Source organism: Mycobacterium sp. DL99, from assembly GCF_004762045.1.
GTDB lineage: Bacteria > Actinomycetota > Actinomycetes > Mycobacteriales > Mycobacteriaceae > Mycobacterium.
This window is the reverse complement of the sequence record NZ_SJOM01000007.1, coordinates 5782907-5839522: the sequence shown is the minus strand read 5'-3', so window position 1 is coordinate 5839522 and position 56616 is coordinate 5782907. Positions and strand designations below refer to the sequence as shown.

Sequence of the window (56616 nt, the reverse complement as noted above, 5' to 3'; positions counted from 1 at the left end):
ACCGGCGGCTACACCGAGTGGCCGGGTCTGATCCGGTTCGCGTATGGCGAGGCGGGTGGCCCCAAGGTTGTCGGCGGCCTGCTGCAGAGTCTGCTGGTCGACATCCCCAAGCTCCTCGCCGGTGCCATCGACAACACCCCGGAGGTCGCCGAGGCGGCCCCCTCCGCGGTACCGACGAGCGTTGCCGCTCAGCTCGTTTCCGCAGTTTCGCCCAAGGCGGCGTTGACCGAGTCGGTCGTCGAGTCTGTAAAGGAAGCGACCCCGGCTGTCGAGTCCCCGAAGGTCGAGGCCCCGGCGCTCGAGTCCGCGAAGCCGGTGACCACGAAGGTCGAGGCCCCGGCGGTCGAGTCCGAGAAGGTTGAGGCGCCGGTCGCCAATGCCGTTCCGGCAGCGACGGATGCGGCTGCGGCCGAATCCGCCACCACGCCGGCGCCCGCCAAGTCGGTCAATGCCGATGACGCGGCCAAGCCCACGGGCAAGATCAAGGTCACGGACCGGATCAAGGCCAAGATCAGCGAGGCCAAGGAAGCCAAGGCGGCCAAGGCCAAGGAGGCCAAGGAAACCAAGGCCAAGGCGAAGGAAACCAAGGCCAAGGCAAAGGAAGCCAAGTCCGACAAGTCCAAGGGGGCCAGCGACTCCAGCGGAGGCTCGGGCTCCTCGTCCGAGTAGTCGGTTTAGTGCGTAGCTGGGCCCCACCTGTCAGGGTGGGGCCCAGTTTCGTATCTGCCCGATTCTGGGCAATTGATCAAAATTGGCATTGACAACCAGCTCGGTGAATGTCACGGTTTGATCGACTGATCAAATCACCGAGAGGATGGCCATGACAGGCAGAGTCGAGGGCAAGGTTGCCCTCGTTACCGGAGCGGCGCGCGGGCAGGGGCGCAGTCACGCGCTGCGATTGGCGCAAGAGGGTGCGGACATCATCGCTGTCGACGTCTGTCGCCCGATCACCGACACCAGTGCGATCCCGGCGTCGACCCCGGACGATTTGGCTGAGACTGCGGATCTGGTCAAGGGGCTGAACCGCCGCATCGTCACCGCGGAGCTGGATGTGCGTGACTTCGAGGCGTTGTCGGCGGCGGTCGACGGCGGTGTCGAGCAGCTGGGTCGCCTCGACATCGTGGTGGCGAATGCCGGTATCGGCAACGGCGGCGAAACCCTGGACAAGACCAGGGAATCCGACTGGGATGACATGATCGGCGTCAACCTGTCCGGCGTCTGGAAGACCGTGAAAGCCGCTGTGCCGCATCTGCTTTCCGGCGGCCGGGGTGGTTCGGTCATTTTGACCAGCTCGGTCGGCGGGCTTAAGGCGTACCCGAACACCGGTCATTACATCGCGGCCAAGCACGGTGTGATCGGTCTGATGCGCAGCTTTGCGGTGGAGTTGGGCCAGCACTCGATCCGGGTGAATGCGGTGTGCCCGACGAATGTGAACACCCCGATGTTCATGAACGAGGGGACGATGAAGCTGTTCCGTCCTGACCTGGAGAACCCGGGTCCCGACGACATGGCCGTGGTGGCTCAGCTCATGCACGTGCTTCCGGTCGGGTGGGTGGAGCCCGTCGACATCAGCAATGCGGTGTTGTTCCTGGCCTCCGACGAGGCCCGCTACATCACCGGCCTGCCGGTCACGGTTGATGCGGGCAGCATGCTCAAGTAGTGGCCTGGTCGCTGCCGAACCGGCGCAGGAACCGCTCGACGAAGGCGCGGAACTCGGTGTGGCCCTCGGTCACGCCGACCGCCTCTTCGTTGCACAGGCTGCGGGCGGACTGGGTGAGCAACATCGACATCACCACGGGTGGGAACTCCTCCATGTCCACGCCGTGGGCACGCAGTACGCCGGCCATGGCGGCGGCCTCGATGTCGCGGACCCGCTCGGAGTAGGCCTTGAGTTCGACGCCGATCGCCTTGCGGTGATTGGCCAGCGCCATGAACTCGGTGTTGAGCCCGGTCACCCGCGAGTCGGAGTTGATCAGCCACAGTGCCCGCAGCGGATCGTCGGTGGTGATGGCCTCGCGTAGCCGGGCCAGGGCCGCGTCGGCGCCGCTGCGCAGCACCGCGATGTAGAGGTCGTCGAGGGTGTCGAAGTAGTAGTACACCAGCGCCGAACGCACGCCGGCGACGGCCGCGATCCGCCGGGTGGTGGCCGCTGCGTACCCCTCGTCGCGGATGACCTGGGCAGTTGCCTCGATCAGGCGCTTGCGGGTGCCCGCGTCCTTGTCCTTGGTCGATCGTGCCGCCGGCATCAGTGCCGCCTCTGAAAACCATTGCCCGACAACAGATGTTTGTGGTCGTGCGGGATTCTTGACCGCCGAAGGTCGGGGGTGGTAAGCATGAGCCATCCTAACGGTTTGATCGAGTGATCAAATTTGGAACTGAGGAAACGAATGTCCGAAGACATGAGCACGACCCGGGTCCGGGTGGACGCCGGACTGTGTGAGGGCCATGCACTGTGCGTCCAACTTGCCCCTGAGGTGTTCGACCTGTCTGACGACGAGGTGGCAGGCGCCGCCCCGGCGGACGGCCAGTGGGATCAAGTTACCTGGGACAACGTCAAATCCGCCGTCGACGCCTGCCCGCGCCAGGCGATCAGCCTGCTCAACACCAGCACGAAAGGCCAGTGAGCCATGACCGATCTCGCCTCCGTCGACTACTTCGCCGACCCGGCCGTCGCGCAGGATCCATACGAGTACTACGAGTACCTGCGCAGCAACGGACCGGTGTTCGCCGAACCGCACCACGGTGTGGTCGCGGTGACCGGCTACCAGGAGGTCATGGCGGCCTTCAAGGACCACGCGTCGTTCTCGGCGGTCAACGCCATCGGCGGTCTGTTCCCGCCGCTGCCCTTCGAGCCCGACGGTGACGACATCAGCGAGCAGATCGAGGCGCACCGCCACCTGTTCCCGATCCACGAGCACATGGTCGTGATGGACCCGCCGCAGCACGAGCGGGCCCGCTCGCTGCTGAGCAAGCTGCTGACGCCGCGGCGACTCAAGGAGAATGAGGACTACATGTGGCAGCTGGTCGACCGCCAGCTCGACCGGTTCATCGACAACCGAAAATGCGAGTTCCTCTCCGAATACGCCAAACCCTTTGCCACCTCGGCGATCATCGACCTGCTGGGCGTTCCCGAGGAAGACCGCCCCGAATTCCTTGCCGCATTGGGTGCCGAGCGGCCGGAGGGCAACCGAGTCGGGGCGCTCGACGGTGAGCCCGTCGGACTCGACCCCCTGCAGTACCTGGACGACAAGTTCGCCGGCTACCTCGCCGAGCGCCGACGCGAGCCCCGTGGCGATGTGCTCTCCGGCATGGCCACCGCCACCTATCCCGACGGCTCGACCCCGGAGCTGCTGGAGGTGGTGAAGCCCGCCACGTTCCTGTTCGCCGCCGGCCAGGAGACCGTCACGAAGCTGCTCAGCGCCGCCGTGCAGACGTTGGGCGACCATCCGGAGTTTCAGCAGACCCTGCGCGAGAACCCGGACGGCATCCCGACTTTCATCGAGGAAGCGCTGCGGATGCACTCCCCGACGAAGGTCGACTTCCGGCTCGTCCGCAAGACCACCACCCTCGGTGGCGTACACCTGAAGGCCGGGACCATCGTGATGCTGTGCCTGGGCGCGGCCAACCGCGATCCCCGCAAGTTCGACGATCCGCACCAGTTCCGTCCGGATCGCAAAAATGTCCGTGAACACATCGCGTTCGGCCGGGGCATCCACACCTGCGCCGGGGCGCCGTTGGCCCGGGTCGAGGGGCAGATCACCGTCCGTCGGCTCCTGGACCGTATGCGGGACATCGGAATCGATGAATCCGCACACGGTCCGGCCGGACGACGGAACTACACCTATGAGCCGACGTTCCTGCTGCGCGGCCTCACCGAACTCAACATCACGTTCACCCCAGTGAAAGGCTGACCGGTCCGCCGCGGTGATCGACCGCGTCGAGGATGCTCGACGGCACCCGGAACACCCGGCCCGGCGAGGCCGGCCACGGCAGGGTCTTGCGTCCGATGACCTTTCCATCCTGGCGCGCAACCACTTTCGGGATGCGGACCAGGGTGTCGGTCCACAGCAGCAGCCGGTGCCGGGCGGGCGCGGGATCGCCGGGCCGCAGCAGACCGGGCGCGACCCAGCGCAGCGGGGCTGCGGCCTCGATGCGGATCGCCTGCTCCGGGGTGGGCGCGCCGTCGAGGTAGCGACGCACCTGTGCGGCCACGTGACGGCCGTCGAGCGCGGCGATGTCGGCGGTATCCACCGGGTGTAGCAGATTGCCGATCGCGAACACCCCGTCGCGGCTGGTCCGCAACGCGGTGTCGACGACGGGCCCCAGGCTGCTCGGGTCCATGTCGAGCCCGGCGGACCGGGCCAGTTCGTGGTCGGGAATCCAGTCGCCGGTGAAGACCACGGTGTCGCAGGCCACGATGCGTCGTTGCCCGGTCCGCGTGTTCTCGACCTCGATGCCCACGACGATGCCCTTGCCGATGATGCGGGTCACCCGGGTGGTGGTGGCGACCTCGACACCCATCAGCGGGGTGCGGCCGGCGATGTTGAACATCGCGTAGGACTCGGGTGACGGGTATTCGGTTGTCATCAAAGCGATTTCGCATCCGGCGTGCTTGAGGGTGAGCACCGCCGAGTAGCTGACCAGTTCGGCTCCGACGATGACGGCGCGCTTGCCCACGCTCCGGTGCTGCAGGTGCACGGTGTTCTGCAGCTGCCCGGTGGTGTAGATGCCACCGGGCCGGTCGCCGGGGATCATCCGGGCCGGGCGGGCCCGCTCGCGGGCACCGGTGGCCAGGACAACCGCACGTGCGTCGAGGCATTCGCGGCCTGCGGGCGAGGTGAGCTCGAGCGACCTGTCGCCGGCCCAGCCGGTGACCATGGTGCTGGTACGGATCTCGGCCCCGGCCGCCGCGGACTCGCGGACCAGGCGACGTGCGTAGGCCGGCCCGCCGATGAAGGTCTTCATATCGCGGATGCCGTAGCCCGGGTGGTCACTGTGCCGCGGGATGCCGCCGGCCTCGGATTCGCGCTCCAGCACAACCACATTCAGACCCGATCCGCGGGTCAGCTCGGCGGCGGCGGTCAGGCCCGCGGGCCCACCGCCGATGATCGCGACGTCGTAGGTGCTCACTGGCTGTTCTCCTGAGATTCCCGTTCGAAGACCGACTGCACCTCGGCGCCGCAGAAGAATGCCTGGCAGCGGCCGTTCATCACGCGGGTGCGTCGTCGCAGGCCTTCCAGGGCCGCGGGTGGGATGACGGAATGGCAGGCATCGCGCAGCTCACCTTCGGTGACCCGTTCGCAGAAGCACACGATCCGGCCGTAGGCGGGGTCGGCGGCGATCTTCTCGGCCTGTTGATAGGGACGGGGGAATGCCTCGCCGAGGTTGGGCATCTGCGGCGGATCGGGCAGATCGTCGGTCGGGGTCAGCTCCAGGCCGGCCGAGACCAGTTGACCGCGAGCGTATTCCGCGATCGCCATGCCCGCGGTCAGGCCGGTGGAACGGATGCCGCCGACGAGAAGGTAGTGCTGCGCCGGATCGGCCTCGATCAGGTAGTCGCCGTGGTCGATCGCCGCCCGCAGCCCGGCGTAGGTCGCGGTGACCTCCTCGTCGAGCAACCGCGGCATCAGCGCGCGGCCCTTCTCCAAGAGGAATTCGAATCCGGTCTCCGAGGTGCCGGTCGCGGTGCGGTCGGTCAGGTCCTCCGAGGTGGGACCGAGCATCACGTTGCCGTAGATGGTGGGGCTGACCAGAACACCCTTGCCGCGCGATGTCGGCACCGGCAGCACGATCTTGTTGACCAACGGCCGGGCCAGCTTGTCGTAGACGATGAGTTCACCGCGGCGTGGGGTGACGGTGAATCGTGAGAAGCCGAACAGGTTGTCGATGACGTCGGCGCCCAGCCCGGCCGCGTTGACCACCCATCGGGCACGCACGGTGCCGCCGGAGGTGTGCAGTGTGGTGCCCTCGGCGTCGGTTTCGACGCGCTCGACCCGGTGATTCGTCAGCAGGGTGGTGCCCCGGTTGACGGCATCGGTGGCCAGCGCCAGGTTGACCGTCCAGGTGCAGATGATCGACTCGTCGGGCACGGTGAGCCCGCCGAGTGCGCCCGGCCCCAGTTCGGGGACCGCGGCGTACACGGCCGCGGAATCGACCAGCTCGCACTGGTGATACCCGTTGGCCTCGGCCTTCTCCTTCAATCCCGGTAGGGCATCGAGCTGTTCGCCGTCCCAGGCCACCAGGATCGCCCCGGTGTGCTCGACGGGGATCCCGGTGTGCTTCGCGTAGTCGGACAGCAGCTGATAGCCGCGGCTGACCATGGTGGATTCCAGCGTGCCGGGTTTGGCGTCGAATCCGGTGTGCAGGATCGCGGTGTTGGCCTTGCTGGTGCCGTCGCCGACGTCGTCGCGGGATTCGAGCAGGGCGACGGACAGTTGGTGTCCGGACAGCTCGCGCGCTATGGCCGAGCCGACGATGCCGGCTCCGATGACCACGACGTCGAAGCCGTCGGAGGTCGGGGTGTTCATGAATTCTCCTGGTGGTACGTGGTTTCGGCCAGCCGTCGCCAGGCCGAGCGGAATTCGGCGGCGCGCGCCGGATTCCATCGGGGTTCGTAGCTGGCCGACGGGGTCCAGTCGGTGACGACGTCGGACACGGACTTGTCGGGGGACAGGCTGAGCCGCGCCAGCGCAGCGGCGCCCAACGCGGTGGCGTGCGCCGAGGGATACACATCGACGGGCACCTGCAGGATGTCGGCGCAGGCCTGCATCAGCACTCCTGACTGGGTGAGCCCGCCGTCGGCCCGCAGCCGGGTCAGAGGTGGTGCGTCGGCGTCGATCGCCGACACCAGCTCGGCGACCTGTGCGGCGATACCCTGCAGTACCGCCAGCACGATGTGCCCCCGTCCGGTGGACAGGGTCATGCCCGAGATCGTCGCGGTGGCTTGCGATTTCCACCATGGTGCGGCCAGACCGGCCAGCGCGGGCACGCACAGCACTCCCGCATTGTCGGCTTCGGCGATGTCGTCCATCTCTGCGGCCCCGCTGATCACGCCGAGCGAGGTGAGCCATTTGACGGCTGATGCCGCGGTGTAGACCTGGCCGTCGATGCAGAACGAGTCGATACCGCCGACCCGCCATGCCACCGAGGAGGTCAGGCCCGTGGTGGAACGCACCGGGATGGTCCCGGTGTTCGACAGCAGGAACGCACCGGTGCCGAATGTGCACTTGGCCATGCCCGGTTCGAGGCACGCCTCGGCCAGCAGCGCGGCCTGCTGGTCCACCACGATGCCGCCGACCGGGATATCCGCGCCGAAAGCCGATGTGGTGCCGATGATCTCGTCGTTGGCGGCGATGCGGGGTAGACGTTCGCTGTCCAGGCCGAACAACGCGAGCAACTCGTGGCTCCAGTCCCGGGCGCCCAATTCCACGGCCGCCGAGCGGCTCGCTGTGGTGGCGTCGGTAACGAACTCGCCGGTGAGCTGGTGCAGCAGCCAGGTGTCGGACGTTGTTACGACACTGCCTGCCGCCGCTCCCATGTTGCGGCGCAGCCACGCCATCTTCGGCGCCGAGAAGTAGGGGTCGAGCACCAATCCGGTTCGGGCGGCGACCATGTCGGCATGCCCGCCGAGATCGGCACACAGGGCCTCGGCCCGGCGGTCCTGCCACACGATGGCCTGGGTCAGCGGCTTTCCGGTGCCGGGATCCCAGGCCAGTACGGTCTCGCCCTGGTTCGCCAGCGAAACCGCGTCGACAGGGCGGCCCGCCTGCTCGAGTGCGGCGCGTCCGGCGCCGAGCACGGACTCCAGCAGTTCTGCCGGGTCCTGCTCGACGCCGCCGCCGTCGAGGTAACGCGGGTGGACAGCGACCTCGGCAATGCCTACAACGCCATCTTGGGGATCGACAACGATCGCCTTGGTGCCTGAGGTGCCTTGGTCGATGGCCAGTACCGTCATTTCACGGCATCCTCGGTATCGCCTGCGACATGGTCCAGTTCGGCGTCGATCGAGGCCATCGCGGGCATCTTGAGCCCGTCCTTGCCGCGGGTGATCAGCAGGTAGCCGAGGTACACGGCACCGATGGCCACCATCACGAGCACGTACAGCCAGGGGTCCTTGAAGGACGCGTCGCGGAACAGGGAGAGGACGAACACCAGCCACACCACCGCGACAGCCAGGACCGGGATCTCCCAGCGGCCCAGTTTGAAGCCGGCGCTCGGGGGCAGCTTCTTGCGGGTAGCGATGTAGAGGGCGACGGTGATCGCGTAGATGGTGGCGGGGAGCAGCGTCGCGGCGGAGAACAGCTTGAACAGCGCGTCGGTGCTGGTGGAGAAGATTCCGAGGATCACGGCCGAGGTGGCTGCCATGAAGACGGTGGCGTTCGCAGGGGTGCGGAACCGCGGCGAAACCTTGTGCAGTACCTGCCATCCCGGGAAACGCTGATCCCGCGACATCGCCCAGACCAGACGCACACCGCTCATCAGGATCACCAGCCCGCAGGCGAAGATCGCGATTGCCACCAGCACGAGCAGCGCGGTGCCGACGAAGGAGCCCAGGATGTCGCGGATCACGTCGGCGATCGGAGTACCCGACTGGGCCAGCGTGGTCGGATCGTTGACAGCAGCGGTCACTACCAACAGGAACAGGAAGCCGAGCACGCCCGAGGCCAGCACGGCCTGCCACATTGCCCGTGGCACAACGATTTCGGGATTCTTGGTCTCTTCGGCGAGGTTGGCGGCCGACTCGAAACCGACGATGGTGAAGGCGCCGAGCAGGAAGCCGAGCATCCACGGGCCCACCGAGGTGGCAGTGCCGAAGCTCCAGTAACCCTCGGCCGGGATGTCGCCGCGGGAGAACAGATTGCCGACCGAGAGCTTGTGCGCGATCACGCCGACGATGAACAGCAGGACCACCAGGGCGACCATCCCGATCAGCTCGGCGGTGACGGCGAAGTTGTTGACCCGCTCGGTCCACTTGGTCGACAACCCGACCAGCAATGCCTGCAGCAGCAGCACTCCGGCGGTGATCAGGAATGAGGTCGCGGGGGTGCCGGTGAAATCGAACAGTGCGGGCACCACGGTGGCGGCGACGGTGTAGTCCACCGCGACCACCACGATCGCCAAGAAGGTGAAGGAGATCCAGCCGGTGATCCAGCCGAGGATGGGGTTGGCCAGCCGTGACACCCACTGGTAGGCGTAGCCGGTCACCGGGATGCGGGCGGCCAGCGAGCCGAGCAGCAGCGCCACCGCGACCTGTCCGACGATGACGAACGGCCACGTCCAGATGCCCATGGGGCCGGAGCTGTTGAGCACGCTGCCATAGGTGGTGAAGATTCCGGTGGCGATCGAGACGAACGCGAAGGCCACGGCGAACGAGGCGAACTTGCCGGTGCCGCGTTCCAGGGTCTCGGTGTAGCCGTACGCCGAGACGTTTTCGGCGCCGCTTTTCGGGGTGGGCGGTGTGGAAGAATTGGGCATCGATCGGGCTTTCTGAGGGAATTTGACTGTTTCGCGAAAGTTGAGCTCGGTCCGCGGGCGACGCTGCAACGTCGCCCGCACCCGTTTCAGGCGCTTGCCGGACGCGCCGGCATGACCACACCTCCCGTCTCCGCGAAAGCCGCTGCAACGGCCAGGTCGGTGTTCTGGTCGGTGATCAGTCCGTTGACGGCGCTCAGATCGCACACCCGGTAGGGCGCTACCTGTCCGAGCTTGGAGGAGTCGGCCAGGATGAAGCTGCGCGCGCTGTTGGCGATGATCGTGCGGCGCACGTCGATCTCGTCGAGATGAAAGTCGGTGAGCCCGGCCGCGGCGTCCACGCCGCCGGACCCGAGCAGTGCGATATCGGCGTAGACATCGTTGAAGAAGGACTTGGTGTGTGCGTTCGAGCAGGCCAGGTCACCGGCCCGGACTCGTCCGCCGGCCAGCAGCAACTCGATTCCGGGGCGGTCGGCCAGCTCCACCGCGACGGGCAGTGACGGGGTGATCACGGTGCCGGTGAACCCGCGGGGGATGGCATGGGCGACGGCGACGGCGGTGGTCCCGATATCGATGATCACGGTCTGCCCGTTCTCGAGCAGGCCCGCGGCCACCCGGGCCAGCTGGGCTTTCGCCTGGTGGCGGATCATCGTGCGCTCGGAGTAGGAGGGCTCGATCGGGCGGTGGTCGGCAACCGCGGCGGCGCCGCCGTGGACCCGGCGCAGGGCGCCGCGTTCTTCGAGAAAAGCCAGGTCGCGGCGGACGGTCTCGGCTGATACCCCGAGGCGGCGGACGAGTTCGTCCGTACTGATCGCCTGCTCCGTACCTACCGCCTCGACGATCGCCTCATGACGCTCAACCGGCAGCACGGCTGACCGTCGATGTGGATTTCTGACCGAACATGACGGTTATTGTGGAGTGTTGTCTGGCTCACGTCAACCGAAACCGGGAAATCAGCGCACAGCGATCCGGATGTTCTTCACCTGTTGGAACTCGTGGAGGCCTTCGATACCGCCGGTGCGTCCTGAGCCGCTCTCCTTGTAGCCGCCGTACGGCCCCTGCGGCGAGATCTGGCTGAACTGGTTGATCCACACCGACCCGGACTCGAGCCGGCGGGCCACTCGGTGCGCACGGTTGAGGTCCGTTGTTTGGACGAAGGCGTTCAGCCCGTATGGGGTGTCATTGGCGATCCGGACCGCCTCGTCCTCGTCGCGGAACCGCATCACCGAGACCACCGGCCCGAAGGTCTCCAGCTGGGCCAGCTCCGAAGAGTTGTCCACATCGCCGAACACGGTTGGTTCGATGTAGTAACCGCCGGACAGCTCGCCGGAGACCCGGGCGTCATCAACCCGCTTGCCGCCCAACAACAATTCGCCTGCTCCCGTGGTCGTCGCGGCGTCCACGGCGGCCAGGATCCGCTCGGCGGCGGCTCGGCTGATCACCGGCCCGAAGGAGGTCGCCGGATCCATCGGGTCCCCGATTCGGGCCGCGCCGACGACGCCCAGGAACTTCTCCAGGAACTCGTCGTAAACGGAGTCGTCGACCAGTATCCGGCTCGCGCACGCGCAGCTCTGCCCCGATTGCATGAGCGGCCCTTGGTGGGCTGACAGGGCGGCGGCAAGGTCCAGGTCCGCGTCGGCGAAGATGAGGTTGGCCGATTTGCCGCCCAGTTCGGTGACCACTGGGGTGAGATTCGTTGCGGCGGACTGTAATACCTTGCGCGCGGTCGCGCCTCCGCCGGTGAAGGCGATCTTGCCGATACCGGGATGACGTACCAGGGCGTCGCCGCCCTCGGCGTCTGCCGGGACAACGGTGACCAAGCCCTCGGGCAGTCCGGCCTCGGCGCACAGTTCGCCGAAGCGCAACGCCGCGAACGGCGCGAGTTCGGAGGGCTTGAGGACGACGGCGTTGCCGGCCGCCAGCGCCGGCGCGACGCAGGATCCGGTGACGACCAGGGCACCGTTCCACGGAGCGATGACACCGACGACCCCGTAGGGCTCACGCTCGACGAGATTGATGTCGAACGACCCGTCCACGGGTGTGGTCACGCCGTGCGGCTTGTCCGCATAGCCGGCGAAATGCCGCAGGAACCGTTCGAGGAGCACCGCGGTGCCCGCGAACGAGATCGGCACCGCGTAGTCGGCCACATTGAGTTTCGCGAGCTCGTCAAGGTGCTCGTGCACCACGTCGGCCAGGTCGATCAGCAGGTCGCGGCGCCGGTCGACGGTCAGCGAGACCCATTCCCGCTGCGCTTTGGCCGCTGCCTGGACCGCTTCGTCGATCTCGGCGGCGCCGGCCAGCGTCACGGTCCCGTTCGGCCGGCCGGTGGCCGGGTAGATGTGCTCGAAGATCACGCCTCGGCTTCCCATTCCTGCAACACCCGCTGTTGCTGCTCACCGATCACCTGGTTGAGGTTCGCCGCCTTGGGCCACCCGTAGTAAGCGGCAAAATGCAGGGCCAACTCATCCATTTCGGTGAAGGACACGTCACGGCTCTTGAGTGCGGCGTAGACGTGGCTCAGGATCGGCAGCGGCGCGTCCTGGAACGCCACGCACGCGACGGTCACCAGGCGGCGTTCCTTCATGCCGAGTCCGGGACGCAGCCACATCTCCCCGAACACGAAGTTGAGGATGCCTGCCCCGGAGTACGGGTTGTCGCGGGTCGGGGCGAACGGTATGCAGTTGATGTCCCGGAAAGACTGCTCCCCGCAGACCAGTCGCTCCTCCGGATCGCTCGGCGTGGGCAGTGGCAGGAGCGGCTCCGGCGCGGGCGGTGTCAGCCCGCGTTCGCGGTGGATGCGGTCCCACTGCTCGTCGACCATGATGTTGAACCGGGAGGCCTTGGGCCACCCGGCGTACACCGCGAAATGCAATACGGTTTCCCGCATTTCGACGATGGATACGTCGCCGCTGTTGAGTGCGGCGTAAACGTGGTCGCGCAGCGGGTCTTCGGCGTCGGCGTCGGCGACGCACGCTAGCGTGACGAATCGCCGGTCCCGGCGGCTCAATGCAGTGCGCGACCACACCTCGGCGAACACGAAGTCGATCAGGTTGGCGCTCGCAGGACTCTCGTCTACTGGTGCCGCGAACATCATCACCTCGGCGAACTCGCGTCTGCCGCGCTCGGTCCGGGTATCGGATGCGGTCATCGGATCGTCACCCCCGCGTCGACCTTGAACTCCAGGCCGGTGACGTGCCGGGCTTCGTCGGAGATCAGGAACAGCACCGCATTGCTGATGTCCAGGGCCTCGGTCATCTGGATCGGCAGCGCATTCTGGAAAATCGGCCCCAGGTCTTGACGGGTCTCGTGGAGCAGGGTGTGCAGGCTGTCGGGACGCAATCCGGTGGCGACTCCGGTGGGGTGCACGGTGTTGACCCGAACGTTCACCGCGGCAAGCTCATTGGCCAGGGCGCGGCTGAGGCCGACCACGCCGTGTTTGGATGCCGTGTAGGGCGTGTGCAGCGGTGAGCCCTTGAGCCCCGCCACCGAACTGACATTGATCAGGCTGCCGCCGCGTTCCACCAGGTGCGGCAGCGCGGCCGCGCAGGTGTTCCACGTGCCGATCAGGTTCACGTCCACGACGGTGCGCCATTGCTCCGCGGTGGTGGTGTCCCAGGTGCCCGCGGTCAGGACCCCGGCGTTGGCGACGGAGGCGTCCAGACCGCCGAGCACTGCCGCACCCTCGGCGACCGCGGCGCTCAATGTTGCGCCGTCGCGCACGTCGACCACATAGGCCAGTGCCTGACGGCCGAGTTCCCTGACGAGGCGGGCGGTTTCGTCCAGATCGTCGCGGGTGGCCAGAGGATACTCCACCTCTAGCAGCGATTCGCAGATGTCGACGAGGATCACGTCGGCGCCCTCTTCGGCCAGTCGTATCGCGTGGCTTCGGCCCATACCGCGTGCTGCGCCGGTGATCAGCACGCGCTTGCCGGTGACCCGCCCCATCAGAGCTTGTTCGTGAAGCCGGCGTCGACAGGGAGGGTGACCCCGGTGACGTATTTGGCGGCGTCGGAGACCAGGTAGCTGATGGTCGCGCTGATGTCCTGCGGTTCCAGTAGTGACACCGGCATCGGGTTCTGCAGATGCGGACCGCCGTCGGGGTAGTTCTCCAGGAACGCCGTCATCGCCGGGTTGACCGCCATCATGGTGTTGACCGCGGTCGGGTGCACGGTGTTGACCCGGATACTGTGCGGTGCAAGGGCATTGGACAGGGTGCGCATGAGCCCCACGATGCCGTGCTTGGATGCCGCATAGCCCAGGCCACCGCCCTGCAGGCCGCCGAACCCACGGAGTCCTGCGGTCGAACTGGTGAAGACGATCGACCCTCCGCGCCCGCCCTCGATCAGGTGGGGGATCGCGGCCTTGGCGGTGTGGAACGAGCCGACCAGGTTGACGTCGAGCACGTCGTTCCACATATCGAGGTCTTCTTCGATGGTCAGCTCGCGGAAGGCCATCGTTGCGATGCCCGCGTTGGCGAGCACGATGTCCAGGCGCCCGAACTGCTCGACGCCCGCGTCGAGTGCTGTCTTGAGCGCATGGAAATCGCGGACGTCGGCGACCGTGGCGACCATCTTGCCGCCGGCGCCCTCGACCAGGGCGACCGTCTCGTCGAGCTCCTCGCGGCTGGCCATCGGATAGCCGTTGGAAGGGATGTCGGCGCAGATGTCCGCACCGATGATGGCCGCGCCTTCACCGGCGAGTGTCACCGCATGGCTGCGGCCCTGACCCCGGGCGACCCCGGTGATGAAGGCGACTTTTCCGTCCAGATTTCCCATTGATCCTCGCTCCGCCGAATGGCTGTAACCGTGTTACAGCGGTACGGTAACGTGGTTACTCTCCGGCGGCAAGGGTGTATCGACAGTGGCAGAAGAGCGTGATGGGATCCTCGACATCGTTGTGGAGCTCCTCGAGACCGAGGGCTACGAGGCGGTGCAACTGCGCGAGGTGGCGCGCCGCGCGAAGACCTCGTTGGCCACGATCTACAAGCGCTACTCGACCCGCGACGAGTTGATCCTGGCCGCGCTGGATTCCTGGATGGCCGAGAACCGGTATTCGGGAGTTGCCGGGCAGGTGCGTGCGCCGGGGGAGTCTCTGTACGAGGCCCTGATGCGGATGTTCCGCACCATCTTCGAGCCGTGGGAGAAGCACCCCGACATGCTCAGGGCCTACTCGCGGGCCAGGGCGGCCCCGGGCGGGGACCGTCTGGTGCGTCGCGGTCTCGACGCCGTGGTTCCTGCCGGCCTGTCCATCCTGGCCGGCGTCGACGAGGCATTCGTCCACGATCTCGACAACATCCTGATGAACTTGGTCTTCGGCCTGGTCGGCCGGTTCACCGCGGGCGAGCTCGCGATCACCGACATCTTGCCCAGCCTTGACCGGACCGTCTACTGGCTCACGGCGGGATATGAGGCCAGGCGCTAGCCGATCTGAGCGTCGATGAACTCGACGATGTCCGCGGCGACCTCGCGGTGCACGGACTCGTTGAGGATGTCGTGGCGGCCGCCCGCAAATTCCTTGAACTGCAAGGGTTCTATTTGTTCGGCGTATGCCTTGACCGCGCCGGCCGGGGCGATGACGTCGGCCGAACCGTGCAGGGCCAGGGTCGGCACGGTGAGCTTGGGCAGCTCGGCGCCGAACCGGTCCCAGGCCCGGTCCAGCTCGCGGGTGAGCGCGGCCCCGTCGGCGTCGACGAAGGCCAGCGGATCGTTCTCCAGGGCATCCAGGTAGAACGGATCGGACGACAGCCAGTTCGGGTCGAGGTCCAAATCGGTGTCCGTATCGAGCATTTCGGGGATCGGAACCAACGGGGCACCGGAGATGATGCCCGCCCGGTACCGGTCGGGTTCGCCGAGCAGCCGGAACAGGGTCACCACCGAGCCGAACGAATGCCCTTGTGCCACCAGCGGGATGCCGGGTGTCTCCTGCTCGGCGAGGGCGGTCAGTGCCTCGGCGAGTCCCGAGCTGTCCTCGATGCTGCCGAAGTCGCCCCGGGTGCCCGGGGTCAGGCCGTGCCCGAACTGGTCGACCGCCCACAGGTCGATGCCCGCGGCGTTGAGCGCGAAGCCGTACCGGTGGTAGACCCCGGTGTGTTCACCGAACCCGTGCAGGAAGACGACGGCTGCCCGGGGTTCGGATGCGGCCCAGTGCCGGTAGTAGGCCTGCCCGCGATCGTGCTCGATGAATGGCATACCGCCCACTGCAGCAATATCGGGGCCGGACCGCAAGCATTCTTCTCATCGGGTCAGCGAATGCCGAGCAGCACCTCGTGTTGGTCGGTCATCCGATCCTGGATCGCCTCGACCACGGCGGCCACCACCGGGCGGCGCAGCGTTTCAGCCCGGGCCACCAGCCAATAGCTCAACCGAACCGTCAGTTCTGCGGGCAGCACCCGCACCAGATCCTCGTGCCGGTCGGCCATGAAACACGGCAGCAGGCCCAGTCCGGCCGCGGCGCGGGTGGCCTCGACGTGGACGAACACGTTGGTGGACGTCACCGACTCGTGCATGGCCGGCGCAAAGCTGCTGGCCATGTCGAGGTCGTCGACCTGCAGCATCGAATCGATGAAGTAGACCAACGGAAACCGGGCCAGGTCGGCGATGTCGGAAGGGGTGCCGTGTTCGGCGAGATAGGAACGCGCACCGTACAGGCCCAGGCAGTAGTCACCGAGGCGGATCGCCTCGGCACGCCGGACCTGGGGTGCGCCCACGACGATCTCGAGGTCCAGGCTCGACCGCTGTTGGGAGGCGCGGCGGGTGGCGGTCACGATTTCGACGGTCAGGCGAGGGTGCTGACGTTGCACCTGGGCCGCCGCGGGCGCGGCGATGTAGGCGCTGAAGCCGTCGGTCGCCGAGATCCGGACCACGCCCTCGAGTTGCCGGGCGCCGGTGGTGCTCAGCGTGGATACCGCGGACTCGACGGCCTCGGCGGCGGCGAGCGCCTCGCGGCCGAGGTCGGTGAGTTCCCATCCGCCACCGGCTCGGGTCAGTACCCGACCCCCGATGGCCTGCTCGAGCGCGGCGATGCGCCGCGAGATCGTGGTGTGGTTGATGCCCAGCTCATCGGCCGCGGCGGTGTAGCGGCCGGAGCGGCCGACGGCCAGCAGGACGAGTAGATCGTCCGCGCTGGGGCGGCCGGGCCTTTGCGCACCGTCCATCTCTGCATTTTTGCAGACTGACGGTGCGGTTTTACCCATTGCGGAGGGTTCGGCGTGCATGAATACTCACGAAAGCTGTCAGGCACATCACAGTCACGTCATAAGGAGAACCGCAGATGAGCGCGCCAAATGCGACCGGTCTGCGCCGCGTCGTCGCCGCCTCGATGGCTGGCACGGTGGTCGAGTGGTACGAGTTCTTCCTGTACGGAACCGCCGCCACGCTGGTGTTCAACAAGTTGTTCTTCCCGCAGGGCGGCAACGATCTGGACGCCATCATGGCGGCCTTCGGTACCTACGCCATCGGCTTCCTGGCCCGCCCGCTGGGCGGCATCGTGTTCGGTCACTACGGCGACAAGTTCGGCCGCAAGAAGCTGCTGCAGTTCAGCCTGATACTTGTCGGCCTGGCCACGTTCCTGATGGGCTGCCTGCCGACCTACGCGCAGATCGGTTACCTGGCGCCGATCCTGCTGGTGGTCCTGCGGTTCCTACAGGGCTTCGCAGTTGGCGGCGAGTGGGGTGGTGCCGTGCTGCTCGTGGCCGAGCACAGCCCGAACCAGTCCCGCGGATTCTGGGCCAGCTGGCCGCAGGCCGGCGTGCCGGTGGGCAACATGCTGGCCACCGTGGTGCTGCTGCTACTCAACGGACTGCTCAGTGCCGACGCGTTCCTGTCCTGGGGTTGGCGCGTGGCGTTCTGGCTGTCGGCTGTGGTGGTGCTGATCGGCTACTACATCCGCACCAAGGTGACCGACGCTCCGATTTTCGTTGCGGCCCAACAGGAAGCCGAACAGATCAAGGCCAGCTCGTTCAGCGCGATCGAGGTGGTCAAGCGCTATCCGCGCGGGGTGTTCACCGCGATGGGTCTGCGCTTCGGCGAGAACATCATGTACTACCTGGTGGTCACGTTCTCGATCACCTATCTCAAGGAGCACGTGCATTCCGACACCAGCGACATCCTGTGGTGGCTGCTCATCGCCCACACGGTGCACCTCGCGGCCATCCCGACCGTCGGGGCCCTGTCGGACCGTTACGGGCGGAAGCCGGTGTACTTCCTCGGTGCCGTCGGCGCGGCCTGCTGGGGCTTCTTCGCCTACCCGATGATGGACAGCGGCCAGTATCTGCCGGTGATCGCGGCCATCAGTTTGGGTCTGGTGATCCATGCCCTGATGTATGCGCCGCAGCCCGCACTGATGTCCGAGATGTTCCCCACCCGGATGCGTTATTCCGGTGTCTCCCTTGGCTATCAGGTCACCTCGATCGCCGCCGGATCGCTGGCGCCGATCATCGCGGTCTGGTTGTTGAAGACCTACGCCTCCTCGGTTCCGATCGCGGTGTACCTCGCGCTGGCCGCATTGGTGACGCTGATCGCGTTGGCGTTCACCCGCGAGACCAAGGGTGTCGACCTGGCCGACATCGATGCTGCTGACTTGGAACGGGCCGCGGCATGAGTGAGCTGGCCGGCCGTAGCGCCCTGGTCACCGGTGCTGCCAGCGGGATCGGTGCGGCCTGTGCGCGTGAGCTCGCGTCCCGCGGGGCCGTTGTCACGGTGGCCGACGTCGACGCGGTGGGAGCCGAGGCCGTCGCCGCTGAGATCGGCGGAAAGCCCTGGGCGGTGGACCTTCTCGATGTGTCGGCGCTGGAGACGCTGCAGCTGGACTGCGACATCCTGGTGAACAACGCCGGGGTGCAGAGCATCCATCCGATCCAGGATTTCCCGCCCGAGAAATTCCGGATGCTGCTCGCGTTGATGGTCGAGGTGCCGTTCCTGCTGATCCGCGCCGCCCTGCCGCACATGTACGCGCAGGGGTTCGGCCGCGTCGTGAACATCTCCTCGGTGCACGGTCTGCGCGCCTCGGAATTCAAGTCCGGCTACGTCACCGCCAAGCATGCGCTGGAGGGGTTGTCGAAGGTGACCGCCCTGGAGGGCGGGCCGCACGGGGTGACCAGCAACTGCGTCAACCCCGGCTATGTGCGCACTCCGCTGGTCACCAAACAGATCGCCGATCAGGCCCGCATCCACGGCATTCCCGAGCAGGACGTGCTGGCCGAGGTGCTGCTCAAGGAGAGCGCGGTCAAGCAATTGGTCGAGCCGGAAGAGGTAGGCGCGTTGGTAGGTTGGCTGGCGTCGCCGAACGCCCGGATGGTGACCGGGGCGTCGTACACGATGGATGGTGGGTGGAGCGCAAGATGACCACAACGGAAGCTCAATGGGAACCGTCGCCGGAAGGCGTCGCGGCCGCTCGGGTCACGGACTTCGCCCGGTTCGTCGAATCCCGCGCCGGAATCAGCGCGCCCGACTATCAGAGCCTGTGGCAGTGGTCCGTCGATGATCCGACGGCGTTCTGGGGCGCGCTGTGGGATTACTTCGACCTCGGCGAGCGGCCGGAGCAGGTGCTCGTCGGCGAGGAGATGCCGGGCGTGCGCTGGTTCCCCGGTGCCCGGCTCAACTACGTCGACCAGGTGGCCCGCCAGGCCCGGAACGATCGTCCGGCCATCCTCACCGTCGCCGAAGGCGGTGCAGTCACCGAGCTGTCCTGGGCTGAATTGTTGCGTCGTACCGCAGCTTTCGCGCACACCCTGCGGTCACTCGGTGTGCAGCCGGGGGACCGCGTGGTCGGCTACCTACCGAACATCGCCGAGGCCATCATCGCGTTCCTGGCGACCGCGAGCATCGGTGCGATCTGGAGTGCCTGCGGCCAGGACTACACCGCCAAGGCGGCCCTGGACCGGCTCGGCCAGTTGGAGCCGACCGTGCTGCTGACCGCCGACGGCTATCAATTCGGGGGCAAGTCGCACGACAAGAGCGCCGACATCGCCGCCGTGCGCGAGGGCCTGCCCACGTTGAAGGCCTCGGTGCTGGTGTCACGACTGGGTGCGGCCCGTGACGATTGGCTGGACTGGGAGTCCGCGACTGCCGGTAGGGCCGAATTGGTCACGACACCGGTCGATTTCGATCACCCGCTGTGGGTCCTGTACTCGTCGGGTACCACCGGGCTGCCCAAGGGGATCATGCACGGCCACGGCGGCGTGCTGCTCGAACACCTCAAAGCGGTGTCGCTGCAGTCCGACATCGGTCGTGACGACACCTTCTTCTGGTACACCAGCCCGAGCTGGATGATGTGGAACTTCCAGGTGGCCGGCCTGCTGGTCGGGGCCACCATCGTCTGTTACGAGGGCAGCCCTACCTACCCGACGGCCGACGCACTGTGGCACATCGCGGCCACCGTCCGTGCGACGGTCCTGGGCACCAGCCCCGGTTACGTTCTGGCCTGCGCGAAGGCCGGTGCGGTACCCCGTGAAGAGCACGACCTGTCGGCGCTGAGGACCGTGGGCATCACCGGATCGTCGCTGCCGCCATCGTCGGCGTTGTGGCTGCGCGACAACGTCGGCGAGCGGGTGCAGGTCGCCTCGATCAGCGGCGGCACCGACGTGGTGTCGGCGTTCATCGGCGGTGTGCCGACAGTGCCGGTGTGGCCGGGTGAGTTGTCGGCCCGCTACCTCGGGGCGGCAGTGGAGGCCTGGGATGAATCCGGTAATCCCGTGCGCGGCGAGGTCGGCGAGCTGGTGATCACCAAGCCGCTGCCCTCGATGCCGATCGCGTTCTGGAACGACGCTGACGGATCCCGTTACCGCGACGCCTATTTCGAGATGTTCCCCGGAGTGTGGCGCCATGGTGACTGGATCACCATCACCGACCACGACAGCGTCGTCGTGCACGGCCGGTCGGACTCCACGCTGAACCGCAACGGCATCCGCATGGGCAGCGCCGACATCTACCAGTCGGTGGAGCGGTTGCCCGAGATCGCCGAGGCGCTGGTGATCGGGGCCGAGCAGCCTGACGGCGGCTATTGGATGCCGTTGTTCGTGGTGCTGGCCGAGGGCGTCGAGCTCAATGATGCGGTGCGGGACAAGATCATTCAGACCATCCGTACCGAGGTGTCGCCACGGCATGTGCCCGACGACATCCTCGTCGCCCCGGGCATTCCGCACACCCGCACGGGCAAGAAGCTCGAGGTCCCGATCAAGAAGCTGTTCCAGGGCGCGGACGCGGCCAAGGTGGTCGAGCGCAGCGCGGTGGACAACCCGGATCTGCTGGATTGGTACGCGGCCGTCAAGCGGTAGGTGGTGTGGTCCGGTACCGGCACGTTCGATCTGTCCAAAGTTGTCGGTGGGTGGTGGCATAATCGAACGTATGTTCGAGACCGTGTCGGATGTGGCCCTGATCGACAGGATCAGTGCCGGGGCGCGGGCGGAGTCGGTGGCGATCGCGGGCCGGTTGGCAGCGATCGGGGCGTTGGACAGCCTGCGGGAACAGGAGTTGGTCGAAAGCATTTTGTGGCGGACTGATCCGTTCGAAGAAGTGGCCGCGGAGGTGTCGGCGGCGTTGCGGATCAGTCGGGGTCGGGCCGGGACCCAGGTTCACCATGCCCGGGTGTTGCGGGACAAGCTGCCGTTGGTGGCGGCACGGTTCGCGGTTGGGGATATCGATTATCGGGTGGTGTGCACGATCATTGCCCGCACCGGCATCGTGGACCCGGCAGTGTGGGCCGGGTTGGATGCGGAGTTGGCGGCGCGGGCGCATCGGTGGATGCGGTTCTCGCAGCGGCAGTTGCGGGACCGGGTGGATCAGTGGATCGCCAAACTCGACCCGAATGGGGTGCGGGTGCCCCCGGATGTGGCCGAGGAGCGGTTCGTGCAGATCGAGGCGGGCAGCCCAGGCAAGGCGACGGTGTGGGCCAACCTGGATGCCGCCGAAGGGACAGCATTCGATCAACGCCTCAACGCCCTGGCCGACACGGTGTGTGAGCACGATCCACGTACCCATGAGCAGCGCCGCGCGGATGCGGTGGGGCCGTTGGCCCGATTGGAAGCCCAACTGGCCTGCCGGTGTGGTCGTGACGAGTGCCCGGCCGCGCAGAAGCGGGCCGCCGCCGATGCGGCGGTCATCCACGTGCTGGCCGATCGGGCCACCGTCGATGGCACCTCGGATGATCCGGGATACCTACCCGGGCATGGCATCCTGCCCGCCGAGTCGGTGCGCGACCTCGCCGCCACGGCGAAGATCAAGCCGCTGCACGTGCCTGCCGAACCGGACCAACCCAGCGAGCCGGGTGATGCGTCTGATGGGTCTGAGCCTGGCTATCGCCCATCGGTGGCCCTCTCGGAGTTCATCCGCTGGCGAGACCTGACGTGCCGCTTCCCCGGCTGCGATGCCCCCGTCCAGCGCTGCGACATCGACCACACGATGCCCTACCCGCTGGGCCCCACCCACCCGTCCAACAACAAGCTCTACTGCCGCGCCCACCACTTGGTCAAGACGTTCTGCGCGGGCTGGTCGGACCGTCAACTCCCCGATGGCACCGTCGAATTCACCGCACCGACCGGGCACACCTACACCACTGAACCGCACGGCGCCGGCCTGTTCCCGACCCTGGCACAACCCACTGGGGAGCTGAACCTTCCCGAACCGCCGGCCCACCACCCGAACCGGGGCGCGAGGATGCCGACCCGCCGCCAAACCCGCGAGCAGGACCGCCGAGACCGGATCAACGCCGAACGACGGCTACGCGCCGAACTCAACACCGACCTCGAAATCGAACGCGAATACCAAGCCTGGCTCGCCGAAGAATACGGACCACCCCCACCATTCTGAGGGACGGGCGTCAGCCCAACCACGCACCGATCCGGCGCAGCGCCTCTTCGATATCGCTGGTCGGCCCGGCGAAGGACAGCCGGACATAGGAGCCGCCGCGCACGGTGTCGAAGTCGATCCCGGGCGCGATGGCGACTCCGGTGTCGGCCAAGAGCTTCGAGCACCAGGCCAAGGAGTCGTCGGTGTACTGGCTGACATCGGCGTACACATAGAAGGCGCCGTCGGTCGGGGCAAGCCGGTCGATGCCGATGCCGCGCAGCCCGTCCAGCAGCAGCGTGCGGTTGTCGCCGTAGTGCGAGAGCAGGCCGTCGGCCTCGGCCAGTGACTCCGGGGTGAACGCGGCGACCGCGGCATGCTGGGCCAGCGCGGGCGGGCAGATGGTGAAGTTGCCGGTGAGCCGGTCGACCGCGCGCTGCAGTCCGGTGGGCACCAGCAGCCAGCCCAGCCGCCACCCGGTCATCGCGAAGTACTTCGAGAAGCTGTTGACCACAACGGCATTGCGCGAGGTCTCCCACGCGCAGCTGGTCTCGGGCGCGCCGGGGTAGACCAGGCCGTGGTAGACCTCGTCGCTGATCAACCGCACACCGGAGTTGTCACACCACGTCGCGATGGCGGCCAACTCGGCGGGCGGAATGACGGTGCCGGTCGGGTTGGCCGGGCTGGCGACGATCACACCGGCCACCGGGGGATCGAGCGCCTCGAGCATCGCGACCGTCGGCTGGAACCGGGTCTCGGGGCCGCACGGGATCTCGACCACCTCACAGCCCAGCGCAGTGAGGATGTTCCGGTAACAGGGGTAGCCCGGGCTGGCGATCGCCACCCGATCGCCGGCGTCGAAACATGCCAGGAAGGTCAGCAGGAATCCGCCCGACGATCCGGTGGTGAGCACCACCTCGTCGACGCCGACCTCGACGCCGTACTTGCGGTACGACGCGGCGATCTCGGCGCGCAGCTCGGGGAGACCGAGCGCGACGGTGTAACCGAGCGAGCCCTGGTTCAGCGCGGCGACGGCGGCGTCGCGCACCGCCGTCGGTGCCCCGGCACTGGGCTGCCCGGCGGACAGGTTGACCAGGTCGCCGTGCGTGCGCTGGCGTTCGTCCGCGGCCAGCCACACATCCATGACGTGGAACGGCGGAATCCCGGCTCGCAGTGCGACGTGATCAGTCATGTCCTGGAGGCTAGAACACTTCGGCTTCGAGCCGGCGCAGCTGCTCGCGCGGCGGCCCCAGCAACTGGGCGCTGCCGTGCGCCCGCTTGAAGTACAGCTGGATGTCGCTCTCCCAGGTGATGGCGATACCGCCGTGCAGCTGGACCGCCTCGGCGGCCACCGCCGACAGCGCCTCACTGGCGAAGTAGCGGGCCAGGGAAGCCGTGGTGGGCGACGGAGCGGCGATGGCGTCGTTGACGACGGCGCGCGCCGAGGACACCTTGACGTACAGGTCAGCCATCCGGTGCTTGAGGGCTTGGAAGCTGCCGATCGCACGTCCGAACTGCACCCGGTCCTTGGTGTAGGCGACCGTGAGGTCCAGGCAGCGTGACGCGGCACCGATCTGCTCGGCGGCCATCAGCAGGGCGGCGGTGTCGGCCAGGCCGGGATCGGCGCCGAGGACGACGGTGTCACCCGGGATCACCGCGGACAGCCGGCGGGTCAGATCCATGGTGGATTTCGGGGTGGCCGTGAACGTGGTCCAGCGGGTCAGGTTCTCCCCGTCGGCGGCGATGACGACATCGGCCACATCACCGTTGATGACGTAGTCGGCGTCGAACGCCACGGTGCCGATGGACGCGCCTTCGGCCAGCCCTTCAAGCGGCTCGTGATCGTCGACGGCCAGCAGGGCGAGTTCAGCAAGCGTGGTGCCGAGCAACGGGGTCGGCACCAGGGCCTTGCCGAGCTCTTCGAGAACCACTGCGGCATCGGCGAGTTCGCCTCCGGCGCCGCCCAGTTCCTCCGGGACCACCAGAGCGGCTGCGCCGACCTGCTCACACAGCAGGCTCCACAGTTTCTCGTCGTAGCCGCGTTCGGATTCCATCGCCGCGCGCACGGCCTCGGGGGAGGCGTGTTTGTCCACCAACGCGGCGACGGTTTCGCGCAGCAGTTGCCGTTCTTCACTCACGAGAGGACCTCCAGCAGTCGACGACGGTGCAGAGTGGGATCGCCCCAGGCGCTGCGCAATGCCTGTACGCGCAGCAGTGACAGGGACAGGTCGTGTTCCTGGGTGAACCCGATGGCCCCGTGGGTCTGCAGCGCAGAGCGGGCGGCCAGCAGCGCGGCGTCGGCGGCGGCCACCTTGGCGGCGCTGATGTCACGTGCGGTGTCGGGTGACCCCTCGGCCAGCGACAGTGCCGCGCCGTAGACCAGCGGCCGGGCCAGTTCGACGGCGATGAGCACGTCGGCCAGCTTGTGCTTGATGGCCTGGTATGAGCCGATGATTCGGCCGAACTGGGTGCGCTGCTTGGCGTATTCGACGGACTGGTCGAGCATGGCCTGCCCGGCGCCGACCAGTTGGGCGGCGGTCGCCAGGACACCGAACTCGTAGGCCCGCGCGGTGTCGGCGGACTGGGTGTCACCAGATGCCGTGACGTCGAACAGCTTTCGGGACGGGTCGACGGAATCGTGTGCAGCGCCGACGGTGGCGTCACCCACCTGACCGTCGGTGGCCAGCAGGGTCAGGCCTGCGACGTCGGCGTTGACGGCACGCGGCACCTGCGGAGGCATGGCTACGGTGGCGATCAGCTCGCCGGAGGCCAGTGCTCCCGCCCGCTCGTCATCGGCGAGCAGAATCGGTGCGACGGCGATGGATTCGGTCACCGGACCGGGTACGGCCCAGTAGCCCAATCGCTCCAGGGCGACGACGAGGTCGACCGGGTGGGCCTCGATGCCGTCGTACTTCTCGGGCACCAGCAGTGCGGTCACCCCGAGGTCGGTCAGCTGTGCCCACACCTTGCGGCCGGGTGCGGTGTCCCCGTCACCCCAGGCGCGCACGGCGGCCGGGACATCAGCGGCGCCGAGCGCCGCGTCGATGCTGGCCGCGAAGTCTCGCTGCTGTTCGTCAATCTCGAAGTTCACTTCGGCTCCCGGGGCAGGCCAAGAAGGCGCTCGGCAATGATGTTGCGCTGGATCTCGTTGGTGCCGGCGTAGATCGGGCCGCCCAGCGCGAACAGCAGACCTTCGGTCCAGTGATCAACCAACTCGGCGTCGGGACCCTGCAGGTCCAGTGCGGTCTGGTGCAGGGCGACGTCCAGGTCGGACCAGAACGCCTTGGTCACCGAGGACTCGGCGCCTAGCTCACCGCCGTTGGCCAGCCGGGTGACGGTGCCGAAGGTGTGCAGCCGGTAGGCCTGGGCCTTGATCCAGGCGTCCGCGACGCGGTCGGTGAACACCGGATCGGGGTTCGACTTCCACTGCGCGACAAGCCGTTCGGCGGGGGCCATGAAGCGGGCCGGGCTGCGCAGCGACATGCCGCGCTCGTTGCTCGACGTGCTCATCGCCGCGCGCCAGCCCTCGTGCACGCCGCCGATCACATCGTTGTCCGGCACGAACACGTCGTCGAGGAAGATCTCGCCGAAACCGGTGTCTCCACCCAACTGGGCGATCGGGCGCACGGTGATCCCGGGCGCCGTGAGGTCGAACATGAAGTAGGTCAGGCCCTTGTGGCGCTGTGCCTCTGGGTCGGAGCGGAACAGGCCGAAGCCGCGCTCGCCGAACGGTGCGCGTGAGCTCCAGATCTTCTGTCCGTTGAGCTTCCAGCCGCCGTCGACCTTGGTGGCCGTCGAGCGCAGCGAGGCCAGGTCGCTGCCCGACTCGGGCTCGGACCAGGCCTGAGCCCAGATCTCCTCGCCACTGGCCATCTTCGGCAGCACGCGCTGGAGCTGCTCGTCGGTGCCGTGCGCGAACAGTGTCGGCGCCAGCATCGCGGTGCCGTTGGCGCTGGCCCGGCCGGGCGCGCCGGCGTGGAAGTACTCCTCCTCGAACACCACCCACTGCAGCAGGGTGGCGTCGCGGCCGCCGTACTCCTTGGGCCAGGCGATCACCGACAGTCCGGCGTCGAAGAGCGCCTTGTCCCAGCGGCGGTGCTGTTCGAACCCCTCAAGGGTGTCGTACGACTTCGTCGGGAAGGACTCCCGGTTGGCCGTCAGGAAGTCGCGGACCTCGGCCCGGAAGGCCTCGGTCTCGTCGTCGAATGTCAGGTCCATTGCACCCCTTCTCGGGTCCCTCTGCTGCGCAGCACCGGTTTGATCACCTTGCCGCCCGGATTTCGCGGCAGCACATCCAAAAACTCAACTGATCGCGGCGCTTTGAAGTTCGCCAGATGCTCACGCGCGTAAGCGATCACGGCGGCCTCGTCGAGCGTCGTGCCGGGCTTGAGCACAACGTAGGCCTTGCCGACCTCACCGAGCCGTTCGTCGGGCACGCCGATCACCGCGGACTCGGCCACCCCGTCCAACCGGGCCAGAACCTGCTCGATCTCGGCCGGGTACACATTGAACCCGCCGCTGATGTACATGTCCTTGAGGCGGTCGGTGATGGTCAGGTTGCCGCGCGCGTCGAGCGTGCCGATATCGCCGGTGTGCAGCCAGCCGTCGGCGTCGATGGTCGCTGCGGTGGCCTCCGGGTCGTCGAGGTAGCCGAGCATGACGTTGGGTCCGCGCAGCAGCACCTCGCCCGAATCATCCAGGCGCAGTTCGAAATCGGCGATGGGACGGCCGCAGGTGGTGGCCACGGTGACGGCGTCGTCTTGCGCGCGGCACATGGTGCCGAATCCGGCCGCCTCGGTCAGCCCGTAGGCGGTCAGCACGATGTCGATGTCGAGTTCGGACTGCATCCGCTCGATCAGGACCACCGGGACGACGGCGGCGCCGGTCACCGAGAAGCGCAGCGAGGACAGGTCGTAGTCGGCGCGCGTGGGATGGTCCAGCAGGGTCTGGAAGATGGTCGGCGGGCCGGGCAGCACGGTAATACGCTGTTCGGCAATGGTTTTCAGCACCTGCTCGGGCTTGAATGTGAGCACCGGGTACAGCGTCGCGCCGGTCTGAAGGCAGGCCAGGATGCCGGCCTTGTAGCCGAAGTTGTGGAAGAACGGGTTGATGCACAGGTAGCGGTCGGAGCTGGTGACCTGCCCGCACTCGGCCCAGGCCGCCGATCCGTCGAGGGACTGCCGGTGCGCGCACCGCACACCCTTGCTGCGTCCCGTGGTGCCGGAGGTGAACAGGATGTCGGAGACGTCGTCGGGCTGCACCGCGGCGGCGCGTGCATCGACTCGATCCATGGCGGCAACGCCGCCCCCGCGGGCGACGAACTCGTCCCACGTTCCGTCCTGCTTCTCGATCGGCACCCGCACGATGTGGCGCAACGCGGGCAGCGCGTCGCGATCCAGTTCGGCGGCGCGGTCGGAGCCGAGGAACTCGCCCGAGGCGATCAACAGTGGAGCCTCGGTGCGGGCCAGGATGTCGGTGGCCTCGCTGGCGGTGTAGCGGGTGTTCAGCGGCACCATCTGCGCGCCGGCGTAGTGCGTGGCCAGGCAGGCCACCACCCAGTGCCAGGTGTTGGGCGACCAGATCGCCACCCGGTCGCCGGGTTCGACGCCGAGGTCGATCATGGCCGCGGCGGCCTGGCGTACGTGCGCGCGCAGTTCCGAATAGGTGAGGCGCTGATCGTCACTGACCAGGGCTTCATGGTCGGAAAACTGCACGGCAACCCGGTCCAGCACCGCTGGAACGGTGCGGCGATCGCTCGTCATCGATGCTCCCTTAACAAAGCAAGTGCTTGGTAGGTTAGCCTACAGGGGTGATAGAGGTCCAGGAGTTCCGGGCCGAGGTCCGGCAGTGGCTCGCAGACAATCTTGTAGGCGAATTCGCAGCGCTCAAGGGCCTGGGTGGACCGGGGCGTGAACACGAAGCCTTCGAAGAACGTCGGGCGTGGAATCAGCATCTGGCCGCGGCGGGATTGACCTGCCTCGGCTGGCCGGTGGAGCACGGCGGCCGTGGGCTGTCGGTCGCGCATCGCGTCGCCTTCTACGAGGAGTACGCCCGCGCGAACGCTCCCGACAAGGTCAACCACCTGGGCGAGGAACTGCTCGGGCCGACGCTCATCGAGTACGGCACCCCCGAACAGCAGCAGCGGTTCCTACCCAAGATCCTCGACGTCACCGAGCTGTGGAGCCAGGGCTACTCCGAGCCCAACGCCGGCAGTGACCTGGCCAACGTCGCGACGACGGCCGAGCTGGTCGGCGATGAGTGGGTCATCAACGGCCAGAAGGTGTGGACGTCGCTGGCCCACTGGGCGCAGTGGTGCTTCGTGGTGGCGCGTACGGAGAAGGGCTCCAAGCGGCACGCCGGACTGTCCTATCTGCTGGTGCCGCTGAATCAGCCGGGCGTCGAGATCCGCCCGATCATCCAGCTGACCGGAGACTCCGAGTTCAACGAGGTGTTCTTCGACGACGCCCGCACCGATGCCTCGCTCGTGGTCGGTCAGCCCGGCGACGGCTGGCGCGTGGCGATGGGCACGCTGACCTTCGAGCGCGGCGTGTCCACGCTCGGCCAGCAGATCCGCTACGCCCGTGAGCACTCCAACCTGGTCGAGCTGGCCAAGCGCACCGGCGCGGCCGACGACCCGCTGATCCGTCAGCGGCTGACCGAGTCGTGGACCGGCCTGCAGGCCATGCGTTCCTACGCGCTGGCGACCATGGATGTCGAACAGCCCGGCCAGGACAACGTGTCGAAGCTGTTGTGGGCCAACTGGCATCGCGATCTCGGCGAGATCGCCATGGACGTGCAGGGGATGGCCGGACTGACGCTGCCTGATGGCGAGTTCGACGAGTGGCAGCGGCTCTATCTGTTCTCGCGTTCGGACACCATCTACGGCGGGTCCAACGAAATTCAGCGCAACATCATCGCCGAGCGGGTGCTCGGTCTACCCCGAGAGGCCAAGGGCTGAGCATGAGTGATCTGTCCGTAGCTCCCAAAGAGGTTGAGGGCCACGGCCTGCTGAAGGGCAAGGTCGTCCTGGTGACCGCCGCCGCCGGTACCGGCATCGGCTCGTCCACCGCGCGCCGAGCGCTGCTGGAGGGCGCCGACGTCGTGGTGTCCGACTACCACGAGCGGCGACTGAACGAGACCCGCGACCAGCTGGCCGAGCTCGGCCTGGGCCGGGTCGAGGCCGTGGTCTGCGACGTCACCTCCACCGAGGCGGTCGACGCCCTCATCGCCCGGTCGGTCGAAAAGATGGGCCGCCTGGACGTTTTGGTGAACAACGCCGGCCTCGGCGGCGAAACCCCGCTGATCGACATGACCGACGACGAGTGGGACCGGGTCCTGAACGTCACGCTGAACTCGGTCATGCGAGCCACCCGCGCCGCCCTGCGCTACTTCCGGGACGTCGAGCACGGCGGCGTGATCGTCAACAACGCCAGCGTTCTCGGCTGGCGCGCGCAGCACTCGCAGTCGCACTACGCCGCCGCCAAGGCCGGCGTCATGGCGCTGACCCGTTGCAGCGCAATCGAAGCCGTCGAATTCGGAGTGCGGATCAACGCGGTCTCGCCGAGCATCGCGCGGCACAAGTTCCTGGAGCGCTCGGCCGATGCGGCCCTGCTGGACCGGCTGTCCTCGGACGAGGCGTTCGGCCGCGCCGCCGAGCCGTGGGAGATCGCCACCACCATCGCGTACCTGGCCAGCGACTACTCGAGCTACCTGACCGGCGAGGTCATCTCGGTTTCCAGCCAGCGGGCCTGACCGAAGGGCGCTACCGCAGGACGGGATCGCCGTGCGGTGACAGGGCGCGTGCGAGATCGGTGGTGCTCGGCGCGCCCTGCCAGTCACCGGGCACCGTGCACGCCAGGGCTCCGCAGACTGCGGCTGCCGCCAGGCTCTCCGGGACCGTGTGTCCCGTCATGGTGTGAGCCAGGTAGCCGGCGACGAAAGCGTCTCCGGCGCCGACGGAATCGATTGCGTCGACCGGGTGCGGATCCTGGCGGTGGAGTACTCCGCCCACCGATGCGGCCGCTCCCGCCTCGCCCAGCTTGATCACCGCATAGCCGCGTGCGAGCGCGGACAGGGCGTCGCAGGTTTCGCTCAGCTCCCGGGCGCCGGTGAACATGTGGGCCTCGTCGCGGCCCGCGAAGACGATGTCGGCATCGGCGAGCATCGGTTCGAGGACCCGAACGGCGGTCTGCCGATCCCACAGTGCGCTGCGGTAATTGATGTCGAACGACACGGGGATATCGCGGTCACGGGCCAGCGCCAAGATGTGGTCGACTGTGCCGCGGCAACTTTCGCTCAACGCCGGTGTGATCCCGGACAGGTGCACATATGTGGCGCCGTCCAGCACGCTCGCGTCGATATCGTCCGGCGTGAGCGCTGCCGCCGCGCTGGTGGACCGGTAGTAGAGGACTTCGGTGTGGGTGGCCGAATGCCGATTCTTGATCATCAGGCCGGTGGGTCGGCTCGTGTCGCGGCACGCGATCACTCGAACATGTTCAGCCGACAGTTCGCGTTCCACGAGTTCGCCGACGGCGTCTGCGCCGAGCCTGGATATCCAGGTCGAACTGATCCCGAGGCGAGCGACACCGATCGCGACGTTGGATTCCGCGCCGCCTACGGAGAGGGCCAGATGGGTTTGATGTCGCAGAGGCCCGGGGGACGGGGAGGTGAGCAGCCCCATCGTCTCACCGATGGTGACCAGCGACGGAATGCGTTGAGTCATCGACCCACATTCCGTACGGCACGTGCGGCGCGGGCTCGTAGTCCGGCCTCATCGCCGGTGCGGTGATAGTCGCCTTGCAACACCGCACCGAGGCCGACCGCCCGGGCGCCGCCGTCGAGCCAATCGCCGATGTCGTCGAGTCCGATTCCGCCGGTGGGGATGAGCGGGATGTCAGGCAGCGGCGCTCTGAGGTCGCGCAGGTAGCCGATGCCGAGGCGGCCGGCCGGAAACAGTTTCACCGCAGTCGCCCCGGCTGCCCACGCGGCGCACACCTCGGTGGGGGTGAACGCACCGGGGTAGACCTCCAGGCCCTGGGCGACCGCCGCCGCGACGATGGCATGGTCGGTATGGGGTGAGACGACGAATGATGCTCCGGCACTGGCGACCTCATCCACCTGGGACACCGTGGTGACGGTGCCTGCGCCGACGACGACGTCATCGGTCGCCGCCGCCCGGATGGTGCGGATGGCGTCAAGTGCTCCCGCGGTGGACATCGTCACTTCGATACGGCGCAATCCTTCATCGACCAGGATGGTGGCCAGCGCAGGAAACGATTCCGCACTGGGCGCGCGAAGGACCGCGAGCAGTCTGTCGGTGGTGTGGCTCATGGTGTGGCCCCGTTCTGTCTGGTGCGTGCGGTTCAGGCGCCGGTGAAGTGGGCTTGCCGTTTGTGGACGAAGGCGTCGATGCCCTCTCGACCGTCGGCACTGTCGAACAATCGGCCCAGCGCACTCTGCTCGGCGGTCAATGCGGCGCGGCGATCACCGACGACGCCGTCGTCGATCACGCGCTTCGCCTCCCGGACCGCAAGCGGCGCGCTGGCCGCGAGTCCGGTGGCGAATTCGAGCGCGCGGGGCAACAACTGCTCAGCCTCGGTGACCTCGATGAGCAGATTGCGCCGTAGCGCCTCGTCCGGCCTGATGGTCCGGCCGGTCATCACGATCTCTTTGGTGAATCGCACACCCGCGCTCTGTGCGAGGCGTTGGGTCCCGCCACCGCCGGGAATGAGACCGAGCTTGACCTCGGGCAGGGCGAAGCGGGCGTGCTCGGACGCGATGATGAAGTCGCAGCACAGGGCCAGCTCGAAGCCTCCACCGAACGCGTATCCGTTGACCGCGGCGACGGTCGGCTGGGGCAGGGCTTCCAACGACTCGAACACCCGGCGGGAGGTGAGCTGATATTCGCCGAACTCCTCGGCGGTGGCCCGGAAGTACTCGCTCACATCGGCGCCCGCGATGAACCCGCGTCCCGTGCCGGTGAGGATGACCGCTCTGATGGCACGGGTGGATCTGATGAGCGCGATCTGTGCCCCGAGCGCTGCCACCAGATCACCCGAGAGCGCACCCAATTTCTCGACCCGGTCGATGCGCAACACGCGGACGATCGCGCCGTCATCGGCGCAGTGATCTTCGACAGCCAGGTGGGGATGGGGATATTCAACGGTGCTTGAGATCATGGCTTTCCTGTTCCGAGAATTTCCGCGGTGTGTTCGCCGACCCGAGGGGGTGCGAGGCGCTGCTGCCACGGGGTGGCGCTGAGCGTGATGGGACACCCGATGAGTTCGATCGGTGTGCCGCCCGGGCCATCCACGGTGACGAGTAGTTCCGACCCGGTGTCGCGAAGCTCGTCGACGGCTTGTTTGGTGCTGCGAACTTGGGCCGCCCAGATACCTTGGGGCAGTAGCACGTCGAGCCAATGCTGGGTGGTGTTGGTCCGGGTGATCTGCTCGACGCTCTGCTTGGCGATATCGCGTTCGGTCCAGGCGTCGAATCCGGCCAGCTCGGGGTGTTCCAGGGCGGCGGCGATGTCGTCGAGGGGCGCCATCGCGATGGCCATCCAGCCGTCGATGGTTTCGTAGACACCGAACGGGGCCGACAACCACGACTGACCGATCCCGGATTCGGATCGTTGGTACTCGCTGTTCTGATTGACCTGCGCCGAGATCTCCTGGCATTGCATGGCGATGGCGACCGAGTACAGGTCCACCTCCACCTGTTGGCCGATACCGTGGGTGTTCCGGGCGATGATCGCCGCGAGGATTCCATTGGCCAGGGTGAGAGCGGTGGCGTGATCGACGATGGCGGTGCCGGCAGGGGTGGGCGGATCGTTGTGTCGTCCGGTCGAGGCGGCCAGCCCGGACATGGCTTGGATCAGCAGGTCCTGGCCGGGACGGCCTTGCTTGGCAAGTGCGGTGTCTTGACCCCAGCCCGATCCTGAGCAGTAGATGATGTCGTCCTTGACGGCCCTGAAATCGTTGTAGCCCAAGCCGAGACGATCCATCACGCCCGGCCGGAAGTTCTCCACGACCACATCGCAGGCGCGGGCGAGGTCGAGCAGTGCCGATCGGGCCCCGGGATCCTTGAGATCGAGTGCGATCGAGCGCTTGTTGCGGTTCATCGCCAGGAAGGCTGCCGATTGCCCGGCGACGTAACCGCCCATCATCGCCAGGTCACGTTCCCATTCGCCGTCGGGACGTTCCACCTTGATGACGTCAGCGCCGAGATCGGCGAGTAATTGGGTGGCGAACGGGCCCAGCATCATCTGGGTGAAGTCCAGTATCCGGATGGAGTCGAGTGCCTGCATGGCTCAGTCCTTTTCTCGGTGGGAGAGTCGATGTCGCAGCGCGGCGCGGTCGAGCTTGCCCGCGGCATTGCGCGGTAGTCCGTCGACGATGTGCACCGCGACCGGCTTCTTGTAGCCGGCGATGTGTTGTGCACACGCCTCGGCGATGCGGTCGGAAAGTCGTTGGTGGTCGAGTCCACGTGACGCCGGCTCGAGCACCACAGCGGCGGTGACGCCTTCGCCCCACTCGTGGTGGGGCAGACCGACAACGCCCGCTTCGCGTATCTCATCGAGACCGGCGAGCACGCGTTCGACCTCGGCGGGATGCACATTGAAGCCACCGCTGATGATCACGTCGGTGCGGCGGCCGAGCAGGTGCACATACCCGTCGTGGTCGACTCTGGCCAGGTCACCGGTATGAAACCAGCCGCCGGAGAGAACTTCTGCGGTCAGCTCGGGCCGATTCCAGTATTTCTGCATCACGGTGTCGGCCCGTACGACGATCTCGTCGTCGACGATGCGGAGCTGCACGCCCCGACAGATCTGACCGGCGGTACCCAATCGTTCGGGATGTGCGGGTGAATGATCATCCGGAGTGAGGACGGTCAGGGGAGCGAGCGCTTCGGCGAGGCCGTAGAACTGCACGAGTGTGCCGGGAAAGGTGCGGTGTGCCAGCTGCAGCGCCTCGCGAGAAATGGGGGAGCCCCCGTAGGGGATGACCCGGAGTCTGGCTGGTACACAATGAGACTGGACGGCAGTGCGGGCGATGCGTTCGAGCATGACAGGGGCCAGCGGCATCACGGTGACCTTGAACGCGTCGATCGCTTCGAGCACGGACTGAGGCTCGAACGTCGCCATTGTCACGGTGGCCGCACCGCACACGGCGCTGTCGAGGCCGATGGAGCCGCCGAAGTGTGTCATCGGCGCGACCGCCAGCACCACATCCTCCGGGCCCAACGGCGGCAGCTGATCGAGTGCGCGATTCGTCTGTGCCACCCAGGAGCGATGGGTCACCACAGCACCCTTGGGTGCTCCGGTGGTTCCCGAGCTGTACATCAGCATCGCGATGTCGTCGGGCTCCGGTGCGGGCCAGTCCAGCTCCGGAGCGGTTGGCCGGGCCTTCAGGGACGCGGGAGACACTGTGCCGGGGCTTGGCTGGTCATCGCATACGAACAGCGCCGCGGACCATCGCACCTCTTCCAGTGCGGTAGCAATCGCGTTGCGAGTCTCGTTGGTACAGCAGACGATGCGGGCCTCGCAGTCGAGCGCGATCGCCGCGATCTCGCGTGGGTGCAGTCGCGGTGACAGGGCCACCCTCACCAGCCCGGAGCCCAAGACTGCACGCTCCAGGATCCGCAGGATCATGCTGTTGGGCAGCACCAGCATGACCCGATCGCCGGAGCCGGCCCCGTGTTCGGCGAACAGTGCGGTGGCGGTTCGGGCGCGCTCTCCGACATCGCTGAATGTCAGCCACTGGCCGGAGCCGTTGGCGGAGCACAGGGCGCGGCGGGCGCCGTGCAGTCTTTCGACCGCAGCGAACTGCTCGGCCACCGTGGTGTGGCCCTCAACTGCGGACATGCTCGCACCACAGGCGGTTGAGGGCGGTCACCACGTGACCGGTGGGGGTTCCCGCGGTGAGCGAGGCATGCACGGTGTGCGAGGCGGCGCGCTGGTAGGCCGGGTAGCCGGGTAGCCGTGGCCGAACGAAGGCCCGGTCCATCGTGGCCAATGTGCCGCGGTAGAAGTCGGTGACCTGTTCGTTGATGCGGGCGTCGGTCCACACCGATCGGCGGCCGCACTGGCCCCCTGCCGCGCTGTACAGACCCTGCTGGATCGGGCGGGATGTCACGTATCGAACGAACTCTGCTGCCTCGGAAGGTAATTCCGATCGCGCTGACACCGATAGCCCCACTCCGCCCGTCAGGGTGCCGACGGATGCGCCGGTGCGGCCGAGGCTGGGCGCGTCGGTGAACGCGACGACCGCACCGCGATCGGTTGGCCACGAATAGGTGATGTAGCCGAATACCAGTGGGCTGTATATCGCGGCGTCGGTGGGATCGGCAAGGCGCTTGAGTACGGTGATCGGATCGCAGCGCAGTGATTCCGGTGCGCAGTGTCGCAGCGCCGCCGAGGTGTGCTCAAGCGCCGTGGTGAGCACGTCGGCCTCGATCCCGGTATCGCTGAACCAATCCGGACGCGCGTCCGCGTGACGATGCCGTCGGCGCAGGGGATCGGTGTCGGCGACGGCTTCGCACAGAGACAGCAAGGTGCCCCACAGATGCGTGGGATTGGCGGCGAACAATACCGATTCGCGCCCGTAGCGGTGCGCGAACTGCTCGACCTCTCGCCAGTGCGTGGGCAGCTCAAGGGGTTCGACGCGATCCCGCTGATGTGCGCTGACCATGCAGGCCGCGTCGACCGCCCCGCCCCACAGTCGCCCGTCCCACTGATAGCTCGCGTGGCTGGGTCCGGCCGAATCATGCATGCGATCCTCTATGTCCTCGGCGGACCAGAAGTCGTCGAGCGCAGTCAACGCGCCATCGGCCACGGCGTCGCCGATGAAGGGATGGTCAAGGGCCACGAGATCGTAGTCGCGGGCGAGTTCGACGATGGGTATCTCTTCAAACGCCTTCAGTGGACGGGCAGTCCATTCCACGGCGATCCCGGTGTCGCGGTGAAATTGCGCTGCACATGCGGACAGGGCGTCGACCCCGCGGGGGTGATCCCACGTGATTCCGCGAAGCGGCCGGATGCCCGCGCGGGACTGGCGGGGTTTCTTCACAGCGCAACCTCCTCTGTTGGTAATACGATTTACCAACAGAGAAGAGTTTGTCAAGGCGACTGCGGTGAGGCTGGTCAGCGCGCGGGCGGGGGTGGTGCTGTGGAGGCGCGCACCACCAGTAGTGGGGCAGGATCGGAGATGCGATCGTGTCGCGCCGGTTCGTCGTCCAGTCGTTCGAGCATCAAGGTGACGGCGCGCACGCCGAGTTCGAACAGAGGTAAGCGCACCACCGACAAGGTGGGACGAAGGAACTCGGCCAAGGCCATGTCATGCAATCCGATGACGGACAGCTCCCCGGGAACATCGACTCCCGCGTCGTGCGCCGCAGCGATCGCACCCACCGCCGAGAACGAGTTCGCGACGAATACTGCAGTGGGCCGATGAGGGGAGGCGAGTAGCGAGGTCATTCCGCGGTACCCGGCCTCAGGAGTATGTCCGCCGGCGACGACGCGCGTATCCGATGCGGGAAGTCCGGCTGCCGCAAGCGCATCCGCCCAGCCTTTGCGTCGCGGGCTGGTGCGGTTCGCCGGTCCGTCGACGTGCAGCATGCCGATGTCGCGGTGTCCGAGTTCGATGAGATGGGCGACGGCCAGGCGGGCCGCCCCGTAGTCATCCACTGCCACACTGCCGATGGCGCCGCGGGACCGGTCGTTGAGCAGCACGGTCGGTACCCGTTCGGCGGCGATCTTGGCCACCGGAGCGTCCGACGCGGTACCGGCGCGTTGCAGTAGTAGACCGTCGATGGCGCCGCTCGCGACGACTCGCTGGAACAACGTCCGGTCGGTGGCAAGTGCATCCACGTCGGCCAGCATCAGTGCATAACCGGCCCGGGTGGCCTCCGCCTGTGCCCCGGCGATGATCTGGCTGTAGACGGGGTTGCTTGCGTCGTGGACCGCCAGGCCGATCACGCCGGCTTTGGCTTTTCGCAGCGCCCGCGCCGCGAAGTTCGGTGTGTAGTCGAGCTCCGCGGCGGCCTGGCGAACTCGCTCCTTGGTCTCCTCGCGTGCCCGCAGCGTTTCGTCGCCGTTGAGCAGTCGGGACACCATGCCGGGGGACACGCCTGCCAACCGGGCCACGTCGGCCGCAGTGGCCGTCGAGCCTCGTGAAGATTTGGCCACGCGGTGCCTCCCGATCAATCCCAATCCTGGTGCGGCTGGCCTCACTTTACGTCGGGAGACCGTTGGCTTTGCAGCCGTTGACAGTGATCCGGCTCATATCGTAGGGTTTGGTAAATCGTATTACCAATTGTCCGCAGCCGCTTGTCCGCGCCACTTCCTAAGGAGACCTGTGAGCACCGCAGAAACCACGCCGCGGCGAGCTGGAAAAGGCAAAATCATCGCTGCGGCGGCCGCCGGCAACTTCGTCGAGTGGTACGACTTCGCGATATACGGCTACTTCGCACCGGTCCTGGCCGAGGTGTTCTTCCCCAAATCCAATGGCCTGAACGGATTGTTGGCCACTCTGGCGGTCTTCGGCGCGGCCTTCGTGCTACGTCCGATCGGGGCCTTGGTGTTCGGCAACCTAGGTGACCGCAGAGGTCGGCGATGGGTGCTGTCGGTCGTGATCCTGACCATGGCCGGGGCGACCACCCTGATCGGGGTGTTGCCTTCGTACGAGTCCGTCGGGATCCTTGCCCCACTGGCGCTCATCGTGTTGCGCCTCGTGCAAGGTTTTTCCGCCGGTGGTGAATTCGGCGGTGCCGCGTCGTTGCTCTTCGAACACGCGACGCCGGAGAGGCGGGGCCTTTACGGATCCGTCCAGCCCGCCAGCATCGTCGCCGCGCTGGCTGTCTCCGCGGGCCTGGGTACGGCCTTGACCGCGAGCATGTCCGAGGAGTTCCTGCATTCGACGGGGTGGCGCATTCCCTTCCTGATTGCGCTTCCCCTGGGGATCGTCGGATGGCTCATCCGACGCAAGATCGATGAGACGCCCGCGTTCACACAGATGCAGGAGGAAGGGCGAGTCTCCGAACACCCCGTACGGGACGTGTTCCGTAGCCAGTGGCGGATGATATTGGCTGGCACGGCCGCCATCGTGTCCTGGACGGCCGGTGGATATGCCACCTTGCAGTTCCTTCCCACGTTCTTCGGTGGCGTGCTGGATCGGCCCCTGTCGGACGGACTGACCGCATCACTGGTGGGTTTGACCGCCTATGCGGGATTCATCGTTCTCGGCGGCTTGTTGGCCGATCGCGTCGCCCGGTGGAAGGTCATGACCGTCGGGGCCGTCGGACTGGCTGTCGTCGCCATTCCGGGCTACTACCTACTGGTGCAAGGCGGCACACTCCAGATCGGCGCTGCGGTACTACTTTTCGCGGCTTTCCTCGGCCTCACCGCGGGGCCCACCACCGCGATGCTGTCGGAACTGACCCCCGACAATGTGCGGGCCTCCTATCTGTCGATCGTCTACGCCGTCGCCAACGCGGCCTTCGGCGGCTTCGCTCCATACATCGTCACGGCGTTGATCTCCTCGTCGGGAAGCTTGCTGTCGCCGGCCTGGTACCTCATCGCGCTCCAGCTGTGTGCGGTGGGTGGGCTCATCGCTGTCGGGGTCCACCACCGGAATCGCACCCGCACGCAACTCGTCCCGGTAGCCTAGGGCTCGTCCAACAGTGTGGGCCCTGCCCGGAGTTCCGGCTCAGTCCTTCGTGCTGCTCGCTTTTGTGGTGTTCTTGCTGATTCGGTCTTTCAGTCCGGTGAGCGACTTCTCGATACCCTGGCGAATGTCGTTGAGGCCCTAGTTGACTTCGTTGGCCGCACTCTCCACCGAGGTACGTATCTGCTGGGCAGGTCGGCTTGAAGTGGTGCCGGTCTTGCCGGGTTCTGCCTTGTTTCCGGTCGAAAGGTCGGTTGCGCCATTGGAACTGACGGTCACCGCGGCGGCCGGATCGGCCTCGGTGGGCGCGGTCTCAGATTCGGTGGGATGCGCCGGAGCGATTTCGTTGTGTGCGGTGGCAGGTGCCGGCGCGGCATGCACTGCGACGGTGTCGGGTACTGCGGGCAGATCGGCGACTGGGGCAACTACAGCCACGGTCGTTCCACTTGTCCAGCCTGAAACAGGGTGCCGGCCAACTTGAAGGCCGGTACCACCGTGTTATCTACCCATCGCTGTAGGTTGGGGATCGTCTGCTGGACACCGGTTCTCACCCATTCGGCGTAGGTCTGCACATTGATGATGGCCTGGCGGGTGATCGGCATCGGATTTTTCATCCAGTACTCGCCGAGTTCGCCGATGTTGTAGGTCCGTTTGGCAGTGTGCAAGGGGTCGCTCCTCTGTGACGCGTGAATGTGTCAGCAGTTACTGACCGCGCGAAAGTACCTGGGAGTCAGCTGAGAAGCTCTCCAATTTTTCAATACTTTTCAATTCTTGTTGGAACACGTTTCACTTCTTTCATCGCGCCGACTGACGATAGGCGCGAGGTGAGAGACCGACACGACGGCCGAACGCGGCGGCAAAGTGACTCGGGTTCGAGAACCCCACCGCTGTGCCGATTTCTGTGATCGACAGCGAGGTCGTCAGCAGGAGAGTCTTGGCCTGCTCGATCCCGCGTTCCAGCAGGAACTGGTACGGGGTGGTGTGGAACGCCCGCCGGCGGGCAATGGGAAAATGAATGCATCAGTCGTCCGGCCGGTGCAGCTGAGGAACGGGAGGCGGATGTGGCCGAGATCGAGCTCGCCGACGTCGTGGCCGAGTTGGCCGGGCTCGAAGACCCGAAGATGCGCGAGGTCAACGAACGACATGGCGATGATCACGGCGTGAACCTCGGCAAGCTGCGCGCACTCGCGAAGCGACTGAAGACGCAGCCGGAACTCGCACAACAGCTCTGGGCGACGGGCGACACCGCGGCGAGACTCCTGGCGCTGCTCATCTGTCGACCGAAGGCGTTCGGGCGTGACGAGCTGGACAGCATGATGCGCGAAGCCCGCGCGCCCAAGGTTCAAGACTGGCTCGTGAATTACGTGGTGAAGAAGAACCCGAACGCCGAAGACCTGCGCGTGGCCTGGTCCGTCGACCCGGATCCCGTGGTCTCCGGTGCCGGCTGGTCCTTGACCGCCGATCGGGTGGCGAAGAAACCCGACGGTCTCGATCTCGAGGCGTTACTCGATGTCATCGAGGCGGAGATGAAAGAGGCCCCGGATCGCCTGCAGTGGGCGATGAACAATTGCCTGGCTCAGATCGGGATCGAGCACGCCGGGCATCGCGCGCGTGCGATCGATATCGGGGAGCGTCTGGCGGTGCTCAAGGACTACCCGACGTCACCGGGATGCACATCTCCGTACGCACCCACCTGGATCGCCGAGATGGTGCGTCGGAAGTCGGAATCCGCCTGAATGTGACCTAGCAAGCGCTTGGTTGCTATGCTGTGACGATGGCGCCGGATACGCCCAGCCAACCGGCAAGCAGACGCGACGAGCTTCTGGACCTTGCCGCGACGATGTTTGCCGAACGCGGCCTGAAGGCGACGACAGTCCGCGATATCGCTGACTCCGCAGGAATCCTGTCGGGCAGCCTCTATCACCACTTCAAGTCCAAAGAGCAGATGGTCGAGGAAGTGCTCAAGGACTTCCTCGACTGGCTGTTCTCGCGGTACCAGGAGATCCTCGACCAGGAGGCCAGCCCGCTGGGCCGGCTCACCGGCCTGTTCATGGCGTCCTTCGAAGCCATCGAGCACCGGCATGCGCAGGTGGTGATCTACCAGGACGAGGCCAAGCGGCTCTCGTCGATCCCGCAGTTCGACTTCGTCGACGAGCGCAACCGCGAACAGCGCAAGATGTGGATCGACATCCTGCAGCAGGGCATCTCCGACGGCTCGTTCCGCCAGGACATTGACGTCGACCTGGTGTACCGGTTCATCCGCGACACCACCTGGGTTTCGGTCCGCTGGTACCAGCCGGGCGGACCGCTTTCGGCCGAAGAGGTCGGCCGGCAATACCTCGCCATCGTCCTCGGCGGAATCACCGCCGCCCGTTAGGTCAAAGGAGACAAACAATGCCTGAGGCATACATCGTCGACGCGGTGCGTACGCCGGTCGGAAAGAAGAACGGCTCGCTGGCCGAGGTTCATCCGATCGATCTCGGCGTGCACGCGTTCCGTGCCATCTTCGACCGCGTCGACGTCGACCCGGGTGCCGTTGACGACGTCATCGTCGGCTGCGTCGACGCCATCGGCGGGCAGGCCGGCAACATCGGCCGGTTGACCTGGCTGGCCGCCGGCTACCCCGAGGCCGTCCCCGGCGTCACCGTCGACCGGCAGTGCGGTTCCAGCCAGCAGGCCATCTCGTTCGGCGCCCAGGCCATCATGTCCGGCACGGCCGACCTGATCCTCGCCGGCGGCATGCAGAACATGAGCTGGATCCCGATCTCCTCGGCCATGGTGGTCGGCAAGGAGTTCGGATTCACCTCGCCCACAAACGAATCCAAGAGCTGGCTGCACCGCTACGGCGATCAGGAGATCTCGCAGTTCCGCGGTTCGGAAATGATCGCCGAGAAGTGGGACATCTCCCGCGAGGAGATGGAGGAGTTCGCCTACAACAGCCACCAGCGGGCGTTCGCCGCGATTCGGGCCGGGCATTTCGACAACGAGATCGTCCCGGTCGGCGACTTCGGCATCGACGAGGGACCGCGTGAATCGACGCTCGAGAAGCTGGCCTCGCTCAAGCCCCTGGTCGAAGGCGGCCGACTGACTGCCGCGCTGGCGAGCCAGATCTCCGACGGGGCGGCGGCGGTGCTGCTGGCCTCTGAAGAAGCGGTCAACAAGTACAACCTCAAGCCCCGCGCCCGTATCCACCACATCAGCGCGCGTGGCGACGATCCGGTGATGATGCTGACCGGCCCGATCCCGGCCACCCAGTACGCGCTGGAGAAGACCGGCCTGTCCATCGACGACATCGATACCGTCGAGATCAACGAGGCCTTCGCGCCGGTCGTGCTGGCCTGGCTCAAGGAGACCAAGGCCGATCCGGCCAAGGTCAACCCGAGTGGTGGCGCCATCGCCCTGGGCCATCCGCTCGGCGCCACCGGTGCCAAGCTGTTCACCACCATGCTCAACACCCTCGAGCGCACCGGCGGCCGCTACGGCCTGCAGACCATGTGCGAGGGCGGCGGCACCGCCAACGTCACGATCATCGAGCGCCTCTGATCTGACGGAGTCTCTGCGCGAGCAGACGCAAAGTGCCCTGAAACACCAGTTTCGGGGCACTTTTGCGTCTGTTCGTCAGGCCTTCGAAACTCTGCCAAACATTCCTTGGACGCGGCTGTTCGTCCGCGCGCAGACTTGACTCATGACAGACCGGGGCACCGAGCAGCGCACCGACGCCGAGGGGCATGACCAACCGGAATTCCACCCCTACCATCACCCCGCGGCCGGATGGGGCGCGGCGAAGAGCGTCACCAGATTGCTGATCCACGAGCGCGAGCCCATCGACGGCCCCCGCGCGATCATGAAGATGAACCACGAGAACGTCGGCTTCGACTGTCCGGGCTGCGCTTGGCCCGACGACATGAAGGGCCTCAAACTCGACATCTGCGAGAACGGCATCAAACACGTCACGTGGGAGATGACGCACAAGCGCTGTGGTCCGGAGTTCTTCGCCCAGCACACCGTCTCCGAGCTGGCGACCTGGAGCGATTTCGCCCTCGAAGACCAGGGGCGCCTCACCGAGCCGATGGTCTACAACTCCGAGACCGATCACTACGAACCGATCGGCTGGCGTGATGCGTTCGATCTGGTGGGCAAGGCCCTGGCGGATCTGGACGACCCGGACCAGGCGTCGTTCTACACGTCGGGCCGGCTGGGCAACGAGGCGACCTTCCTGTACCAGCTGATGGCCCGCGAACTCGGCACCAACAATCTGCCGGACTGCTCGAACATGTGTCACGAGGCGAGCGGTCGCGCCCTGACGGCCTCGCTGGGTACCGGTAAGGGCACGGTCGACCTGGAGGACTGGGAGACTGCGGACGCGCTGTTCATCATCGGTGTCAACGCGGCCTCCAACGCGCCGCGCATGCTCACCGCACTCGCCGAGGCCTACCGCCGCGGTGCGCAGGTCGTGCACATCAACCCACTGGTCGAGGCCGGTGCCACGAAGACGATCATCCCGCACGACTTTCTGCGGATGGCCACCTTCAAGTCCACCAGGACCAGCACGCTGAACCTGCAGCCCCGGATCGGCGGGGATATGGCGCTCATCCGTGGCATCGCCAAAGCCGTTCTGGAACAAGCGGAAACCGACCCCAAGGCGCTGGACGCCGAGTTCATCGCCCGCTACACCGCGGGATTCGAGAACTACCGTGCGGTCTGTGAGGCCACCTCATGGGACGAGATCGAGTACAAGTCCGGTGTGCGCCAGGCCGATATCCGCAAGGCGGCCAAGGTCTACTGCGATGCCGACCGCAGCATCATCAGCTGGTGTCTCGGCGTCACCCAGCACGAACACGGCGTGGACAGCGTGCGGGAGATCGTCAATCTGCTTCTGCTGCGCGGCAATCTGGGCCGGGAAGGCGCCGGGCCGTCACCCGTGCGGGGGCACAGCAATGTGCAGGGCAACCGCACCTGCGGTATCGATCACCGGCCGGCCGGGGCCTTCCTCGACCGGCTTGCCGAGGTGTGCGGCATCGACCCGCCGCGCGAGCACGGAATGGACACCGTGCACACCATCGAGGCCATGCACCGCGACGAGATCAAGGTGTTCGTCGGGATGGGCGGCAATTTCGCCAGTGCCGCCCCGGACACCACGTACACCTTCGCGGGACTACAGAAATGTGATCTCACCGTTCAGGTGAGCACCAAGCTCAACCGCAGTCACGTGATCCACGGTCGTCGCGCCCTGATCCTGCCGTGCCTGGGCCGTACCGAGAAGGACCATCAGAAGGCCGGGGTTCAGTCCACCTCGGTCGAGGACTCGATGAGCATGGTGCACCTCTCGGTCGGGATGAAGAAGCCCGCTTCGCCGCACCTGAAGTCGGAACCGGCGATCATCGCCGGGATCGCGCAGGCCGCGCTGCCCACCAGCGGCACCCCGTGGAGCTGGTACGTCGAGGACTACGACCGGATCCGGGACACGATGGCCAAGGTGCTCAACGGTTTCGAGGATTTCAATCGACGGGTCCGGCTTCCGCTGGGATTCCGCATCAAGCAGCCCGCGCGGGAACTGATCTTCCTGACCCCGTCCGGTCGGGCCGAGTTCTCGGCGGTCGACCTACCCGACGGCAGCACCGAGTCGGGCACACTGATCCTGGCTACGCTGCGCTCACACGATCAGTGGAACACCACCATCTACTCCGACAATGACCGCTATCGGGGCGTGAAGAACCTGCGCACACTGATTTTCATGAATGCGCAGGACATGGCCGAGCGCGGGATCAGAGAATTCGACGACGTCGACATCGTCGCCACCGCGCGGGACGGCAGCACGCGGTCGCTGCAGCGCTACAGGGCCATCCCGTACGGCATTCCGCACGGCTGCGCCGCGGGGTACATGCCCGAGATGAACGTGCTGTGCGCCATCGGCGATTACAGCACCCAGAGCGACCAGCCCATCATGAAGAACGTCAAGGTGCGTGTGACGCTGTCGGCGCCCGCCTGATGGCAGCACCGTGGTTGCTCTCCCCGGTCACTCGGCTCGGGGGCTCGGTGATTGTCGGTGTGCTCGCGGGCCAGATAACCGGATCGCTGACCGACGCGTCTCTCGGGGTGCTGGTCGGGATCGCCTCCACTGGAGCAGTTTTCGTCGCGGGTGGATGGATGCTGCTGTGGCCCATGGATGCCGGGGCCACCCGAGACCATGCGCGCCAGGAAGCCTTCAACCCGGTGGTCGAGGAGCTGGTGATCGTGGCGGCCGCGCTCGGTGCGTTGGTCAGCATCGTCGTCATGCTGGTCCGCGGCGGTTCGCACAGCGATCCGAGTGCGGCCACCGCGGCGCTGGCCGGGGTCTTCATGGCGTGGGCCGGTATGCACCTGATGTACGCCGCCCGCTACGCGTATCTCTACTACACACCGAAAACCGGTGGCATCGACTTCAATTCCGACGAGCTGCCGGCGTTCCGGGATTTCTTCTACTTCAGCTACAACCTCGGCATGACCTATCAGGTGTCGGACACCGGCGTCACCGACTCGACGATCCGCGCGGTGGCGCTGCGACACTGTCTGCTGTCGTATCTGTTCGGCACCGTGATCCTGGCGACCACGATCAACCTGGTCGTCGGCATCGTGTCCAGCTGAAACCCGGTCTGGCTAGTTCAGCCGGGTTTCGTCCAGCAGATGGTGTGCCGGAACGCCAGCCGACGGCGCATCGCGGCGCCCGGCATGACTTGATGGGCAACAGCTTGAAGCTCATCGAAGCTGAGCTGAGGATCGCGGACCGGGAACGGCGGGGGTACCGGATCCCCGGGCACCGGGCGCGGATGTTTGATCAGGCCGATGATCGGGTTGGTCACCGCGGACGCCAAATCCCATGAGGTGTCACGGATCGAGGCGGGCGCGGCCAGTCCGACGGCCAGAAACCGTCCGCCCGGGCTCAGCAGCCGTCGGACCTCGATCAGCGCTTGCTCGACGTCGAGGTGGTGCAGCACGGCCACCATGGTGATGACATCGACCGGCCTGTCGAGGTGGGCGAGTTGGCTGTCGTCGATGGTGACGTTGGCCAGGCCTGCGCAGCGCTGGGCCGCTTCGGCGCGCATGCCCGCATCAAGATCCGTACCGCGGACATGTGTGAAGCGAGCGGCCAGTTGAGCCACCAAAGCGCCCTGGCCGCATCCGATGTCGATCGCGCTGCCGCGGTGTGCGGGCAGGTTCGCCAGGATCCAACGGTGGAAATGGTCGTTGTGACTCCACGGGTGCCTGCTGTTGAAATTGTGCAGCCCCTCGGCGGCCCGCCTGACCACTGGGTGTTCGACGCGACGGATGTCCATGCCTCGACTATGCCGCGCTTCGCGACGGGCGAACGCGAAGCGCCCCTTTCCGATGGGGAAAGGGGCGCTTCTGTGTCTGCTCGCGCAGGGAAGGTTACTGAATGTAGGACGACGCGGACTGCAGATGTGCGACGGCGTCGTCGACGATCTTCTCGACCAGCTCAGCGCACGACGGCAGGTCGTTGATGATGCCCGCCACCTGTCCCGAGGCCAGCACGCCGGCGTCGGTATTGCCCTCCACCAGGCCGGCTTTGAGCAACATCGGGGTGTTGGCCGCCATCACGACCTGCGACCAGGTGAGCTCCTTGCCGTGCCGCATCGCGAGGCCGTCCTTGACCATCGACAGCCACGTCATGCCCGAGAGCTTCTTGAACTTCTGGGCGTTGCCGATCGCGGCGGCGAAACCGCGGGCACGCGAACCGCTCTCCAGCTTCTCGACCAGACCGGTGCGCAGCACCCGGTGCGGCATGCCGTCGACGCGGGTGGACACCACGGTGCCGTCCAGCGCGGACTGCAGGTACCGCTCCTTGACCGCGTCGGGCACGGTGGAATCCGAGGTCAGCAGGAACCGGGTTCCCATGGCAACCCCAGCGGCACCGTAGGACAGTGCGGCAGCCAGGCCGCGGCCGTCGAAGAAACCGCCGGCGGCGATCACCGGCATGCCGGTGTCCTTGACGGCATCGAGCACCGAGGGCAGCAGGAGCGTGGTGGCGACGGGACCGGTGTGGCCACCGCCCTCCCCACCCTGCACGATCACCGCGTCAGCGCCCCAGCCGGCCACCTTCTTGGCGTGCTTGGCCGCACCGACCGACGGGATCACCACGACGCCGGCATCTTTCAGCTTGGCGATCAACTCGGGCTTGGGAGCTAGAGCGAAGGAGGCGACTTTGACTCCTTCGCGGATCAGGAGGTCGACACGCGCACCGGCATCGCCCGCGTCGGCACGCATGTTGATGCCGAAGGGTTTGTCGGTGGCGGCCTTGACCTTGGTTACGGCGGTCTGCAGTTCCTCGAGCGTCATCGTCGCTGACGCCAGGATGCCGAGGCCGCCGGCATTGGAGGTTGCGGCGACCAGTCGTGCACCGGCTACCCAGCCCATTCCCGTCTGCACGACGGGATGCTCGATACCGACCAGTTCGGTCAGCGGAGTCTTGAGCTTGCCCATTCTTTAGACCTTGATCTCTTTGTCGCGCAGCGACTTCGGATCGATGACCTCGCGCAGGAGCCTGAGCTCCTCATCGGTGGCCAACCGGGTGGTCTCGGCCTCCTCAAGGCCGTGCACCTCGAAGGAGGTGTTGTCGGCGACGTGATCAGCCTCGACGCCGGGGTGCAGCGAGACCGCCCGCATCTGGTGGTCGGGGCCGTTGAAGTCGAACACGCCCAGGTTGGACACCACGCGGTAGATGTTCGCGAAGCGGTAGGCCGGATTCTCCGGATCGACCTTGTCCCAGCCGATTCCGGACACGATGTCCACCGAGTCGCAGAACACGCGCTTGGAGTGGTTGCCCACGAAGTAGCTCGTGGCGTGGTTGATGCTGTTGCCGGGTGCGCCGCGGACTCCGAACATCTGCCGGGTCGGCTGCTGGATCGGACCGAACGCCGACAGGTTCTGGTTGCCATAGCGGTCGATCTGGTTGGCGCCCATCACCACATGGCGCTTGCCCCAGGCCAGGGTCTCGAAGACCCGGTTGAACGGCATCCAGCCCTCGACGGTGAAGGGGGCGCCGATGGCCGGGGTGTCGGCCAGGATCCGGGCCTCACCGTCGGTCAGCACGATGTCGGGGGAGAAGGTCAGCCGGGCCAGCCGCGCACCGATCTGGACGACGGTGGTCATCGGGCTGGCCATGATCTCGCCGGCGTCGCGGAACAGTTCGGCGCAGGCGACGGCGCACACCTCAGCACGGGTCACGGCAATCACTTGCTGGCCTCCTGATCTTCCTTGAACTTCCGCACGGCCGCCTGGTAGTCGGCTTCGCTGCCGGACAGATACGTCTTGACGAACTCGGCCCAGGTCTCGTCGGAGCCGGCGGCCTCTGCGTAGTGGCGCTGGAACTTCTCGTCGCGCCGGTAATCGGGCTCGTTGGTGGTGAAGTGGGCGCCGTTGGGGGCTTCCACCACGGAATCGACCATCATCCGGTTGATCAGCAGTGCCTGCGTCGGAACGGCCTTGACCAGTTCCTCGGTGGACACCACGCGCTCCACCGAGAGGAAGCGGCGCTGCGCCGACATCAGGAACAGATCGTCGAAGTACGGGTCGATGCCGGTGTAGGCCGCATTGCCCTGGGCGTCACCGAGATTCAGGTGGACGAACGCCGCGTCGAGGTTCAGCGCGGGCATCGCGATCAGTTCCTCGTAGGCACCGTCGGTCGGGTACGGGGACTTCACGGTCTTGAGCTCGTCGCCCCAGAACGTCCGGACATCGCTACCGAGGCCGGCGCGGATCGGCAGGAACGGCAGCCGCTGGGCGGCAGCCTGCAGGCCGCAGCGCAGCATGCCCTCGTCCATCTCGCGGGCCTCGATGGCACCGGTGGTGCGGGCCTTGGCGAACCACGGGTCGTAGAACGGCGGCGAGTCCAGGGACACGAAGCCGTAGTAGACGCGCTTGACCTTGCCGGCCGAGCACAGCAGGCCCAGATCGGGACCGCCGTAGGTGACCACGGTCAGGTCTTTGACGTCGGTGCGCAGCAGGGCGCGGACGAAGGCCATCGGCTTGCGTCGCGAGCCCCAGCCGCCGAGGCCGATCGTCATGCCGCTCTCGATCGAGGCGACCGCCTCGTCGAGAGTTGTTCGCTTGTCTGCCATTACTTCGTGTCTCCCTTTGAGGTTCCGGCGAAGGCGTCGCGGTGCTCGTCGGACACACCGGACAGGTTGAGTTCGAAGGTGAAGCCCTGCTCCATGCGGTAGCGCGCGTTGACTGGCTGCACGTCGATGAAGTTCAGCGCCTCCTTGGCCGCCCGGATCACCCGGGTGTCCTTGCTGGCGATGTCGCGGGCGACGCGCAGGGCGGCCTCGTCGAGATCCTCACGCGGAACCACCTCGTGCACCGAACCGAAGTGGTGCAGCGTTTCGGCGGGAACGGTGGCGGCGGTGAAGAACAGCCGGCGCATCAGGTGCTGGGGGACCAGCCGGGACAGATGGGTGGCGGCTCCGAGCGCGCCGCGCTCCACCTCCGGGAGTCCGAACTTGGCGTCATCGGAGGCGACGATCACGTCGGCGTTGCCGACCAGGCCGATTCCGCCGCCGACGCAGAAGCCGTTGACCGCTGCGACGACAGGGACCTCACACTCGTACACGGACTTGAACGCGTGGTAGCAGCCGCGGTTGGCGTCGATCAGCGCGCCGAAGCCCTCGGTGTTCTGCATTTCCTTGATGTCCACACCGGCGTTGAAGCCACGGCCCTCGGCTCGCAGGATCACGACGTGCGTGCTGCGGTCGCGGCCTGCCGCGGTGATCGCATCGCCGAGTTCGAACCAGCCGGCCGACGGGATGGCGTTGACGGGCGGGTAGTTGACGGTGACCGAGACGATGCCCGGCTCGACTGTCTTGGTGGTGATCGTCATCAATCCACTTCCTGAAGGGGTCGCTACCTAAGCAAGCACTTGCTTGGTACGCTAGCACAGTGACCGATACGCCAGAAGCCGGTGCCATCAATTTGGGTTTGACCGGCAAGGTGGTCCTGGTGACCGGCGGAGTGCGAGGGGTTGGCGCTGGAATCAGCGCGGTTTTTGCCGGTCAGGGCGCCACTGTGGTGACCTGCGCACGCCGTCCGGTCGAGGGGCTGCCCTACGAATTCCACAGCTGCGACGTCCGTGATGACGACTCGGTGGCCGCGCTCATCGAGGCCATCGTGGCCAAGCACGGCCGGTTGGATGCCGTGGTGAACAACGCCGGCGGATCGCCGTACGTGGCCGCAGCAGATGCGTCGGCCAAGTTCAGCACCAAGATCATCGAGCTCAACCTGCTCGGGCCGCTCTCGGTCTCCCAGCACGCCAACGCCGTGATGCAGAAGCAGGAGACGGGCGGGGTGATCGTCAACATCTCCAGCGTCAGCGCGCACCGGCCCACGCCGGGTACCGCCGCCTACGGCGCGGCCAAGGCCGGTATCGACAACCTGACCACCACGCTGGCCGTGGAATGGGCGCCCAAGGTGCGGGTGAACTCCGTGGTGGTCGGCATGGTCGAGACCGAGCAGTCCGAACTGTTCTACGGCGACGCCGAGTCGGTGGCCGCGGTGGCCGCCACCGTCCCGCTGGGCCGGCTGGCCAAGCCCACCGATATCGGCTGGGCCGCAGCGTTTTTGACCTCTGACGCGGCGTCCTACATCAGTGGGGCGGCGCTGCAGGTGCACGGCGGTGGTGAACCGCCGACCTACCTCGACGCCTCAAACGCCAATAAATAAGGAGATACAGGTATGGGATTGCTCGACGGCCGCGTGGTCATCGTGACGGGTGCCGGTGGCGGTATCGGGCGTGAGCACGCGCTCGCGTTCGCTGCCGAAGGTGCCCGCGTCGTGGTCAACGACATCGGGGTCGGCCTGGACGGTTCGCCCGCCGGCGGCGGCAGCGCCGCGCAGAATGTGGTCGACGAGATCGTCGCTGCCGGAGGCGAAGCCGTCACCAGTGGCGCCAACGTCGCCGACTGGGCGCAGGCCGAGGGCCTGATCCAGACCGCCGTGGATGCCTTCGGCACCCTGGACGTGCTGGTGAACAACGCCGGCATCGTGCGCGACCGGATGTTCGCCAACGCCACCGAAGAGGAGTTCGACGCCGTCACCGCCGTGCACCTCAAGGGGCACTTCGCCACCATGAAGCACGCCGCCGCGTACTGGCGGGCCAAGTCCAAGGCCGGCGAAACCGTCGACGCGCGCATCATCAACACCAGCTCCGGCGCCGGCCTGCAGGGCAGCGTCGGCCAGGCCACCTACAGCGCCTCCAAGGCCGGCATCGCCGCGCTGACGCTGGTGGCCGCGGCCGAGATGGGTCGCTACGGCGTCACCGTCAACGGCATTGCGCCCTCGGCCCGGACCCGGATGACCGAGACCGTCTTCGCCGACATGATGGCCACCCAGGACCAGTCCTTCGATGCCATGGCCGCGGAGAACATCTCCCCGCTCGTGGTGTGGCTGGGCAGCGTCGAGTCCAAGGACGTCACCGGCAAGATGTTCGAGATCGAGGGCGGCAAGATCCGCATCGCCGAGGGCTGGGCCCACGGTCCGCAGATCGACAAGGGCGCGAAATGGGATCCCGCCGAGCTGGGCCCGGTCGTCAACGACCTGCTGGCCAAGGCTCGTCCCGCGGTCCCGGTTTACGGCGCCTGATTTCTTCTTGTTTCGTCGAGACTGCGCTCAGATCGTGAAATCCGCCGGATTCGCGATCTGAGCGCAGACTCGTTGTCCTAGAAGCAGACTCGAATGCCCCTACGGGTCAGGCGGCGTCCTTCTCGCCGGTCGAATCGTTGGCGGCAGCCTTCTCGCCCGCAGGCTTGGCCGTCCCTCCGGTGGCCTTCTTGACGGCGTCGCTGAGCTTCTTGATCGACGACGACACCTGGTCCTGGGTTTCCTTGACGGCGGTCCGGACCTGCTCGCTGCTACGGTTCAGCGACTTCGTGACGCCCGGCAGAGCCTTGTTCCCATCGGACAGATCGGTCGCGCCACGGGGCTTGACGATGCCGTCGACAGCGGCCTTGAGCTTCGACTTCGCCCCCGCGAGGGATGCGGAATCAGCCGGTTTCGTTGTGTCCGAGGCGGTCTCCGTCTCCGGAGCGGACTGAACCTTCTGCTCGATGCTGTCCTTGGTCACGTTCAGCGTGCTCTTGACGTCCTCGACCCCGGTGGACACCTTGTCCTGCAGATCGTTGGTCTTGCTCGGGAATGCATCGCTGACGCGCTTGATGATCTCCGCGTTGACAGCACGGTTGAACTTGGTGACCGAGAAGGTTGCGTCGGCGACACTGTGGTTGATGGCCGTCGCGATGGTCACGAGGTCACCCGTCTTGAAGGCCTCCTTGACCTGATCCGCAGCGGCGGTCAGCTGGCGGGTCAGCGTCCGGAGCTGGAGTTTCACTTCGTATCCGAAGGTCCGTTCCGGGCTGAACTGCTGGCCGTTCCAGTTCACCAGGGTCCAGCCGTCCTCGTTGTTGCCCTCGATGACGACGTAATCGGTGTTGTTCAACTGGGCTGTCTGCAGCAGCTGGAGCTTCTGCATCACGGTGATGTTCTCAACGTTCATCAAGGTCCAGAACATGATGGTGCCGCCGTGCGAGAACACCACGGCGTTGCGGTCGCCGTTGTCGTACATGGTCTGCAGCGCGCCCCGGACCCGTTCGTCGAACACGTATCCGTTGACGTTGGTACCCGGCATGTACGTGCCCTTGTTGAACGGGATCTGCGGGATCACGCCCGGGAGCGCCCATGCGATCGGATACAGGCCGTACCCGCTGGAAGCGTTCGCTTCCGGGGTGCCCTCGAAGACACCGGCCTCGATCTCCTGCAGGCCGGGAAGCACCTGGATCGGCAGGCCGAGGCGCTGCGACATCGGTGCGGCGGTGAGCTGGGTCCGCACCATCTGGGACGCGTAGATGGCGTCGTAGTTGTTGTCGCCCAGCTTGTCGGCTACGGCCTGGGCCTGCTGCTGGCCCAGGGGGGTCAGCACCGGACCCGGGGTCTTGGTGTCGATCAGGCCGGAGGCGTTGCCCTCCGACTGCGCGTGACGTATGAACGTCACACGCATGACCTCGGCGGCATGGGCGACGGGCATCGCCAGGAAGAAGGCGAGGAATGCCAGGGCGACGCACCCGAGCATTGTTCGTTTTCGTGGCGCAGGTGCGCCGCGTCTGAGGTGAATCATGTACTTTCGCCCTTTCGTTTGGTGTTCAACGGTTTTGTCTTGACTCACGGAAAATGGGATGTTCGAGTGACCTCCTCTTCGAGAGGAAGCGGACCGACTCAGGCCCGCGGTTAGGCTTCTGGCACTGGCGATTTCACGCGGCGGGGCTCAGCAAGGATCAATGTCCTTGCCGCCGAACTTCTTTGCTGCGCCGCGAATGCTGCCCGTCATCTTGGCCCCCGGTTCTCAGTGGATTATCAGCGATATTCGCTTGACAGTCAGATGCATTCTCCGGTTGGGGGCAGACGTCGATGCGTAGCTATCCCACTGTGTGGGAGGGTATTTGACAGATTTCAGGTGTTGCTCTAACTGGGTGCAGACACGACTCAGTCCCCCTCCCGATGCGAGGAGGGGGACCGACCCGGTTGGTATTACCTTGCGCTACACGCTATTTCACGCGGCATCTTTCGACGCGGTCTTCGGTTTGCTGGTGCTGCTGGCCTTGTCGGCCTTGTCGGCGCCGGTGAGCTTCTTGACGTTGTCACTCGCCTGCTTGACCGAGGACTCAACTCCGCTGCGCACGTCGTCTGCAGCCTGCTTGACCCGGTCGCGAACCGCCGACACAGCCTTACCCGGTTCTGCCTTGTTGCCGTCGGTCAGCTTGGTGGCGCCGTTGGCGGTACGGGCGGCGGTGATCTTGGCCTGCACCGGCTCGGTCACCTTCTCGACGGTGGAGCCGGCGTCCTCGGTGGCATTCTCGACGGCAGTCTTGACGACGGCGAGATCCTTGACCGACGGGGTGTCGCCGACGGCGGTCTTCTCCGTGCTGAGCTTGGAAACCTGGTTCGTCGGCTGCCCCAGCGAGCCCGGGATGCCGGTGATCGCGTTCACGGTGTCGGTGATCGAGTCCTTGACGAACTTCACGCCGGCGTTGGCGACGTCCTGCACGCCCTGCGCCCCGGTGGTGACGATGCCCTGGGCGTCCAGCGACAGGACCGGGATGCGCATGTTGTAGACGGCCTTCTGCGGCGCGACGATCAGATCCCGGAAGTTGACAAACATCTGGGTCGGGTAGTTGGCCGCGCCGACCTCTTGGCCGGCCCATTCCTTGAGAGTCCAGCTGCCGTCGGCGTTCTTCTCCACGACCACCGTGTCGGTGTTGTTCAACGGATGCTGCACGATCAACAACAGGTTCGGGTTGTCGACGTTCATCATCGTCCACATCATGATGGTGGCGCCGTGCGAGAACACCGCGGCGTCGACCTTGCCGTCGCCGTTGGTGTCGGAGGTGCCGGACTCCACGTCGGCAAGTGCATTCGTCACGCGCTCGTTGAACTCCAGGCCGCTCTCGCCGCCGGGAACCGAGATGAACTGCAGGCCCAACGTCCAGGCCAGCGGCGCGAGGATGTAACCGATGCGGCCGATGCCCTCACTCTCGGGCAGGCCCTCGAAGATGCCGGCACTGATTTCCTGCACACCGGAGTTCCGCTGCGGGTTGGCCGGGTCGAACTGGCCGAGGATCGTGACCGGCAGCCCGCGCTTGGCGGCGAACGGCGCCGCGGTCTCCTGGGTGCGAATCATGGTCGAGGCATAGAGCGCGTCGTACTTGGTGCACGGCGAGGAGGGGCACTGGGCATCGGCCCAGTCCTTCGCCTGCTGCTCGCCGTTCGGGCCGCCGTTCTGGTTCACCTGGTCATTGGTCAGGTGTGGCCCCGGGGTGCTGGTGTCGATGTAGCCGGAGGCGTTGCCCTGCGACTCGGCGTGCCGGATGAACGTCACGGTCATCGCTGCGGCCGGCAGGGTGGCGGCCGCGAACAAAGCGCACGCGGTCAGGGTCGTTGCGGCGGCACCGGCAGCCCGGCGTCGGGTGGGTCGTTGCATAGGGTCTCCATCGGTTCACGAAAACGTGGCCTGCCGCTCACTTGTCGTTCACTGTGTGCGCGCTCACAGAACATAATCAAAATTCTGTCAACTCGTCAATTCTGCTACCGAGAGTTGCGTAATTGGTCACCACCGGGACACCTGGCAACGCAAAGTGCCCCCGACCTCGAGGTCGGGGGCACTTTGGACGAACGTCAGGCTATGCCGGGTCGCAGATCACGATCGGGATCTTCCGGTCTGTGTAGGACCGGTAGTTCGCGAAGTCGGCGTACATGGCGTCCAGTTTGGGCCAGTACACGTCGCGTTCGGCGTCGGTGGCGTCGCGCGCGGTGAGCTCCAAGGTCTCGCGCTTGGTCTGGAACCTCACCCGGGGGTTGGCCACCAGGTTCAGGTACCACATCGGGTTGGTGGCCCGGCCGCCCTGCGAGGCGACCAGCACGATGCGTTTGCCCTCCTGCAGGAACAGCAGCGGGCTGTCACGCTCCTCGCCCGACTTGCGCCCGACCGTGGTCAGGATGCCGACTTCGGCGCCGCGCAGGAACTTGTCGCCGAAGCGCCCGCCCGTCTTCTTGAAGATCCAGGTCTGGGCGCGCGACATCCACTTGATGGCGGTGCCGGTCGATTTCGCGTTGAGCCGTTCGACCTGTTTGGGGTTCAGCGGGCGCGGGGTGTTGGCCATGCGGTGGACCTTAGCGGCTGATGAACGGGGTCAGGGAGGCGCGGATGTGGTGGATCTTTCCGTCGGATGCCGGGATCAGGAACGTCTCGTCGACGTGCGAGCACACCCGCCACCCGAACAGGCGCGGCTTGGTGAGCACGTCGAACCGAGCGCGGACCTGATCGCCGTCGACGGTGAATTCCGGCGTCGTGGTCTTCTCGATCAACTTGAACTGCGGGCCGCTGTTCAGGCTGCGCCGCAGATGATCTCCGGAGCGGCCGGTCTTGAGCCCCATCTCGATGCGGATGCAGTCCGGTGTGAACGGGACTGCATCCGCCTGATGGCTCACCAGCGCATCGATGTAGGCCTGTGCGGCCGCGATGCGCTCGGCATCTGAGAATGGCACGGGGAAGGCCTCAGATTCTTTCGATGATCGTGCCGGTAGACAGCGCGCCGCCGGCGCACATGGTGATCAGCGCCGTGCTCTTGTCGGTGCGCTCCAGCTCGTGCAGGGCCGTGGTGATCAGGCGGGCGCCCGTCGATCCGACCGGGTGGCCCAGCGCGATGGCGCCGCCGTTGACGTTGACCTTGTCCATGTCGGCGCCGTGCACCTGAGCCCAGGACAGCACGACAGAGGCGAAGGCCTCATTGATCTCGACGAGGTCGATGTCGCCCATCTTCATGCCGGCCTTCTCGAGGACCTTCGCGGTGGACTGCACCGGGCCGTCGAGGTGGTAGTAGGTCTCGGCGCCGACGTTGGCCTGGCTGATGATGCGGGCGCGCGGCTTCAGGCCGAGGGCCTTCGCCTTGTCCTCGTCCATCCACAGCACCGCCGCGGCGCCGTCGGAGATCTGCGAGGACGTACCGGCAGTGTGAATGCCACCTTCGATCACCGGCTTCAGCCCGGCCAGGCCCTCAGCGGTGGTGTCGCGCAGACCCTGGTCGCGGCTGACCGTGTTCCATTCGGCGGTCGGCTGCTTGTTCTCGTCGATGACCGGTGCCTCGATCGGGGAGATCTCGCGGTCGAAA

At 66.5% G+C, this 56616-nt stretch carries 55 protein-coding genes and 1 pseudogene (2 of these 56 only partly in view); 19 read left to right on the top strand and 37 right to left on the bottom strand.

What is annotated here, in order from left to right:
• Together EYZ64_RS28365 and EYZ64_RS28360 are read left to right on the top strand one after the other, a co-directional pair.
• A protein-coding gene (locus EYZ64_RS28365; RefSeq protein ID WP_135458868.1) for a hypothetical protein crosses the window boundary here: on the top strand, positions 1-669 show its final stretch. It extends 828 nt beyond the left edge of the window; only the last 669 of its 1497 coding nucleotides appear in the window; the start codon falls outside the window, past its left edge; its stop codon occupies positions 667-669.
• A 151-nt stretch (positions 670-820) separates the two neighbouring features.
• Complete coding sequence (locus EYZ64_RS28360) at positions 821-1660, top strand: mycofactocin-coupled SDR family oxidoreductase (RefSeq protein ID WP_135458867.1); 840 nt, start codon at positions 821-823, stop codon at positions 1658-1660.
• On the opposite strand, the gene EYZ64_RS28355 is transcribed toward EYZ64_RS28360, so the two are convergent.
• Positions 1653-2246 (bottom strand): TetR/AcrR family transcriptional regulator, encoded by a 594-nt coding sequence (locus EYZ64_RS28355; RefSeq protein WP_135458865.1) that lies wholly within the window; start codon positions 2244-2246, stop codon positions 1653-1655. The two genes, EYZ64_RS28360 and EYZ64_RS28355, sit on opposite strands and share 8 nt — an antisense overlap.
• A 153-nt stretch (positions 2247-2399) precedes the next feature.
• On the opposite strand from EYZ64_RS28355, the gene EYZ64_RS28350 reads away from it, so the two are divergent.
• Positions 2400-2624, top strand: a complete 225-nt coding sequence (locus tag EYZ64_RS28350; RefSeq protein ID WP_135458863.1) for a ferredoxin — start codon at positions 2400-2402, stop codon at positions 2622-2624.
• 3 nt (positions 2625-2627) lie between these two features.
• Positions 2628-3911, top strand: coding sequence for a cytochrome P450 (locus tag EYZ64_RS28345; protein ID WP_135458851.1), 1284 nt, complete (start codon positions 2628-2630; stop codon positions 3909-3911).
• On the opposite strand, the gene EYZ64_RS28340 is transcribed toward EYZ64_RS28345, so the two are convergent.
• The 9 genes from EYZ64_RS28340 to EYZ64_RS28300 all read right to left on the bottom strand — a co-directional run bounded on the left by EYZ64_RS28340 (position 3892) and on the right by EYZ64_RS28300 (position 14246).
• Positions 3892-5130 (bottom strand): NAD(P)/FAD-dependent oxidoreductase, encoded by a 1239-nt coding sequence (locus tag EYZ64_RS28340; RefSeq protein ID WP_135458848.1) that lies wholly within the window; start codon positions 5128-5130, stop codon positions 3892-3894. The two genes, EYZ64_RS28345 and EYZ64_RS28340, sit on opposite strands and share 20 nt — an antisense overlap.
• Complete coding sequence (locus EYZ64_RS28335) at positions 5127-6527, bottom strand: NAD(P)/FAD-dependent oxidoreductase (RefSeq protein ID WP_135458846.1); 1401 nt, start codon at positions 6525-6527, stop codon at positions 5127-5129. The genes EYZ64_RS28340 and EYZ64_RS28335 overlap by 4 nt, the downstream gene beginning before the upstream one ends.
• Positions 6524-7954: an FGGY family carbohydrate kinase gene (locus EYZ64_RS28330; RefSeq protein ID WP_135458844.1), complete on the bottom strand. Its 1431-nt coding sequence runs from the start codon at positions 7952-7954 to the stop codon at positions 6524-6526. Before EYZ64_RS28330 ends, EYZ64_RS28335 begins: the two co-directional genes overlap by 4 nt.
• Positions 7951-9474, bottom strand: coding sequence for an amino acid permease (locus EYZ64_RS28325; protein ID WP_135458842.1), 1524 nt, complete (start codon positions 9472-9474; stop codon positions 7951-7953). The genes EYZ64_RS28330 and EYZ64_RS28325 overlap by 4 nt, the downstream gene beginning before the upstream one ends.
• 86 nt (positions 9475-9560) lie before the next feature.
• Positions 9561-10340: a DeoR/GlpR family DNA-binding transcription regulator gene (locus tag EYZ64_RS28320; protein WP_135458840.1), complete on the bottom strand. Its 780-nt coding sequence runs from the start codon at positions 10338-10340 to the stop codon at positions 9561-9563.
• A gap of 84 nt (positions 10341-10424) precedes the next feature.
• Positions 10425-11840 (bottom strand): aldehyde dehydrogenase family protein, encoded by a 1416-nt coding sequence (locus tag EYZ64_RS28315; protein ID WP_286175176.1) that lies wholly within the window; start codon positions 11838-11840, stop codon positions 10425-10427.
• Entirely contained in the window at positions 11822-12619 is a 798-nt protein-coding gene (locus tag EYZ64_RS28310; RefSeq protein WP_135458838.1) for a carboxymuconolactone decarboxylase family protein, read from the bottom strand. Before EYZ64_RS28310 ends, EYZ64_RS28315 begins: the two co-directional genes overlap by 19 nt.
• Positions 12616-13416: a mycofactocin-coupled SDR family oxidoreductase gene (locus tag EYZ64_RS28305; protein ID WP_210115590.1), complete on the bottom strand. Its 801-nt coding sequence runs from the start codon at positions 13414-13416 to the stop codon at positions 12616-12618. Before EYZ64_RS28305 ends, EYZ64_RS28310 begins: the two co-directional genes overlap by 4 nt.
• A complete protein-coding gene (locus EYZ64_RS28300; protein ID WP_135458828.1) occupies positions 13416-14246 on the bottom strand; it encodes a mycofactocin-coupled SDR family oxidoreductase in 831 nt (276 codons plus the stop codon). The genes EYZ64_RS28305 and EYZ64_RS28300 overlap by 1 nt, the downstream gene beginning before the upstream one ends.
• 85 nt (positions 14247-14331) lie before the next feature.
• Here EYZ64_RS28300 and EYZ64_RS28295 point away from each other — a divergent pair, with 85 nt between their 5' ends.
• The gene (locus tag EYZ64_RS28295) at positions 14332-14892 is read left to right on the top strand and encodes a TetR/AcrR family transcriptional regulator (RefSeq protein ID WP_135458826.1); all 561 of its coding nucleotides are present in this window, start codon (positions 14332-14334) and stop codon (positions 14890-14892) included.
• On the opposite strand, the gene EYZ64_RS28290 is transcribed toward EYZ64_RS28295, so the two are convergent.
• On the bottom strand, positions 14889-15659 hold the full coding sequence (locus EYZ64_RS28290; protein ID WP_135458825.1) for an alpha/beta fold hydrolase: 771 nt from the start codon (positions 15657-15659) through the stop codon (positions 14889-14891). The two genes, EYZ64_RS28295 and EYZ64_RS28290, sit on opposite strands and share 4 nt — an antisense overlap.
• Before the next feature lie 53 nt (positions 15660-15712).
• Entirely contained in the window at positions 15713-16624 is a 912-nt protein-coding gene (locus EYZ64_RS28285; RefSeq protein ID WP_135458822.1) for a LysR family transcriptional regulator, read from the bottom strand.
• A 116-nt stretch (positions 16625-16740) separates the two neighbouring features.
• Here EYZ64_RS28285 and EYZ64_RS28280 point away from each other — a divergent pair, with 116 nt between their 5' ends.
• From EYZ64_RS28280 to EYZ64_RS28265, 4 genes are all read left to right on the top strand, one after another.
• On the top strand, positions 16741-18069 hold the full coding sequence (locus EYZ64_RS28280; RefSeq protein ID WP_135458820.1) for an MFS transporter: 1329 nt from the start codon (positions 16741-16743) through the stop codon (positions 18067-18069).
• Positions 18066-18812 carry a 3-hydroxybutyrate dehydrogenase gene (locus EYZ64_RS28275; RefSeq protein ID WP_135458818.1) on the top strand — a complete coding sequence of 249 codons (747 nt, stop codon included), beginning with the start codon at positions 18066-18068 and terminating at the stop codon, positions 18810-18812. Before EYZ64_RS28280 ends, EYZ64_RS28275 begins: the two co-directional genes overlap by 4 nt.
• A complete protein-coding gene (locus tag EYZ64_RS28270; RefSeq protein WP_135458816.1) occupies positions 18809-20743 on the top strand; it encodes an acetoacetate--CoA ligase in 1935 nt (644 codons plus the stop codon). Before EYZ64_RS28275 ends, EYZ64_RS28270 begins: the two co-directional genes overlap by 4 nt.
• 70 nt (positions 20744-20813) lie before the next feature.
• Positions 20814-22274, top strand: coding sequence for an HNH endonuclease signature motif containing protein (locus EYZ64_RS28265; RefSeq protein ID WP_135458814.1), 1461 nt, complete (start codon positions 20814-20816; stop codon positions 22272-22274).
• A gap of 10 nt (positions 22275-22284) precedes the next feature.
• On the opposite strand, the gene EYZ64_RS28260 is transcribed toward EYZ64_RS28265, so the two are convergent.
• The 5 genes from EYZ64_RS28260 to fadD3 are packed head-to-tail and all read right to left on the bottom strand — an operon-like array spanning position 22285 to position 28012.
• The gene (locus EYZ64_RS28260) at positions 22285-23442 is read right to left on the bottom strand and encodes a pyridoxal phosphate-dependent aminotransferase (RefSeq protein ID WP_135458812.1); all 1158 of its coding nucleotides are present in this window, start codon (positions 23440-23442) and stop codon (positions 22285-22287) included.
• Between the two features lie 10 nt (positions 23443-23452).
• Positions 23453-24388: an acyl-CoA dehydrogenase IpdE2 gene (gene ipdE2, locus EYZ64_RS28255; protein ID WP_135458810.1), complete on the bottom strand. Its 936-nt coding sequence runs from the start codon at positions 24386-24388 to the stop codon at positions 23453-23455.
• A complete protein-coding gene (locus EYZ64_RS28250; protein ID WP_135458808.1) occupies positions 24385-25341 on the bottom strand; it encodes an acyl-CoA dehydrogenase family protein in 957 nt (318 codons plus the stop codon). The genes ipdE2 and EYZ64_RS28250 overlap by 4 nt, the downstream gene beginning before the upstream one ends.
• Entirely contained in the window at positions 25338-26468 is a 1131-nt protein-coding gene (locus EYZ64_RS28245; protein ID WP_135458805.1) for an acyl-CoA dehydrogenase family protein, read from the bottom strand. The genes EYZ64_RS28250 and EYZ64_RS28245 overlap by 4 nt, the downstream gene beginning before the upstream one ends.
• Positions 26459-28012 carry a 3-((3aS,4S,7aS)-7a-methyl-1,5-dioxo-octahydro-1H-inden-4-yl)propanoate--CoA ligase FadD3 gene (fadD3, locus tag EYZ64_RS28240; protein WP_135458803.1) on the bottom strand — a complete coding sequence of 518 codons (1554 nt, stop codon included), beginning with the start codon at positions 28010-28012 and terminating at the stop codon, positions 26459-26461. Before fadD3 ends, EYZ64_RS28245 begins: the two co-directional genes overlap by 10 nt.
• 47 nt (positions 28013-28059) lie before the next feature.
• Here fadD3 and ipdE1 point away from each other — a divergent pair, with 47 nt between their 5' ends.
• Positions 28060-29208: an acyl-CoA dehydrogenase IpdE1 gene (ipdE1, locus tag EYZ64_RS28235; RefSeq protein WP_135458801.1), complete on the top strand. Its 1149-nt coding sequence runs from the start codon at positions 28060-28062 to the stop codon at positions 29206-29208.
• Between the two features lie 2 nt (positions 29209-29210).
• A complete protein-coding gene (gene ipdF, locus EYZ64_RS28230) occupies positions 29211-30002 on the top strand; it encodes a (5R,7aS)-5-hydroxy-7a-methyl-1-oxo-2,3,5,6,7,7a-hexahydro-1H-indene-carboxyl-CoA reductase (RefSeq protein WP_135458799.1) in 792 nt (263 codons plus the stop codon).
• 10 nt (positions 30003-30012) lie between these two features.
• Here the strand turns inward: ipdF and EYZ64_RS28225 are convergent, their stop codons facing one another.
• The 7 genes from EYZ64_RS28225 to EYZ64_RS28195 form a co-directional block, all read right to left on the bottom strand.
• A complete protein-coding gene (locus EYZ64_RS28225) occupies positions 30013-30972 on the bottom strand; it encodes a sugar kinase (protein ID WP_135458798.1) in 960 nt (319 codons plus the stop codon).
• Positions 30969-31580 (bottom strand): bifunctional 4-hydroxy-2-oxoglutarate aldolase/2-dehydro-3-deoxy-phosphogluconate aldolase, encoded by a 612-nt coding sequence (locus EYZ64_RS28220; protein WP_135458796.1) that lies wholly within the window; start codon positions 31578-31580, stop codon positions 30969-30971. Before EYZ64_RS28220 ends, EYZ64_RS28225 begins: the two co-directional genes overlap by 4 nt.
• Positions 31581-31612: 32 nt before the next feature.
• Entirely contained in the window at positions 31613-32428 is an 816-nt protein-coding gene (locus EYZ64_RS28215; protein WP_135458793.1) for an enoyl-CoA hydratase/isomerase family protein, read from the bottom strand.
• Positions 32425-33555: a CaiB/BaiF CoA transferase family protein gene (locus EYZ64_RS28210; RefSeq protein WP_135458791.1), complete on the bottom strand. Its 1131-nt coding sequence runs from the start codon at positions 33553-33555 to the stop codon at positions 32425-32427. The genes EYZ64_RS28215 and EYZ64_RS28210 overlap by 4 nt, the downstream gene beginning before the upstream one ends.
• A 3-nt stretch (positions 33556-33558) precedes the next feature.
• The gene (locus tag EYZ64_RS28205) at positions 33559-35112 is read right to left on the bottom strand and encodes a class I adenylate-forming enzyme family protein (RefSeq protein ID WP_135458789.1); all 1554 of its coding nucleotides are present in this window, start codon (positions 35110-35112) and stop codon (positions 33559-33561) included.
• Positions 35099-36316, bottom strand: coding sequence for a type 2 periplasmic-binding domain-containing protein (locus tag EYZ64_RS28200; RefSeq protein ID WP_135458787.1), 1218 nt, complete (start codon positions 36314-36316; stop codon positions 35099-35101). The genes EYZ64_RS28205 and EYZ64_RS28200 overlap by 14 nt, the downstream gene beginning before the upstream one ends.
• Before the next feature lie 74 nt (positions 36317-36390).
• Positions 36391-37434, bottom strand: a complete 1044-nt coding sequence (locus tag EYZ64_RS28195; protein WP_167858007.1) for a LacI family DNA-binding transcriptional regulator — start codon at positions 37432-37434, stop codon at positions 36391-36393.
• A gap of 169 nt (positions 37435-37603) precedes the next feature.
• On the opposite strand from EYZ64_RS28195, the gene EYZ64_RS28190 reads away from it, so the two are divergent.
• Positions 37604-38914 (top strand): MFS transporter, encoded by a 1311-nt coding sequence (locus tag EYZ64_RS28190; protein ID WP_167858006.1) that lies wholly within the window; start codon positions 37604-37606, stop codon positions 38912-38914.
• A 138-nt stretch (positions 38915-39052) separates the two neighbouring features.
• Here EYZ64_RS28190 and EYZ64_RS28185 read toward each other — a convergent pair whose 3' ends face one another.
• From EYZ64_RS28185 to EYZ64_RS28175, 3 genes and pseudogenes are all read right to left on the bottom strand, one after another.
• The gene (locus EYZ64_RS28185) at positions 39053-39346 is read right to left on the bottom strand and encodes a hypothetical protein (protein WP_135458781.1); all 294 of its coding nucleotides are present in this window, start codon (positions 39344-39346) and stop codon (positions 39053-39055) included.
• A complete protein-coding gene (locus EYZ64_RS28180; RefSeq protein WP_135458779.1) occupies positions 39337-39576 on the bottom strand; it encodes a hypothetical protein in 240 nt (79 codons plus the stop codon). Before EYZ64_RS28180 ends, EYZ64_RS28185 begins: the two co-directional genes overlap by 10 nt.
• Positions 39577-39706: 130 nt before the next feature.
• Positions 39707-39913 (bottom strand): annotated as a pseudogene (locus EYZ64_RS28175) (helix-turn-helix domain-containing protein); the annotation flags it as partial.
• Between the two features lie 59 nt (positions 39914-39972).
• Here EYZ64_RS28175 and EYZ64_RS28170 point away from each other — a divergent pair.
• From EYZ64_RS28170 to EYZ64_RS28150, 5 genes are all read left to right on the top strand, one after another.
• Positions 39973-40647, top strand: a complete 675-nt coding sequence (locus tag EYZ64_RS28170) for a DNA alkylation repair protein (protein WP_135458777.1) — start codon at positions 39973-39975, stop codon at positions 40645-40647.
• A gap of 38 nt (positions 40648-40685) precedes the next feature.
• Positions 40686-41288 carry a TetR family transcriptional regulator KstR2 gene (gene kstR2 / locus EYZ64_RS28165; RefSeq protein ID WP_135458775.1) on the top strand — a complete coding sequence of 201 codons (603 nt, stop codon included), beginning with the start codon at positions 40686-40688 and terminating at the stop codon, positions 41286-41288.
• Positions 41289-41305: 17 nt separating this feature from the next.
• Positions 41306-42454 (top strand): steroid 3-ketoacyl-CoA thiolase FadA6, encoded by a 1149-nt coding sequence (fadA6, locus tag EYZ64_RS28160; protein WP_135458773.1) that lies wholly within the window; start codon positions 41306-41308, stop codon positions 42452-42454.
• A 142-nt stretch (positions 42455-42596) separates the two neighbouring features.
• Positions 42597-44900, top strand: coding sequence for an FdhF/YdeP family oxidoreductase (locus tag EYZ64_RS28155; protein WP_135458771.1), 2304 nt, complete (start codon positions 42597-42599; stop codon positions 44898-44900).
• On the top strand, positions 44900-45535 hold the full coding sequence (locus EYZ64_RS28150; protein WP_135458769.1) for a DUF1345 domain-containing protein: 636 nt from the start codon (positions 44900-44902) through the stop codon (positions 45533-45535). The genes EYZ64_RS28155 and EYZ64_RS28150 overlap by 1 nt, the downstream gene beginning before the upstream one ends.
• Before the next feature lie 17 nt (positions 45536-45552).
• Here EYZ64_RS28150 and EYZ64_RS28145 read toward each other — a convergent pair whose 3' ends face one another.
• The 5 genes from EYZ64_RS28145 to echA20 form a co-directional block, all read right to left on the bottom strand.
• On the bottom strand, positions 45553-46224 hold the full coding sequence (locus EYZ64_RS28145) for a class I SAM-dependent methyltransferase (protein WP_135458767.1): 672 nt from the start codon (positions 46222-46224) through the stop codon (positions 45553-45555).
• A gap of 94 nt (positions 46225-46318) precedes the next feature.
• Positions 46319-47389: a (3aS,4S,5R,7aS)-5-hydroxy-7a-methyl-1-oxo-octahydro-1H-indene-4-carboxyl-CoA dehydrogenase gene (ipdC, locus tag EYZ64_RS28140; protein WP_135458766.1), complete on the bottom strand. Its 1071-nt coding sequence runs from the start codon at positions 47387-47389 to the stop codon at positions 46319-46321.
• A 3-nt stretch (positions 47390-47392) separates the two neighbouring features.
• Positions 47393-48142: a cholesterol ring-cleaving hydrolase subunit IpdB gene (gene ipdB / locus EYZ64_RS28135; protein ID WP_135458764.1), complete on the bottom strand. Its 750-nt coding sequence runs from the start codon at positions 48140-48142 to the stop codon at positions 47393-47395.
• Positions 48139-49026 (bottom strand): cholesterol ring-cleaving hydrolase subunit IpdA, encoded by an 888-nt coding sequence (ipdA, locus tag EYZ64_RS28130; RefSeq protein WP_135458763.1) that lies wholly within the window; start codon positions 49024-49026, stop codon positions 48139-48141. The genes ipdB and ipdA overlap by 4 nt, the downstream gene beginning before the upstream one ends.
• A complete protein-coding gene (echA20, locus tag EYZ64_RS28125) occupies positions 49026-49784 on the bottom strand; it encodes a (7aS)-7a-methyl-1,5-dioxo-2,3,5,6,7,7a-hexahydro-1H-indene-carboxyl-CoA hydrolase (RefSeq protein WP_135458761.1) in 759 nt (252 codons plus the stop codon). Before echA20 ends, ipdA begins: the two co-directional genes overlap by 1 nt.
• A gap of 59 nt (positions 49785-49843) precedes the next feature.
• Here echA20 and EYZ64_RS28120 point away from each other — a divergent pair, with 59 nt between their 5' ends.
• Both EYZ64_RS28120 and EYZ64_RS28115 read left to right on the top strand, forming a co-directional pair.
• Positions 49844-50623 carry an SDR family oxidoreductase gene (locus EYZ64_RS28120; protein WP_135458758.1) on the top strand — a complete coding sequence of 260 codons (780 nt, stop codon included), beginning with the start codon at positions 49844-49846 and terminating at the stop codon, positions 50621-50623.
• Between the two features lie 12 nt (positions 50624-50635).
• The gene (locus EYZ64_RS28115) at positions 50636-51541 is read left to right on the top strand and encodes an SDR family oxidoreductase (RefSeq protein ID WP_029108221.1); all 906 of its coding nucleotides are present in this window, start codon (positions 50636-50638) and stop codon (positions 51539-51541) included.
• A 106-nt stretch (positions 51542-51647) separates the two neighbouring features.
• Here EYZ64_RS28115 and EYZ64_RS28110 read toward each other — a convergent pair whose 3' ends face one another.
• The 5 genes from EYZ64_RS28110 to EYZ64_RS28090 form a co-directional block, all read right to left on the bottom strand.
• Positions 51648-53024, bottom strand: coding sequence for a histidine phosphatase family protein (locus tag EYZ64_RS28110; RefSeq protein WP_286175175.1), 1377 nt, complete (start codon positions 53022-53024; stop codon positions 51648-51650).
• A gap of 477 nt (positions 53025-53501) precedes the next feature.
• Entirely contained in the window at positions 53502-54929 is a 1428-nt protein-coding gene (locus EYZ64_RS28105; RefSeq protein ID WP_135458757.1) for a histidine phosphatase family protein, read from the bottom strand.
• A gap of 199 nt (positions 54930-55128) precedes the next feature.
• Positions 55129-55608 carry a nitroreductase family deazaflavin-dependent oxidoreductase gene (locus EYZ64_RS28100; RefSeq protein ID WP_135458755.1) on the bottom strand — a complete coding sequence of 160 codons (480 nt, stop codon included), beginning with the start codon at positions 55606-55608 and terminating at the stop codon, positions 55129-55131.
• A gap of 10 nt (positions 55609-55618) precedes the next feature.
• Entirely contained in the window at positions 55619-55993 is a 375-nt protein-coding gene (locus EYZ64_RS28095) for a DUF8021 domain-containing protein (protein ID WP_135458753.1), read from the bottom strand.
• A gap of 10 nt (positions 55994-56003) precedes the next feature.
• Positions 56004-56616: the 3' portion of a steroid 3-ketoacyl-CoA thiolase gene (locus tag EYZ64_RS28090; protein WP_135458751.1), read on the bottom strand. It continues 539 nt past the right edge of the window; only the last 613 of its 1152 coding nucleotides appear in the window; the start codon falls outside the window, past its right edge; it ends in the stop codon at positions 56004-56006.

Coding starts and splice junctions, on each gene's coding strand:
- EYZ64_RS28335 (WP_135458846.1), bottom strand. CDS start 6,527: ATGAACACCCCGACCTCCGACGGCTTCGACGTCGTGGTCATCGGAGCC.
- EYZ64_RS28285 (WP_135458822.1), bottom strand. CDS start 16,624: ATGGACGGTGCGCAAAGGCCCGGCCGCCCCAGCGCGGACGATCTACTC.
- EYZ64_RS28350 (WP_135458863.1), top strand. CDS start 2,400: ATGAGCACGACCCGGGTCCGGGTGGACGCCGGACTGTGTGAGGGCCAT.
- EYZ64_RS28245 (WP_135458805.1), bottom strand. CDS start 26,468: ATGGACCTGACATTCGACGACGAGACCGAGGCCTTCCGGGCCGAGGTC.
- ipdC (WP_135458766.1), bottom strand. CDS start 47,389: ATGGGCAAGCTCAAGACTCCGCTGACCGAACTGGTCGGTATCGAGCAT.
- EYZ64_RS28355 (WP_135458865.1), bottom strand. CDS start 2,246: ATGCCGGCGGCACGATCGACCAAGGACAAGGACGCGGGCACCCGCAAG.
- EYZ64_RS28280 (WP_135458820.1), top strand. CDS start 16,741: ATGAGCGCGCCAAATGCGACCGGTCTGCGCCGCGTCGTCGCCGCCTCG.
- fadA6 (WP_135458773.1), top strand. CDS start 41,306: ATGCCTGAGGCATACATCGTCGACGCGGTGCGTACGCCGGTCGGAAAG.
- EYZ64_RS28225 (WP_135458798.1), bottom strand. CDS start 30,972: ATGACTCAACGCATTCCGTCGCTGGTCACCATCGGTGAGACGATGGGG.
- EYZ64_RS28265 (WP_135458814.1), top strand. CDS start 20,814: ATGTTCGAGACCGTGTCGGATGTGGCCCTGATCGACAGGATCAGTGCC.
- ipdA (WP_135458763.1), bottom strand. CDS start 49,026: ATGGCAGACAAGCGAACAACTCTCGACGAGGCGGTCGCCTCGATCGAG.
- kstR2 (WP_135458775.1), top strand. CDS start 40,686: ATGGCGCCGGATACGCCCAGCCAACCGGCAAGCAGACGCGACGAGCTT.
- EYZ64_RS28205 (WP_135458789.1), bottom strand. CDS start 35,112: ATGTCCGCAGTTGAGGGCCACACCACGGTGGCCGAGCAGTTCGCTGCG.
- ipdF (WP_135458799.1), top strand. CDS start 29,211: ATGAGTGATCTGTCCGTAGCTCCCAAAGAGGTTGAGGGCCACGGCCTG.
- EYZ64_RS28270 (WP_135458816.1), top strand. CDS start 18,809: ATGACCACAACGGAAGCTCAATGGGAACCGTCGCCGGAAGGCGTCGCG.
- EYZ64_RS28305 (WP_210115590.1), bottom strand. CDS start 13,416: ATGGGGCGGGTCACCGGCAAGCGCGTGCTGATCACCGGCGCAGCACGC.
- EYZ64_RS28145 (WP_135458767.1), bottom strand. CDS start 46,224: ATGGACATCCGTCGCGTCGAACACCCAGTGGTCAGGCGGGCCGCCGAG.
- EYZ64_RS28110 (WP_286175175.1), bottom strand. CDS start 53,024: ATGCTCGGGTGCGTCGCCCTGGCATTCCTCGCCTTCTTCCTGGCGATG.
- EYZ64_RS28150 (WP_135458769.1), top strand. CDS start 44,900: ATGGCAGCACCGTGGTTGCTCTCCCCGGTCACTCGGCTCGGGGGCTCG.
- EYZ64_RS28260 (WP_135458812.1), bottom strand. CDS start 23,442: ATGACTGATCACGTCGCACTGCGAGCCGGGATTCCGCCGTTCCACGTC.
- EYZ64_RS28100 (WP_135458755.1), bottom strand. CDS start 55,608: ATGGCCAACACCCCGCGCCCGCTGAACCCCAAACAGGTCGAACGGCTC.
- EYZ64_RS28310 (WP_135458838.1), bottom strand. CDS start 12,619: ATGACCGCATCCGATACCCGGACCGAGCGCGGCAGACGCGAGTTCGCC.
- EYZ64_RS28155 (WP_135458771.1), top strand. CDS start 42,597: ATGACAGACCGGGGCACCGAGCAGCGCACCGACGCCGAGGGGCATGAC.
- EYZ64_RS28275 (WP_135458818.1), top strand. CDS start 18,066: ATGAGTGAGCTGGCCGGCCGTAGCGCCCTGGTCACCGGTGCTGCCAGC.
- EYZ64_RS28300 (WP_135458828.1), bottom strand. CDS start 14,246: ATGGGAAATCTGGACGGAAAAGTCGCCTTCATCACCGGGGTCGCCCGG.
- EYZ64_RS28325 (WP_135458842.1), bottom strand. CDS start 9,474: ATGCCCAATTCTTCCACACCGCCCACCCCGAAAAGCGGCGCCGAAAAC.
- EYZ64_RS28345 (WP_135458851.1), top strand. CDS start 2,628: ATGACCGATCTCGCCTCCGTCGACTACTTCGCCGACCCGGCCGTCGCG.
- EYZ64_RS28360 (WP_135458867.1), top strand. CDS start 821: ATGACAGGCAGAGTCGAGGGCAAGGTTGCCCTCGTTACCGGAGCGGCG.
- EYZ64_RS28315 (WP_286175176.1), bottom strand. CDS start 11,840: ATGGGAAGCCGAGGCGTGATCTTCGAGCACATCTACCCGGCCACCGGC.
- echA20 (WP_135458761.1), bottom strand. CDS start 49,784: ATGACGATCACCACCAAGACAGTCGAGCCGGGCATCGTCTCGGTCACC.
- EYZ64_RS28210 (WP_135458791.1), bottom strand. CDS start 33,555: ATGCAGGCACTCGACTCCATCCGGATACTGGACTTCACCCAGATGATG.
- EYZ64_RS28330 (WP_135458844.1), bottom strand. CDS start 7,954: ATGACGGTACTGGCCATCGACCAAGGCACCTCAGGCACCAAGGCGATC.
- EYZ64_RS28215 (WP_135458793.1), bottom strand. CDS start 32,428: ATGATCTCAAGCACCGTTGAATATCCCCATCCCCACCTGGCTGTCGAA.
- EYZ64_RS28105 (WP_135458757.1), bottom strand. CDS start 54,929: ATGCAACGACCCACCCGACGCCGGGCTGCCGGTGCCGCCGCAACGACC.
- EYZ64_RS28220 (WP_135458796.1), bottom strand. CDS start 31,580: ATGAGCCACACCACCGACAGACTGCTCGCGGTCCTTCGCGCGCCCAGT.
- EYZ64_RS28290 (WP_135458825.1), bottom strand. CDS start 15,659: ATGCCATTCATCGAGCACGATCGCGGGCAGGCCTACTACCGGCACTGG.
- EYZ64_RS28115 (WP_029108221.1), top strand. CDS start 50,636: ATGGGATTGCTCGACGGCCGCGTGGTCATCGTGACGGGTGCCGGTGGC.
- fadD3 (WP_135458803.1), bottom strand. CDS start 28,012: ATGACGAGCGATCGCCGCACCGTTCCAGCGGTGCTGGACCGGGTTGCC.